The sequence below is a fragment of the Winogradskyella sp. ECml5-4 genome (assembly GCF_036903175.1).
GTDB classification, from domain to species: Bacteria; Bacteroidota; Bacteroidia; order Flavobacteriales; family Flavobacteriaceae; genus Winogradskyella; species Winogradskyella damuponensis.
The window spans coordinates 1-57,671 of the sequence record NZ_JAYJLF010000002.1 but is presented as its reverse complement, the minus strand read 5'-3'; the positions used below and the strand labels follow the sequence as shown (position 1 = coordinate 57,671).

Annotated in this window: 33 protein-coding genes (1 of these 33 running past the window's edge); 10 read left to right on the top strand and 23 right to left on the bottom strand. The window is 34.5% G+C overall.

Translation table 11 applies throughout. The annotated features are described in order from the left end of the window. Positions 1–1,023 carry the 5' portion of a T9SS type A sorting domain-containing protein gene (locus tag VDP25_RS01905; protein ID WP_334466170.1) on the bottom strand. The gene continues 903 nt to the left of window position 1, outside the view, so only the first 1,023 of its 1,926 coding nucleotides appear in the window; it begins with the start codon at positions 1,021–1,023; its stop codon lies beyond the left edge, outside the window. Between the two features lie 429 nt (positions 1,024–1,452). On the opposite strand from VDP25_RS01905, the gene VDP25_RS01900 reads away from it, so the two are divergent. The 4 genes from VDP25_RS01900 (at position 1,453) to VDP25_RS01885 (ending at position 8,401) form a co-directional block, all read left to right on the top strand. Continuing rightward, positions 1,453–3,366 (top strand): sulfatase, encoded by a 1,914-nt coding sequence (locus VDP25_RS01900; protein ID WP_334466167.1) that lies wholly within the window; start codon positions 1,453–1,455, stop codon positions 3,364–3,366. Between the two features lie 180 nt (positions 3,367–3,546). Further along, complete coding sequence (locus tag VDP25_RS01895) at positions 3,547–4,356, top strand: T9SS type A sorting domain-containing protein (RefSeq protein WP_334466164.1); 810 nt, start codon at positions 3,547–3,549, stop codon at positions 4,354–4,356. Positions 4,357–4,683: 327 nt separating this feature from the next. Continuing rightward, the gene (locus tag VDP25_RS01890) at positions 4,684–5,460 is read left to right on the top strand and encodes a T9SS type A sorting domain-containing protein (RefSeq protein ID WP_334466161.1); all 777 of its coding nucleotides are present in this window, start codon (positions 4,684–4,686) and stop codon (positions 5,458–5,460) included. Between the two features lie 226 nt (positions 5,461–5,686). Further along, positions 5,687–8,401: an outer membrane beta-barrel protein gene (locus VDP25_RS01885; RefSeq protein ID WP_334466159.1), complete on the top strand. Its 2,715-nt coding sequence runs from the start codon at positions 5,687–5,689 to the stop codon at positions 8,399–8,401. Between the two features lie 19 nt (positions 8,402–8,420). On the opposite strand, the gene VDP25_RS01880 is transcribed toward VDP25_RS01885, so the two are convergent. The 20 genes from VDP25_RS01880 to VDP25_RS01785 all read right to left on the bottom strand — a co-directional run bounded on the left by VDP25_RS01880 (position 8,421) and on the right by VDP25_RS01785 (position 41,690). Continuing rightward, the gene (locus VDP25_RS01880) at positions 8,421–10,994 is read right to left on the bottom strand and encodes a sulfatase-like hydrolase/transferase (RefSeq protein WP_334466157.1); all 2,574 of its coding nucleotides are present in this window, start codon (positions 10,992–10,994) and stop codon (positions 8,421–8,423) included. Between the two features lie 256 nt (positions 10,995–11,250). Next, positions 11,251–13,116 (bottom strand): sulfatase, encoded by a 1,866-nt coding sequence (locus tag VDP25_RS01875; RefSeq protein WP_334466155.1) that lies wholly within the window; start codon positions 13,114–13,116, stop codon positions 11,251–11,253. Positions 13,117–13,195: 79 nt separating this feature from the next. Next, the gene (locus VDP25_RS01870; RefSeq protein WP_334466152.1) at positions 13,196–14,761 is read right to left on the bottom strand and encodes a sulfatase family protein; all 1,566 of its coding nucleotides are present in this window, start codon (positions 14,759–14,761) and stop codon (positions 13,196–13,198) included. A gap of 43 nt (positions 14,762–14,804) precedes the next feature. After that, positions 14,805–16,787 carry a T9SS type A sorting domain-containing protein gene (locus VDP25_RS01865; protein WP_334466150.1) on the bottom strand — a complete coding sequence of 661 codons (1,983 nt, stop codon included), beginning with the start codon at positions 16,785–16,787 and terminating at the stop codon, positions 14,805–14,807. Between the two features lie 373 nt (positions 16,788–17,160). After that, positions 17,161–18,816 carry a hypothetical protein gene (locus VDP25_RS01860; RefSeq protein ID WP_334466147.1) on the bottom strand — a complete coding sequence of 552 codons (1,656 nt, stop codon included), beginning with the start codon at positions 18,814–18,816 and terminating at the stop codon, positions 17,161–17,163. A 316-nt stretch (positions 18,817–19,132) separates the two neighbouring features. Further along, positions 19,133–19,981 carry a histidine phosphatase family protein gene (locus VDP25_RS01855; protein ID WP_334466144.1) on the bottom strand — a complete coding sequence of 283 codons (849 nt, stop codon included), beginning with the start codon at positions 19,979–19,981 and terminating at the stop codon, positions 19,133–19,135. A gap of 26 nt (positions 19,982–20,007) precedes the next feature. After that, positions 20,008–21,528, bottom strand: coding sequence for a sulfatase-like hydrolase/transferase (locus tag VDP25_RS01850; RefSeq protein ID WP_334466141.1), 1,521 nt, complete (start codon positions 21,526–21,528; stop codon positions 20,008–20,010). Between the two features lie 7 nt (positions 21,529–21,535). Beyond that, entirely contained in the window at positions 21,536–23,854 is a 2,319-nt protein-coding gene (locus tag VDP25_RS01845) for a glycosyl hydrolase family 95 catalytic domain-containing protein (protein ID WP_334466139.1), read from the bottom strand. Positions 23,855–24,017: 163 nt separating this feature from the next. Beyond that, positions 24,018–24,851: an alpha/beta hydrolase gene (locus VDP25_RS01840; protein WP_334466138.1), complete on the bottom strand. Its 834-nt coding sequence runs from the start codon at positions 24,849–24,851 to the stop codon at positions 24,018–24,020. A 43-nt stretch (positions 24,852–24,894) separates the two neighbouring features. Continuing rightward, on the bottom strand, positions 24,895–26,091 hold the full coding sequence (locus VDP25_RS01835) for a putative glycoside hydrolase (protein ID WP_334466136.1): 1,197 nt from the start codon (positions 26,089–26,091) through the stop codon (positions 24,895–24,897). A gap of 13 nt (positions 26,092–26,104) precedes the next feature. Continuing rightward, on the bottom strand, positions 26,105–27,607 hold the full coding sequence (locus tag VDP25_RS01830; RefSeq protein ID WP_334466134.1) for a sulfatase family protein: 1,503 nt from the start codon (positions 27,605–27,607) through the stop codon (positions 26,105–26,107). A 56-nt stretch (positions 27,608–27,663) separates the two neighbouring features. Further along, complete coding sequence (locus VDP25_RS01825) at positions 27,664–28,794, bottom strand: alpha/beta hydrolase (RefSeq protein ID WP_334466131.1); 1,131 nt, start codon at positions 28,792–28,794, stop codon at positions 27,664–27,666. 9 nt (positions 28,795–28,803) lie between these two features. Beyond that, positions 28,804–30,237: a sulfatase-like hydrolase/transferase gene (locus VDP25_RS01820; protein ID WP_334466128.1), complete on the bottom strand. Its 1,434-nt coding sequence runs from the start codon at positions 30,235–30,237 to the stop codon at positions 28,804–28,806. 7 nt (positions 30,238–30,244) lie between these two features. Continuing rightward, a complete protein-coding gene (locus VDP25_RS01815; protein ID WP_334466126.1) occupies positions 30,245–31,852 on the bottom strand; it encodes a sulfatase family protein in 1,608 nt (535 codons plus the stop codon). Beyond that, on the bottom strand, positions 31,842–33,722 hold the full coding sequence (locus tag VDP25_RS01810; RefSeq protein ID WP_334466125.1) for an alpha-L-fucosidase: 1,881 nt from the start codon (positions 33,720–33,722) through the stop codon (positions 31,842–31,844). The genes VDP25_RS01815 and VDP25_RS01810 overlap by 11 nt, the downstream gene beginning before the upstream one ends. 2 nt (positions 33,723–33,724) lie before the next feature. Then, the gene (locus tag VDP25_RS01805) at positions 33,725–34,897 is read right to left on the bottom strand and encodes a DUF6786 family protein (RefSeq protein WP_334466124.1); all 1,173 of its coding nucleotides are present in this window, start codon (positions 34,895–34,897) and stop codon (positions 33,725–33,727) included. 191 nt (positions 34,898–35,088) lie between these two features. Beyond that, positions 35,089–36,972 carry a sulfatase gene (locus VDP25_RS01800; protein ID WP_334466122.1) on the bottom strand — a complete coding sequence of 628 codons (1,884 nt, stop codon included), beginning with the start codon at positions 36,970–36,972 and terminating at the stop codon, positions 35,089–35,091. Positions 36,973–37,042: 70 nt separating this feature from the next. After that, positions 37,043–38,923, bottom strand: coding sequence for a sulfatase (locus VDP25_RS01795; RefSeq protein ID WP_334466120.1), 1,881 nt, complete (start codon positions 38,921–38,923; stop codon positions 37,043–37,045). Positions 38,924–38,952: 29 nt separating this feature from the next. Beyond that, the gene (locus tag VDP25_RS01790) at positions 38,953–40,137 is read right to left on the bottom strand and encodes a putative glycoside hydrolase (RefSeq protein WP_334466118.1); all 1,185 of its coding nucleotides are present in this window, start codon (positions 40,135–40,137) and stop codon (positions 38,953–38,955) included. Positions 40,138–40,166: 29 nt separating this feature from the next. After that, positions 40,167–41,690, bottom strand: a complete 1,524-nt coding sequence (locus VDP25_RS01785) for an alpha-L-fucosidase (protein WP_334466116.1) — start codon at positions 41,688–41,690, stop codon at positions 40,167–40,169. Between the two features lie 217 nt (positions 41,691–41,907). Between VDP25_RS01785 and VDP25_RS01780 the strand changes: the two genes are divergently transcribed. From VDP25_RS01780 to VDP25_RS01755, 6 genes are all read left to right on the top strand, one after another. Continuing rightward, positions 41,908–45,030: a TonB-dependent receptor gene (locus VDP25_RS01780; RefSeq protein ID WP_334466113.1), complete on the top strand. Its 3,123-nt coding sequence runs from the start codon at positions 41,908–41,910 to the stop codon at positions 45,028–45,030. Positions 45,031–45,225: 195 nt separating this feature from the next. After that, positions 45,226–46,962, top strand: coding sequence for an alpha-L-fucosidase (locus VDP25_RS01775; protein ID WP_334466110.1), 1,737 nt, complete (start codon positions 45,226–45,228; stop codon positions 46,960–46,962). Positions 46,963–46,971: 9 nt separating this feature from the next. Beyond that, on the top strand, positions 46,972–48,126 hold the full coding sequence (locus VDP25_RS01770) for a putative glycoside hydrolase (RefSeq protein ID WP_334466108.1): 1,155 nt from the start codon (positions 46,972–46,974) through the stop codon (positions 48,124–48,126). Positions 48,127–48,130: 4 nt separating this feature from the next. After that, positions 48,131–49,672, top strand: a complete 1,542-nt coding sequence (locus VDP25_RS01765) for a sulfatase family protein (protein ID WP_334466106.1) — start codon at positions 48,131–48,133, stop codon at positions 49,670–49,672. After that, positions 49,662–51,086, top strand: a complete 1,425-nt coding sequence (locus VDP25_RS01760) for a sulfatase family protein (RefSeq protein ID WP_334466103.1) — start codon at positions 49,662–49,664, stop codon at positions 51,084–51,086. Before VDP25_RS01765 ends, VDP25_RS01760 begins: the two co-directional genes overlap by 11 nt. Positions 51,087–51,144: 58 nt before the next feature. After that, complete coding sequence (locus tag VDP25_RS01755; protein WP_334466101.1) at positions 51,145–52,983, top strand: arylsulfatase; 1,839 nt, start codon at positions 51,145–51,147, stop codon at positions 52,981–52,983. Positions 52,984–53,092: 109 nt separating this feature from the next. Here the strand turns inward: VDP25_RS01755 and VDP25_RS01750 are convergent, their stop codons facing one another. Beyond that, complete coding sequence (locus VDP25_RS01750; protein ID WP_334466099.1) at positions 53,093–54,208, bottom strand: formylglycine-generating enzyme family protein; 1,116 nt, start codon at positions 54,206–54,208, stop codon at positions 53,093–53,095. A 316-nt stretch (positions 54,209–54,524) separates the two neighbouring features. Beyond that, positions 54,525–57,179 (bottom strand): T9SS type A sorting domain-containing protein, encoded by a 2,655-nt coding sequence (locus VDP25_RS01745; RefSeq protein WP_334466098.1) that lies wholly within the window; start codon positions 57,177–57,179, stop codon positions 54,525–54,527. Positions 57,180–57,671 lie beyond the last annotated feature (492 nt).

Below are 57,671 nucleotides of genomic sequence, written 5' to 3'. Positions count from 1 at the left end.
CAAGGTTTGCCATGCTAATCCTTCATCTCCTGCAAAATTGGTATTGTAATAATTTTCCCATCCTGTAATAATTCCTGCTTCTGTAGCATCAACATTTCCTTGAATAACAGATGGCCCAGCACCATTTACGTATAAAATTACTTTTTTTCCTGCAGTCTTAAAAACATTAATAACATCGAGTATAATTTGTTCATTTTCTAATGAAGGCACCATGCCTGGGTGAATTTCATTAGCAATATCGACATAGGGATTATCTCTCAAGGTATAAAAATAGCCATGTGCTGGATGTGTGAAATTTGTGATTACATGTCCAACAGCTGGTAAATTATCTACAATTTGTTGTGCTCCACCTACCCAATCATAGTCCTCTGTATTATCTAATCTAATACCACCATTAAGATTAAATCTTACTCCCCAAGAACCAGATAAAAACGTAGCTCGTGGTATGGTTTGCTCGGAATATCCGGAAATAGTATCAATATAATAAGTTGATGTTAATGCTGTTTCATCATCAGAAGCAAATTCTATTAGTATTTGATCATAACCTCCTGCTAAAGCAATATTAGAAGGAATGGCTGCACCATTAAAATCAAAAGAGAAATTTTCCCAAGTCTGACCTTCTGTAAATATTAATTGTTCAAAAATAGCATCAGTATCTCCAACACTAGAGTTTCTTAAATACAATCGAATTATATTGTTTGTACTATTAAAATCTAAGGTTTGTATTGATGTATGTGCTTTTAAAGAAATAGTATAGGAAGATAAATCTGTTATAGGATTGGTTAAATCAAATAGGATTGTTGGATTGGCCATGCCATTTCTTACAAATTTAGACACTGTAGCATTTGAATTGATGCCACTTGTTTCAGGATTCACTTCATCTGTTGTAAATGTGCCCGCAGTTGAATTATTAAAATTAATGCTGTTAGTACTACTAGAATTCTCATACCAAACCTCTTGTGCAGCAATAGGATTTATGCAGATAAATAAAAATAGAACTACTAAATTAATTTTGTTAATCATGCGTTTTAATTTTTTTATAAAGATATTAGGTATACAAGTATTGTAATTTCTCTAATCCACTCATTTGTTACTGTAATCCATCTAAATCGTTGTTAGGTAAGTTTAGGTAATGTTCTAAATTATAGGTTGTTGTAAATACTTGATTTATTGAGAAAACATTTTAAAAGAGTGATTGTCTAAATTGTTTTTTACTCTTTTATTACGGAAGTATAGTTAACGTTAGAACTGCATATATTCTACTATAAAGCGAGAATTGATTGATTAAAGCAACATTTAAGGTAATATCAGATATAGTAAAACGATATAGTTTTGTTATTTAGCCGAAGCGTATAAAACGTTTTAAAAGCGAACTTTGTAATGCGTGATAATTAAAAAAAGGAATACATACTAAGCTTTTCAAGAGTAGAAGAATAATTTAATAAAACTGAAATGAAGTATAAGAATTATATGAGGTGTATTATTGCAGGTCTTTTATGTTTTAGCTGTAATGCGCAAAACTCAAAAGTAATTCATCATAAAACGCAGAGTACAGATCGTCCAGAGCCTAATGTTGTGCTATTGCTTACCGATGATTTAGGCTGGCAAGATGTAAAGGTTTACGATATTGATGAACCTTCTCCTTACGAAACACCAAATATAGATGCCTTAGCTAAAAAAGGAGTTCAGTTTTGGCAAGCGTACTCTCCAGCACCAACTTGTGCACCTAGTCGGTGTGCTATTATGAGTGGAAATCATCCAGCACGAGCACAAAAGACACATGTTGTAGGCGGAGCACCTCCAACGGTTAATGGTAATAAAAATACGCAACGTATTATAGACCCTTGGTATAGCGGCCGTATGCCAGAAAACGAAATGACTCTAGCAAGAGTATTACAACAAAAAGGGTATACTACAGGACATGCCGGAAAATGGCATATGGCTATTAATCACTTTGCTTTTCCACAGCCTACAGATCAAGGTTTTGATGTGTCTACTGCAGATCGTGGAGCAACGAGTCCACAAAAACCACATCGTTTAACCGATTTTGCTACGACTAAAGCGGATGATCCTTATCGTTTAGACGAAAACGGTTTTCCTTTTCATCAAAACAGTCAAGATGCTTTAAACTTCTTAAAAGAGAATAAACAAGATCCATTTTTCTTGTACTATGCAACGTTTTTAGTCCACGCACCAATACACACAAGGAGTAAAGCGCTTTTAGAAAAATATTGTGAAAAGTTAGGAGTGCCTTTTCCAACAGATCCTAATCATTGGGATGTAAAGGGACAGAACAATCCATATTATGCGGCTATGGTAGAAATGTTAGATTATTATGTCGGACAAGTTTTTGATTATTTAGAAACCACGGATGATCCACGTTGGCCTGGTCATAAATTAAGTGAAAACACCTATATTATTTTTACTTCAGATAATGGAGGTATGGAAAACGCGCATGGTGATGTGGTAACTGATAATTATCCTTTAGATAAAGGAAAGATAAATGCTAAAGAAGGTGGAACTAGAGTCCCTTTATTAATATCAGGACCTGGAATTAAAAAAGGAATAGAATCTGATGTTGTTGTAAACGGACTCGATTTTTACCCAACAATCCTATCTTTATTAGGTATTGATAAACCTAAAGATAAACATTTAGATGGTGCAGATTTATCGACGTTGTTATTAAAAGACCCTACCGATTCTAAATTAGTTCTAGACGAAAATGGCAAAGAAAGAACGGCTATGATGTGGCATTTTCCACATGCGTCTTACCAAAGTACGTTACGTGTAGGTGATTATAAATTTATTAGAAATTATGATTATAAAAATAATCCTAGAACACCAGAGTTTGAGTTATATAAATTATATAACACCAACAATGGAGTCGTAGAACGTGTAGATATAGAAGAGGCTAATAATTTAGCAAGCGCTTATCCTGAAAAAATAAAGGAAATGAATGCGCAATTAACTTCCATTTTAACAGAAATGAATGCGAGTTACCCATCGTATAATCCGTATTACAAAAGTGATATGGAGCATAAAGAAACGGTTCCGACTGTGATTTCTACATCAAAAGATAAGAACCAAGTGATTTTTAAATTCAAAGAAAATGGAGCTAAGGTGGTAAAGGCAAATTTAATTTATACAACCAATGGCGGACATCGTTATGAAGAATGGTTTAAAACTGATGCTAAAATAAACGCAGACGGAACCATTATCGCTAATTTACCAAAGGGGACAACGCATTATCTTATCAACGTTATAGACGCAAATAATTTCTTAGTAAGTTATCCTGAAATGCCTACAAACAAACAACTTAAAAAAGAGAAAAAGAAGTACTCTAATTATGCTTTAAACAATAATTAATAATTCCATAAAGTTGAAGTAGATCTACAGGTGTTGTTTGAAAAAAAATATTGTAAACCTTTGTTTTTCAGTTTATATAGTCGTTTTTTACATGAAATGAGTATGCTTCTGACTGAATTCAGCAAAGAAGAGTCCATTTATATAAGTATTTTTGATTTAACTAATTTAAAACTACATATTATGAAAAAACAATTACTTTTTACTTTAGCTTTTTTAGGTGGTATAACGTTTGCCTCAGCGCAGACAGAAATCTCATTTGATGCAGCAGGAGATGATCTTCAGTCTTTTACTGTTGGACAACAAAATTCAGATGACCTTGACGAAGGCATTCTTACTGTAAGCGGAACAGGCGTAGCGGTAACCAATAATAATTTTATGGGTATTAGGTCTGATACGCCTACTGACGATGGAGCAACTGGCACATGGATTTTTACTGTTAGTACAACTTCGGCTACTCCAATAAATGCAACTCTTAATTTAGATATGGCAAAAAGACCAGGATGTAGTGTAAGCGGAACAGTTGCTGTATCTGGATACACAAGTACGTCTTATTCTTTTGGGTCTGATGGAACTGATGTGTCTGCAGTAGTAGACGCTCCAATTGAATTTGGATCAATTATTTCACTAGTTAGTGGAACTCCTTTAACTGTTACTATAACATTAGACGAAATGTTAAATGTAGATAATACGGCTACATCTATTTTTAGATTAGAAAATGTTATATTAGAAAGAGATGGTGCTTTAAGTGTTGAAGAAATTTCAGCTAACAACATTGTTGCTAGCGTTTCTCCAAACCCTGTAACAAACAGTTTTCAGATTAATTCTAATAAAAGTGTTGAGCGTGTAGAATTATATAATATTACAGGTCGTTTAGTAAAAACATTTGGTGAAGAAGCTCATTATGATATCAGTGATTTAGCAACCGGTATTTATATTGCAAATATTAAGACGCAATTAGGATCTAAAACCATTAAAGTTGTAAAAGAATAAGCTTATTTTTTTTTGACATCAAATTAATATTAATAAGAGTTCCTTAGTATAATTTACTAAGGAACTCTTTTGGTTTTATAGGATGACTTATTACAACAATCAATTAAAGATTATGACTTCATTAATGAGCAGATTTAGGTAAAGACTAATTAGTTTTGCTATAATAGCTTCTCTATGCTATATGTGGTTTAAATGATTGTAACTGCTTGTTTTTCAATTGTGTTTGTCTGTTTCTACAAGAAATAAGAATGTTTTTGGGCGAATTCAGCAAAGAAGGATGGCTTTATATAACTAATTTTGACTAACTAATTTATAAAACCACATATTATGAAAAAACAATTACTTTTTACATTTGCTTTATTAACAACATTCTTTGCAGCCACAGCTCAATCAAACACATTTACGTTTACTGGAACTGCTTCAGATAGTCAAACATTTCCTTTTGGTTCTACCGCTGGTGTTTATGCGCTTTCTGGTTCTGATTTCAGTCAAGGTGCTAGTTTTATTAGTTATAACTCTGAAGTGACGAGTGGTAGCCCTGTTAGTGAATCTTTTGGAATAAATACAAATGGTATTACCGTTAATAAAACTTTAACCTTTAAATATAGAAAAAGAGCAGCTATGACTGGTGTAGTAAGAATTTCTGTGCCAGGACAAAGTGATGTAACCTATACTTTGGTTGATACTTCAATTGAAGATGGAAGCAATAGTATACTAGTTGAGAGAACTTTAGAATATCCTACAGAAATTCCTTTATCTACAGCAACAAGTAACATTACAATTACTGTTGATGAATTAGCTCAGAATGGTGCTAATAATGTGCGATTAAGAATTTACGATGTTACAGTAAATGGGGATTTATCTACAAATGATTTTGAAAGATTAGAAAGTGTTAAACTTTATCCTAATCCTGCAAAAAATAGCTTTCAGATAGACTCTAATAATAATATTGAGCGTGTTGAATTATATAACATTACTGGTCAATTATTAAAAACATTTAAGGAAGAAGCTAATTATGATATTAGTGATTTAGCAACAGGAATTTACATTGCAAATATTAAAACGCAATTAGGTTCTAAAACGTTAAGAGTTGTGAAAGAATAAAGATCTATGTCTTTATTTTAAATCCAAAATTTTAACCTGCTTAATGATATTAAGAATGAAAGGTAGTAATTCACATTGCTACCTTTTTTATGTGAATAAATGAAAAATAAGCTACGAGATGCTATTGCTTAAGCGTATTTTGAAGTTAAAAGTACCAATTTAAGGACACTGGTATTTACAATTAAAACCATACTCTAATTTTAAATCTAAGTTGTTTAATTAGCCCATGAATCCATCAAAATTTTTAATATTAGTCTTTTTTGTCTTGTCTAATGTGCTATTCAGTCAAAATGAGCCTCCAATTAAAGGAATTGTTTTAAGCGAAAACAAAACACCTATAGAGTTTGTTTCCGTAGCACTCTTAACACAAAAGGATTCCACTTTTATTAACTACACCATTACAGATGTTAAGGGAGAATTTGTAATTTTAGATACTCCCAAGGACTCACTCTTATTACAGTTTTCGTATCTAGGTTATGTCACCCATTTTGAGCCTATTCACTATACAAACAAACCTAAAGATTTGGGTGAAGTCATTCTTAAAGAAGAAACTTATGAATTAGATGCTGTGACATTATCTGCTGTAATACCTATTCAAATAAAAGAAGATACCATTGCTTTTAATGCTAATTCTTTCAAAGTTAATCCAAGTGATAATTTAGAAACGCTTTTAAAAAAATTACCCGGTTTAGAATTAGAGCCTAATGGAAAAGTAGTGGCTCAAGGTAATGAAGTCACCAAGATATTTGTAGATGGTAAAGAATTTTTTGGTGGAGATCCAGCCATTGTATTAAAAAACTTATCAGCAGATGCTATTGCAAAAGTTGAAATTATAGATAAGAAAAGTGATGAGGCAGAACTAACTGGAGTAGATGATGGTAACAAACAGATTGTAATTAATTTCACCTTAAAAAAATCGAAAAAAAATCAAGGTTTCGGAAAAGTATCTGGAGGTATTGGTTTAGACAGTCGTTATTTTGGGAATCTCAACTACAATAAATTTTCACCTAAAACACAATTGGCTGTTATTGGTAAATACAATAACATCAATATTACGGGGTCTAATATTCAAGGGTTTTTAGAAAATGCAGATGGTATTGCAGATGAATCCGATGATGATAATTCCAATTCAAAAAAGACAAAAAGTCTCAGTGGCTATTTAAAAACAGGAGTTAGTGGTATAAATATTAGTCACGAGTTTAAAGACAAAGAAGCTTTTAATGCCGACTATTTTTACAATCTTTCAGATAATCGCGGAACATCTTTTTCTAGAAGAATTTCTTTTGCTAATACTAATAATTTCGATTTTAAAGCGGATAATAGCTTTAACAAGGTGTCCAATAATCACAATTTTAATTTTAACTATAAGAACAAATCTAATAGAACAAATAGTCTCACTATTAAAGGACGTTTAAATTCTGATGAAGTGATGCAAAATTCAACTAGAGATGGGTTTTATTATTCTGAAGAAGGTGATTTAGTAACTTCAAATAGTCAAGACTATAGTAATAATAATACTAAAAAGGCTTTCAATTTTAATATTAACTTCTATCAGAAATTAGCTAAAACGGGTCGTAGTTTTAGTGCCGGATTTAATACTAATATAAACGGACAAGAAAAGGACAATAAGCAAACCACTTTTGTGACTAGTAGGATTAATACTGATAATCCTTCTAATAGAGAGATTTTTGCTTTAAGAGATGAAACGTTTACCAATGGTTTGTACAATTTCAATTTTAAATATACAGAGCCCTTAGGAAATAATCATTATTTTAAATTTCAGTCTTCTTTAAAGATTTTAAATCAAAATGAAGATATATACCAGCTAAAAACCACTGTAACAGATGATAATGCCGAAGAGCTCCTTACGTATAAATACAATAATAGAGAAGGCAGCTACCAAAACCGATTAGCTTATAACTATAGCACTAAAAAGTTGAATGTTTTTGCAGGTATTGAGCTTCAAGAACTCGATAGATCGTTTGGTGTGGTTACCGAAGACCGTTTTAATAGTAATCAATTTTATCTGAATCCATTTTCAACACTGCAATACAAGCCTAAAAATGGTGTAAAATACCGACTGGTTTATAACAGAAAAATACGCAGCCCTAGAACTGCGGAAAGCTCAACGGTTGTCAATGATTTAAATCCGTTTTTTATAAGAAAAGGAAACCCTAATTTAAAAACAGAAAAGACTGACGATTTTTCTTTAATCGCTAATATCTACAATTACAAATCATCACTAAGCTTTACAAGCAGAATTAAATATCAGTTTTCTAGAGATGCGATTATACAAAACATAGCGATTGACGAGGACTTTGTTAGAACCAGGAGTTATATTAATAGTGGAGAGCGAAAACGACTTACAGCATTTTTTAATTTTAGTAAAAAAATAAAAGGATTAGGAATTCGCTATGCCATAAAGAACAGTAGTTTCTACAATGCTTCAACGTCATTAATTAACTTACAACTTAACGATGTGGTTTCAAAAGATATCTTAATGGGCTTGTCTTTAGAGAACGCTAATAAGAATGTTGTAGATTTAAAATTAGGGACTAATTACAGCGTTAATAACACATCGTTTTCTATAGAACAAGACCTTAATAGAACCTATAGAAAGCAACACTACTATTCGGCTGTAGATTATGATTTTACTGAAAGACTAAATTTTAATACCCAATTTGATTATTTTATCTTTTCAGATAATCAATTTGCGACGAATCTAGAACTTCCTATATGGAATATGGCTATTTCATATCATATTGGAAATAGCCATAATAGCCTTAAATTGGTTTTAATAGACCTTCTAGATAAAAATGTAGATTTCGAAAGACGAAGCACCACTAACTATTTTGAAGAGACCACCTCAGAAAGTTTAGGACGCTATATCATATTGAGTTACACACACCGCTTAGGCAATAGAAAACAACAAAAGGGGTAGAGCTAAGAATTCTAAAACCTTATTCTTTTAATAGTTTTAAAGTCGCTGTACTACCATTTGCGTGAGTTACTTGTAAAAAGTACAACCCTGACTTAATCGTTGATATGTCTATATCTTGATACTGATTCTTAAACGCTAGCGTCTTAGCGCCATGTATATTATACAATACACCAGACTCTATAGGTTTATTTAGACTAAACACACCTTTCGCTGGATTAGGGAACACTAACAGGTCTTGAAGATTATCTTCCACATCATCTACACCTAAACTCTCTAAATCTAAATGAAAAGTAATATCATAAACTCTAAACCTTGGTGGCAATGTTGGATTGGCATTTTCTAAATCAGTTACCAAAAGCTCCATGGCTTGTGCAGATTCCGTAAAAGTTGTGGGAACATCAAATTCGTAATATAAATCATCGGTGTCGCTAACACTTGTATATTCAAAACTTTGAGTGTCTGTACCAATGGTAACATCAAAATTAACAGTATCTCCTTCACGAGCTCTAATATGAAATACAACTTTTTCGCATAACACAGATTGATCAGCCTTCACATTGATATTAAAACCATCTCCACCGCCTTCGGTTCTCATTTGAATAAATGCATTATTAGCTGTTGCATTTCCTATTAATTCTCCATAAACATCTGATTCTTCAGGCTCAAATAACTGTACTTCATCAACCGTATTAAGAGTTATTTTAGTGATATTAGCAATCTCAAGTTCTTCAGATAATACTAAGAAATTATTTTCATCTCTTAAATTAAACACAATTCCAGAAGCATCATCAGGTACGTTTGCCGTTATTACATTATCGTTTATAGTAACAGCTTCAGCTTCAAACCATTCTTCATTTGGTTCGTTTTTTCTATACAACAAATGCCCATAACTAATTGCTGCTTCACCTGAATCATTTGCAATAATAGCCGTTGCTACTCCTGAGTTTTCATCATAAGTTACTAAATTAATATCAGGTACTAGAAGTTGATTAGGTAAAGGTCCATCAGGTTCTGAATAATCAGGGTTCCATGCTGGAAATCTTGCATCATTATCTACTAAATAGGCTTCCAGTGTATTGATCATATCTTGTTTTAAGGTCTGATCCATCGTAGTTATAACATTTATAGTTTCCTCTACATCTACAAGATTATCTCCTCCATTATACAGTTGATAGGCTTCGTAAGTATTGTCAATATAATTTTTATATAATTTGTAATTACCTCTCCTAATAGATGATTTTGATCGTTCATCAGAAGCATTAGGATAGTGCCAAAAAAGATCTGTTCTTTCGGTGGTTACACCATCTATTGTTTGTTCTACTATGGTATTAGTTCCTTTTAGTAAATCACTTAAATCTGCACCATCAAAATCGTCAGAAATATTGCTATCTATAGTTGTTCCTGTTAAAGATAAAATGGTTGGAAAAAAATCTAAACCATTAACAACATTGCTATATTCAGCTACTGGAATCTCTGGCCCAGTTACTATCATAGGCACACGAATACCACCTTCTCTAGAACTTGTTTTTCCTAAATCTAAAGGAAAATTATCTGCTACAACTTCAAAACCATTAGCCGCATTATTTTGTTCTGAAGCTCCATTATCTGAAGAAAATATAATATATGTTGTTTCGAATAAGGTTTTACCTGGATGCCTAGGGTCGTTAGTTGTTTGTAAATAATCAACTAGCTTACCTAAACTCCAATCTACTGTTTGTACCATAGCTCCATAAAATGGATTATATTCTCCAGCTGCAGTTAAAGGTGTCGTTTCCGTTGGTATACCATTTGGACCAACATCAGCTGGATCTATTTGACCAGAATTAACTAATGTTTGCGTTATAGCCTGTAACATTGGTAGATCTCTAGTTTGAATAGGAGTATGCACCAACCATGTAGCCATATATAAGAAAAATGGTTCACCAGAACCACCATTAGCAGTTACTCTATTCTCCATATACGCTACAGCTTCATCTGTAACAGAATCATAAGGTACTCCATCAGCATCTAAAGGGTAATTTGGATCATTCCCACCAAAATTTGAAATATCATATCTATCACCCATATTTTGTTGCACACCTCTACTTGTAAATTCGGTATTAAAACCTTGGTCTACAGCTACAGGAAAACCATTAGCTCCATCAACATGCCATTTACCAACATGGCCTGTATGGTATCCATTTGCACTTAAAGCTTCTGCTATAGTATACTCATTAACATCTAATCTTTTTGGAAAATAAGGACCTATCATTTTACGATCAGCTTGTGAATTCCTTAATATAGGTAAACCGCCACCAGATACTTGAGTTACTTTAGTTTTAATAGGGTGTCTGCCACTTAACATTGCTGCTCTAGATGGAGCACAAGTAGGTGCAGGAGAATAGGCTTGCGAAAACTTAGCTCCAGCAGCTGCTAAAGCTTCCATATTAGGAGTTTCCCAAGGAACAGGGTCTCCTAGGTTATTTAGATTAGTATCTTGCCAACCTAAATCATCTACGTAAAAAATAACAATATTAGGCTTGTCTATAACTTGACCATATACGTTTGGAAATAAAAGTAAGCTGAACAAAAAAAGCAATGTAGTGTTTTTCATAGTAAATTTATTTTAGGTAAAAATAAGTCTTCTATTAAGTTAAGAGTTTCTAATTTCAATCAAGACTTTACTCATTTCAACCTTTTTAGTTTAAGCTAAATTAATGTGATTACCCTATAACTATTTTTTATAGGTAACTGTTTTAAACGTTTTCTATGTATTACTGAAAGAAAATTTATAGCTTAGACGTGCTGAAAAATAAAAAAGCACCAAAACATAATATGCTTTAGTGCTTTTTTATTCAAAAAAATATTAATTATTTAACAGCAATGGCTTTAGTTGCAAATACTTTAGTTGTTTTTTGGTAACCGCCATCTGGATAACCGATTAAATAATTGTTTTCGTCAATTAAATTAAAAACATAGTGCGTTGTGCCTTTTGGTAAAGTTACAGAAACATTATCATCTCTAAGATTCATAGGAATAGGAAACCAAATTTCACCTGGTATGCCACCATTTTTAGTGTATATCAGCTCTGCTTTTACCACCTTAGCACCATTATTCTTAAATTTTAACCATACATTTTTTCCATCAATGCCATGCTCAACAATAGTAGGCACTTTAGATTTATTAGGTAACGATGCTTTACTGGTTGGATTTAAATAAGGGTATCTCGCATTTAATTGTTCTAAGCGTTCTGTTAACAAACGATTCATCTCTTTTGTTTTCTCTGGCATTATTTCTGCTAGATTTTGAGATTCTTCAATATCTACACGTTTTGAACCATTTTCGTACAATTGATATAAGGCCAAATCGGTCTTTTCTTCTGTAGCCGTATATTCACGTACTAGTTTAAAATCTCCAATTCGTAATGTCGATTGCATAGCGCTGTTTGGAAAGTGCCACATCATCGTATTTCTTGGTTCTCCGGTTTCAGGATCTAAAACTAATTTAGCATCTGTTGGGTCTTTATCTAATAATGTAGATAAATCTGCTCCATCAAATATTTGATTTGCATCTTTTGGAGTATTTGTCCAACTTAGTATAGTAGGGTAGAAGTCTACACCATTTACCATCACATTAGATTCTGCGTTTGGTTTAATAGTTGGGCCTGTTATAATTAATGGTACTCTTACGCCACCTTCTTTAGCATTTATCTTTCCTTTATCTAAAGGATAGTTGTCTGTGATAATTTCTCCTGTATGTCTTTCCATACCACCATTATCAGAGGTAAAAATCACATAGGTATTTTCAATTAACATATGTCCAGGCCATCTTGGATCTTCTGTTTCTTCAAGATATGTAATCAGTTGACCTGTATAATGATCTATCATTTCTACCATAGCGGCGTAATAGGCATTTTTCTGACCATTTTCATCCCACATATCATTCTTTTTAGGATACTCTAATCCTAATTTTTCATAGTATTTACGTAACAACGCTTCACTACGAGTTTGAATAGGAGTGTGTACTAAACGCGAGGCATAAAACAGAAAAAACGGGTCTTTTTTGTTCGCATCCATAAAATCAATACCATCTTGGGTAATGTCATCAAAAGGGAAACCATCTTCATCTAAGGTAAATGGATCTGAAGCATCCGTTGTAGCAAATCCTTTTGTTCTATCGGCCATTCTTTTGTGAGCACCAAACCCATGTTTGGTAAAGTCAAAACCTTGCTCTTCTGGTAAGGGTTCGTCTGTTCTTGCGATACCAACATGCCATTTTCCTGAGTGTCCTGTTTTGTAGCCATTAGATTTAAGGGATTCTGCAATGGTTACTTTTGAAGCATCTAAAGCACCGCGCATCCAAGGGCTAATTAAGGTAGAGCCATGGTTAAAAGGTAATGGTGGATGCCCTCCTCTTACACTAGTTCTTTCTAAACGCACTGGATGCTGCCCTGATAGTATAGCACCTCTAGATGGCGAACACGTTGTTGCAGGCGAATAGGCTTGCCAAAATAAAACACCTTCTTTAGCTAATCGGTCTATGTTTGGTGTTTCAAAAGGCGAAGGCTCGTCAATATCGTAACATTTTACGTCTTGCCATCCCAAATCGTCTGTTAAGATTAATACGATGTTTGGTTTTTTGGGACGTTCTTTATCTAACTCAATTGGTTCATTGTTGCTACATGTAGCGGGTAAATTGAGTGAAAACAGAAGTGAAAATAGAATTAGTTTAGACATTGTATTTATGTAAATAATTATTAGATATAGTTTTGTATTGTAGGTATAAGTATTTTAATACTTATATTAATAAACGAAGTTAGTTTTTCTTTTTCTTGTTCTTTTTATTTTTTTTGTTCGATTTTTCTTTTTTTGCTGATTTAGCAGGTTTTCCAATTAAAAAAGGCTTTTTTTCTTCAGCTGTTGCATTTCTATCGAATAACACGGCATATTTCTGATATAAGTTATCCTCAGCTGCTTCTTTCTTTAATTTGGCAAGGTGCTCATCGTAAATCTTACGCATTTTTTTAAGCTGTTTTTGGGAAGAAGGATCGGTAGCTTTGTTGGTCATTTCGAGGCGATCTTTTCCGATATGGTAAAGCTCTTCGGTTGTATCCATGTTATCATCTTCATAATTCCAGAAAATGTATTTCCAATCTTTAGACACCACTCCCATGGCTTGTATTTCGTCATTGCCCCACATGTTAGTAAGTGCAACAGTTTCACGTTTAAATTTCTTTGGCTTTTCGATTAATAAACGTAAATCTTCACCATCCATATTTGCTGGAGGTTCAATGCCTGCATATCTTAAAATCGTTGGAGCCATATCGATGTTTGCTGTAATTTCTTCACGTCTCACGCCTCTTTCTTTTATAGGCGTTCTAGGATCGTAAATAATTAAAGGCGATTTTGAAGCTTCTTCATAAGGTAATACTTTTCCGCCCATATTGTGTGCTCCACAGCTATACCCATTATCACTTGTAAATATGATAATGGTGTTATCTGCAACACCTTGTTCTTCTAATGTTTTTCTAATCATTCCTAATGCATAATCAACACCATGGATTAACTGATTGTAATTTTTAATCGTTTTTTGGTAGCTTTCTTCAGAGTCGCGCCAAAACGTATAGCCGTTATATTGCCTTCCTGTTTTGGCTTGTGGCGCTAAATGAGTTGCATTTTCGGCACCATAGTTTTCGGGTTTTTTATAGGTTTTTCCTTCGTAGACATAATCAAAATATTGGTCTGGTGAGAATGGCATGTGAGGTGCTTTAAAACTGATAGACATAGAAAAAGGTTTGCCTGATTCTTTTGCTTCAATAATAAAATCTTCTGCCCAAGCGGCATAGGCTCTTGTGCTATGTGGATATTCTTTGGCGTATTTAGCCATATACTTGTTGTTGGCCGTTTTGTAACTTGTTTGGCCTAAGCCACCTGCCCAATTATCAAAATCATCTACCGGAAGTGCATCCCAACTATTGTGTCTTGTACTGTTGCCTTCATCAGAAACAGCCAATCCAAATTTACCAGCAAAACCTGTATAATAGCCTTGTTCTCTTAAAAGAACTGGGTAAGATTTAGCAAACTTATCCTTTCTTAAAGGGCCGTGATCAAAATTGCAACCCGCTTTATATTCGTACATGCCTGTTAAAATAATGGCTCTACTTGCCATGCAAATAGCAGTGGTGTTGTAATGATTTTCAAATAAAACGCCTTCTTTTGCTAAGGCATCCATATTTGGTGTGACTACTTGGTCGTTACCATAACAACCTGTTGCAATACTGGTTTGGTCATCTGACAAAAGGAAGATAATATTTGGTTTGTCTTGTGCAAAACTACTTGCTGTAATTGTGCAGATGATTAATGATAGAATGATTTTTTTCATAAACTTTTACGATTGTTTTATATGAGTAGTTTGAGTTCTTTTGTTATTTAGATACTATTATTTTTCGAGTGATGCTATAATGATTACTATTGGATAGTTTTACAAAATAAATACCTGAATCGAGCGATCTCATATCTAATTGGGTTGTTGTAGAGCCATTATGCCATACTTTTTCTAAGACCTTTGTTCCTATGGTATTAAAAACAGTGATGTAATTGACTTCTGAAGTCATACGGTTAAGGATTAAAGTCTCTGATACAGGATTGGGGTATAATTTGACTTCCGATGGATTATAATTTAGCACAGACAAAGGTGCTTCACCAACCAAATGAGCACCTTCAGGTCTCACGTAAGGTTCACATTCTGCAATAGGAATAGATAAAAGTCTGTCGTTAATGGCTTTCATGATTAACATTTCATCATCCATCATATACCCTTTATCACTTCCTGTATCATCGATAGTCGTTGCAAAGGTTAAGGCAGCATTGGCTTGTACCAAGCGCTTAGTAAATCTATATGCATCTTCAATACCAAATACTATGGGATGAGAAGATACATGCCATTTTTCTCTAATAGGAAACCAAGCGTGTTTTAGTACGGTATTACCTTCGTACATAGACCATGGGTTTTCTACCATATTAGGTATGGTATATTCTTCATAAGCCCAAGAGTTTGGTGGTGCGCCTTGACCAAGTGGCGTCACATGTCCTTTGGTGTAATCTTGATAGGTGCTATTGGCTTCAAACTTTATAATTCTGTAGTCGCTATCATCCTCGTCATCAATACCATCAGAATCTACCAAAAGATTGTTGCCATTTTCATCTGTAAAATAAAGTCCTGTGGGTTGCGCTCCTATAATTGCAGTAGGATCGGCATTTTTGATCATTTGCACAAAATCTTCTAAATGCCCATCATTGTAAAGTTCTGAAGTGGTATCTAACCAATAACCATCGGCATAATCTTTAACTCTTAATATAAATCCCTGAATTAAATCTCTGTAAGCAAGGTATTCATTTCCTGCAAAGTTATTTGTATAATAAGTTACCCATGCAGCATGTGCAGTGTTAAAGTCTGTATTATTTGATTCGTCAGGTCCTAGTCTATCAAAATAATTAGTAGAGATGTATAAAATATTTTTCTTTCCTGCGTCTTGAAATTTTTGAAGCACATCAAAAATTACAGCTTCATTTTCTAGAGATGGAACTAAAAGCTCATCTATTTCTGTAGCGATATCAACATTTGGATTATCTCTTAATGTAAAATAATAGGATTTTGCAAAATTAGTGAGGTTAGTAATTACATGCCCTGTTGCAGGTAATTCATCAACAATTTCTTGTGCTCCAGCACTATAATTATAACCTCCAGTAACTTCAGAATCTAAGCGTTCGCCTCCATAAACTGGAAACGTAATTCCCCATGAGCCTGATAGCCATGAGGCTGGGAGAGAAGGGACGTCTACTACTTGATCTGTTGTGCCACTGATAGAATCGATATAATACGTAGTTGCAGGAACGGATGCTGTGCCATTGGCAAAACGTAATGCAATATGTTGATAACCATTAGCATTGATAATGGCGTTAGGTATTGAAGTCCCATTAAAATTAAAGGTAAATGTTTCCCATTGTTGCCCAACGGTAAAGTTGAGTTCTATTGCACTTTCTGAACTTACCGTAGCATGAGATAAATGCACACTTATTTTTGAGTTATTTGCTGTTAATGCTGCTGTTGGTATATCGATATAAGCTTTGAATGTTACAGCATATCCTGAGAAATCGGTGACAGCGTTGTATAAATCGAATTGTAAAAAAGCATTTGTGCCTTCCTCTCTATTAAATTTAGAAACGGTTGTATTTGTATTTATTCCGGTAGTATTTGGGTTAGGAACATCTCTAAGAAATGTGCCTGAGCTTGTACTTTCTTGTTCAATTTTATAGGTGTTTGATTCATTTTCGTACCATAAAAATTGTGCATTAGATAATTGAACGAAAAACAGTAAAAAAAAGAAAACTGGTAGAGATTTATTCATTATTAATAAGTTAACGTTTAATTATTAAACCAAAGATATATTGTGAATAGGGATATCTCGTTTCTTAAAATAGTCAAATACTTGCTCTAAAACATCATTTGTAATTAACTAAAAGAACTCGCCTTTCTTTTACGGAAACTTTATAGTGTTATCTGAAATCATTTAATTCTTAAGTGTATCTTTTTCAACACTACTATAAAGTTTGTAATTGTAACGTATGAGGATATTTGTTTTAAACCAATAAAAAAGTCCTTAGTTAAAAATTTAACCAAGGACTTTTTTTTATAACGTATTTTTTCCGATTATTATGATTTCAAAACCAATTAAAGTTTCAATAGTAGCATAGTAAACATCGGTTTTTAAATACCTAATATCAATCTCTCTCTATAATCACTTTTGACAACCTAAAAATAGGGTTGGTTGTATTACCTTCAGTTAACATCTCATCCAGAGTAATAGTCACAGTAAGCGGTGTGCCTGAAACAAGTGAAATCGTTGATGCGAATTCAAAATCGATAGCTGGAGCACTACCACCATTCTCTGTTGAAGTAGCCGCATAAGAAAAAGGTGTATCTGCATAACCTGTTACCGAAACTGTTCCTGTAACGCTACCTTTTGCTCTTTTTGCTAACTCTAAATTTAAAGTAACATCAAATGCAGTAGCTGACTCTGTAGTTATATCAAAAGTAAAAACTGCAGTAGCATCATCATCATCAAAATTTGAACTAGTAACACCTATAAAGTTATTGTTTTCTACTAGTACACCTGTACCTCCTAAAGTAATAATACTCTGATTAAGATCGTCTTCATCTTCCTTTCCTACATTAAATGTTTGACTATTATCTCCCGCAATATCAAATGATATATTATTGGGGTTGATTGGATTACTAAAATCGCGCTCTAAAGTTACTTTTGCTAACCTAAAGATTGGGTTTGTTGTATTACCTTCAGTTAACATCTCATCTAGTGTAATAGTCACAGTAAGCGGTGTACCTGAAACCAATGAAATCGTTGATGGGAATTCAAAATCGATAGCTGGAGCACTACCACCATTCTCGGTAGAAGTAGCCGCATAAGAAAAAGGTGTCTCTGGATAACCTGTCACAGAAACTGTTCCGCTAACGCTACCTTTTGCTCTTTTTGCTAGCTCTAAGTTTAATGTAGCATCAAATGCAGTAGTTGCATTTGTAGTTAAGTCAAAAGTAAAAACTGCAGTGGCACCATCATCACTAGCATCTTCAGTACCAACCCCTATAAAGCTATTGTTTTCAACAAGTATACCTGTACCGCCCACGGTAAGGATATCTTGATTAAGATCATCTTCATCTTCTTTTCCTACATTAAATGTTTGACTATTATCTCCTGCGTCATCAAATAATATTGCTGGGTTACCATCATCATTACCACCTCCACCAGTATAAGTTTCAGATTCTAATATGATTTGTACTACAAATCCTTCCATATTATCTATACTGTCAGAAATAAAGATGAACTTTCCAATGTTATCGAAATTAAAAGCATACACACCGTTTACTTCACCATTAGTTGCTTCTATAAGCGTCTCTGCTGTGTAAGGCCAGCTATTTCCATCAGCGTCTTTAATTTTAAGGGTAGGGTGTTTCGCTTTTAATGTTCCAAATGCATATTGTAAATTTTCCTCAAGAACACGTGGATAATTCGTTGTATAATCTTCGTATAAGTCAGAATATAAATATATTTTATCTATAATGTCTGTTGTTGTGTTTACGCCAAACCCTATGCCTTCAGATAAATATTGCCATCTTACTATACCATCTGCTTCTGCAGTTATCTCTTCTGGTGCTCCGTGTAAAGCTTCTAATTCTACTGAAGTATCTACACCTATTTCTATACCTTCTACGGTTTTGAAATCTACTGTACCAAATTCATTCATACCAAATGAACCTTCAGTTGAGCCTCCTGGTATTACTACAGGGTCATAGTCTGGATCATTTGAACAGGATATGCTAAACAATAAGAGAATAGCTGAAATATACTTGATAGTTTTCATAACGTTTAAATTAGTATTAATATGTTTTCAAATATCTTATACTTATGCGAAAAAACGATTCTTTATTCTATCAAATGCTTGCTCTTTTTATGCATAAGTACGTTTAGTTGTTAAATAGCGCCTTAAGATAGCGTTTTGATCTTTAGTTGATTCAATATTTAGAAGGTTTGATTTGGACTTCTTAAGTTTTTAATAAAAAAATCATACAACCTAAATACTTAAACTTAGTCTACTAACGTAACAACTATTTTATCAATAATAGGTTTTGATTCATTTTCTGAAGAATCCTTAATTTTAAATTCAACTTCAAACCCTATTATTCAGAAAAAGGAACATCATTGAACATCTTTAATTTAAAGGTGCCATCATCTTGTTGTTCTACCATCCAAACTCCTGTATTTGTTAATTGAGGAAAACCATTTAATGGATCATTGGTAAGCATTCTTAGAACGGCTTTTCCACTGCTTCCATGACCTGAAAGAAGTATGGTATTATGTGATGCACTGCGATCTTCAATTAATTCTAAAACGCGATCTATAATCACCTTAGCCATCGCATTTTCTTTTGCACTTTCAGAATGATTTCTAGGAAAACGTAGTTTCTTAAATTCGTGTGTGCCATCATTGCGTAACGTGAAGTAAGGTTCTTCTTCAGGAAGTAGTGTTATTTCATCTCCTGCTCCAAGTATTTTTTCAGTTGAGGTATGTTCTGGTAAATCTGGCGAAACAATGAGGTTGGTGGCATAGATTTCTGCAAGTTCTGGCCAAATCTCTGCCTTTATCTTTGAATCTTTTAAATAGGGTAATACTGTATTTTTACAACGCCACGCAGGACTTACGGCTACAAAATCGAAATTAAACCGATTTAATTTTTTAGAGACTCTAGATTGTTGCATAATTCCTTTAGGAGTAAAGGCACTATGGTTACCAACATAAGCAGGCCATTCACTTTCAGGATATATTCCCCATTCTTTTTTAACATTGTGTCCACCTTCAGCATGTCTTATATAGTAGATTCTAAGCTTTGATTTGGTAGAATCTTTCTTTTGAAAAACTTCAGTATTGCTAGAACTATGGTCCATGGAACTCACATTGCTATCTGAACGTAGAATTCCAAAAAACAAGATTCCCATGACGATAGGAAATGATAGTAATAGCTTTTTCATGGAGTGTATTTTTATTGAATATTAAATTAGTTGAGTTCCGATACCAAAGTTTTACAGCGTTCTCTGTATGCATTTAAAATGTCGAGGTAATCTTTATTCCCAACTAAGTTGTTCTGTTCTTTTGGGTCGTTTATAATATCGAATAACTCTTCGTAAATGGGTTGTTCATTTGTTTCAATGGTGTGTTCCGGAATGTATTTATTTCGGTCGTTTTCCTTACTAAACGAACGAATGTATTTAAACTGTTTACTACGTACGCCTTCTTGTCTTGGGTAGCCTTGGTCTGTAAATAAGTTTTCTAAAAAGATGTCTTCTCTCCAGTTTTCATTTTTACCATCAATTAATGGTAGCATACTTTTTCCTTGATAAGATTCAGGTACTTTTACTCCGCACATTTCTAAAATAGTTGCTGGAATATCTTGTCCAACCACCAATTCCTCAACAACTTTACCTTTGGTTTTATCCTTGAAAAATGGCGAATACACAATCATTGGTACATGGACAGATTCATCATATAAAATAGTTTTACCTCCTAAACCGTGTTCGCCTAAAAACAAACCGTTGTCTGAACAAAAGACGATAATGGTATTGTCTGCTTCGCCAATTTCTTTTAAATAGGCACGTAGATCGCCTAGCATGAGATCGATAGCATACACCGCACGATCCATTTTTAGCTTTTCATTTAATAATTTTCCTTTATTAGAGGTCACATAATATTTCATCAAATCTGATGTTGCATACACATCTTCAGGCAGACTAATAGGTTGTGGATAGCCATCAGGTAACTCGATGTTATGTTTTACATCGTCATATTTTGTTTTGTAATAGTCTGGATCTTCTGGCTTTGAACCCATACCACCAATACTAGACGCATGTGGAAGGTTTAAATTAATCCATGCTGAAAAAGGCTTGTTAGGATCTCTTTTTTTAAGTTGATTTTTAATGGAAGGATCCGCATTCTCATAGAAGTAATCGTAATCATCACCTTGCGATAAATAGGCTTTTGTTGCTTCTAATAAACCTTCAACCTGAGTTTTGTTTTTTAGATTGTCAAACTGTGGGTGTTTTTTTGCAGGATAAAAGCCTAAATGCCCATTGCCATAATAGCTGAAATCGGTGTTTTCGATTAAAGGTGTATCCTTTTTATCTCCAATCTTGGTGTGATGTTTTCCAATAAAAGCCGTAGAATATCCCGCTTTTCTTAATTGAGCTTGCCAACTGTTTTGGAAGGTTTTTTCGGAAATTACATGTTTAGAAACATTAGTGAAGCCAATTTTATTTCTGCGTTCCCATTGGGCTGTAAAGATGTTCGCTCTACTTGGTCCGCAAATAGGACTGGTAATATACGCGTTGTTAAAAAAGACTCCTTCTTTCGCTAACTGGTCGATGTTTGGTGTTTCTGCAATAGGATCACCTGTCATACTCAACGAATTGAATCTTTGGTCATCAGAAAACACGAAAATGATATTCGGTTTCTTTTCTTGCTCTTGTGCGGTGCATGATGCAAATGAAGCAAGTATAAATAGGCAGTAGAATAGTGTTTTCATGTGTTTTTTAATAAGAACTGTAATAGTCGTGACCTGGTAGTCGTTTTGTTTTCTCACCATAACCGAATAAATTTTGCTCTGCTTCCGATTTTGGTAATTCTTTTATACTTAAATCTGTTTTCTTTAAAGACTTAGATGTAATGATAACCGATTCGTTTTGCTTTAAATCAACTTTGTAAGAACCATCTGCTGATTTATTTACAGAAATAGACTTTCCATCGATATAAAATTGTGGATTTTCAAAATCAACTTGAATGATACATGTATTGCCTTTCAGACTTTTTACAGATACAAATTCTGTGTTTCCGTCAATCTTTTTAGCACTCACTAAAAAAGCACCTTGTGTTCTAAAATCGTGAAACGCCACGTCTTTCCATTTTTTCGGACTTGCAGGAAATACGCGGATTTTTCCGCCCCAACTTTGCAACATCATATCGTGTACGCTAGTGGCAAAGGATAGGGGACTTTCAATCACTGGATTGATTTTTCCTTCGGAATACATGGTAGTTGATGAAATATTTTTATGCTTAATTAAGAAATCGAGATAATAATAGGCTTTTTCGGCATCGCCTAAATGAGCATACATGGAAGACGCTCCAGTTGCCGTATAACCTGTTACTGGCATGGCTTTAATTTTTTTGCCACTATTAAACGTAACATCTAACCAATGGTCTAAAGACGTGCGTAGTAGTTTTTTGTCTTCTTCTTTTTCAGGTGTAATCACCATTAAAGGATAAAAAGCAAGTAGATGTGAATAATGTCTATGTGGATTGGCAAAAGGTCTATCTTTTCCGACCATAAGACCATTGTCATCAATTTGAAAATCCACTAAATTATCTAATACATGTTGCCATTCTTTTTTAAGCGGATCGTTTATGTGGTGCTTTTCATCAATATCGATAAGGGTTTGGCAACTCCAGCGTATTAAAGCTAATGTGAAATTAATATCTTGACCACGACCAGGTTTGTATTCTGGTGACCAACTGTATTTAATATGAATTTTGCCGTCTTCGGCATCTACAGGATTTTCTTTGATATAATTTAGGTAACTATTCACCGTCTTTTTTAAAATCGGAAATAGTTTATCTCGCATACGACTATCATCACCTGAAAATTGAAGATGCAACCAATAATCATTTAAAATCCATGCTAACATATCTGGCACTTTTGAACCGTTGTAAGCAATAAGGTCTTGTGGCATTAAAGCGGCAACAGCAGCACTATTTTTCCAATGCTTAGGCACATTGTCTTCAAGGTTTTTTGCATATTTATCAATGTTGTTGGGTAAGGATTCTCCAATAGACATTCTATTTGCGGTTAAATGTGTCCAATAGATGAGTTGCACATTTAAATCACCCCAAACCATTGGCCAAAATGTTCTGTTGTACCAAGGTCCCATTAAATCTAAAATCGGACCGTTGCCTCTAGACGCAGAACCTAGTTTATACATTTGTATCCAATAGAACGACTCTTTTTCAGCATCATTGATGGTTACGAAACTTAATGGGTAATATTCGTGCCACCATTTTTGATGGGTAGATATAAAGTTGTTGTCTTTAAAAAGTACTTCAGCTGCTTCTAAATTGTTAGTCACAATTTCTAATGAATTGTGCTCAGGGAAACTATGATGTACACTAGTTATTAATTGTTGTTTTCCGGAAGCATCTCCTGTTATTTTCCAACCTGTAGTGGTTTCACCTCTATTATCGTATAAAGGTTGGTAGCAGAAATTGTAGCCATTTTTCTCACTAAATGTTGGTTTGGGTGCCATTTCTAAAGTTACCGCTCTCATTTTATCCCAAGTGCCACCTTTTGGACCGCCTCCGCTTTTTAATACTTCATAAACTGGCGGAATAGGTTCTTCGGCATGCCAAGTAATTTCTACCGTTTCATCTTTTGTATTGGTTTCAAAATAGATGATATCATTGGCGCTATGCGTAAGGCCTTTTATTTTATAACTTCCTTTAGACGTTTTTATAGTACCTGTTAATTCGGCATTCCATAAATCTAAACGCATGTCAATACCTGTAATCTTTCCTTTAGATTTCAACTTAAAATGCCCCAATGGTAATCTGCTTCGTTTAATCCAAAGCATTTCATCAGCTTTAGTTTCTGCTTCTCTATGGTCGTAATAATCATGTCTACCAATATGCAACGAAATCACGTTGTCTTTTTCTTCTGGACTTTGATACAATAAAAAACCAACATTTCCATTTCCTGAATAAGGTGCGGTTTGCCATTTGTCTGGAACAATATCCCAAAGCATATCATGTTTGGATAAAAAGGATTCGTAATCGACTTTAAAATCGACATTTTGTCCATGCATTAGCTGCGTGAAGCAAAACATAAATAACAAATACGATAACGGCGATTTAATTAGTCTATATAAGTTCATTATTAAGGTATATAATATTAAATATAAAGATAGAATACTACCTTATAAGGTGTTTTCTCTATTCGTTCAAATGATTGCTGAATATAAGCATTGTTTATTCTACAGCTTTGAAATTGTGTTTTTTAAGAAATTCTATAGATAAATTCATGGTGTTATTAAAAATGTCATCGGTTTTTCTTTTGCGAAAATAAGAGCTGTTAAAAAAGCCATGACCTTTACCTTCAAAAGGAATTAATTCGCATGTATTTCCCATTTCAGTCATTAATTTGGTAAAGCGTTCTACGTTTTCAAAAGGAACGCTTTGGTCTGCGGTTCCATGGAATATTAATGTTGGTGAAATTTCTGTTTTCCTATCTTTTCCTACTTTTTCTATACCATAACCTTTTTCTGTTGTATCAATGACTGGGTTGAAAAGAATCATGGCATTTGGAATAGAACTAATTTTTAAATCTTCATCTGCTTCGTCAAAACCTTTAATAACACCAATACATGCTGCTACATGTCCACCTGCAGAGGCGCCAGAAGCTATAATTTTATTGGGATCAATTCCCAATTTATCAGCATGAGCTCTTAAAAAGCGTATAGCGGATTTACCATCTTTAATACATTCAAAAGGCGAAGCTTTGTGTTTGCCATGAACCCTGTATGCCGCAGAGATAGCTAGAAAGCCATGATCTGAAAAATATCTTGCTTGTTGGTAAAATTGCTTTGGGTGACCGCCAACCCAACCGCCTCCAAAAAAGAAAACTATTACAGGCCGTTGGTCTGAAGCTTTGTAATTTGAAGGTTTAAAAACATGCATGTTTAAGTTGCCTTGCGCTGTGGTTTTGTAGATTAAAGTACTGTCTGGGACAAAATTAACTTGACCTTTTACTATAAATGAAAAAGCGATTAAGAATGTCGTAAGAAGTATTTTAATACACGTCATAAAAAGTAAAGTAAAGGCTTGAAAGTTTCATTCAAGGGCATTTTTAATGCCATGTGATCTTAGCTTCTTTAGTTTCGGTATTCACCCAAACGGAAGCATGTTCGTATTCGCGCGTAAACTCCCAACCTGTCGTTGAGGTTCTATGATATGCACCTTTAGGAGCACCTAATGGTTTTTGCAATTCTGGATATTCCATTAAAGAGCCATGCGCCAATTGCCAACCCCAACCATATTGAAAATAAGAATAGGGTTGCGCACCTATTAAATAACAAGCGTGATAATATTCTAATTTCTCTTTAGAGAGTTTTGCAAAACGTTCATTTCTCTTTTTACCTTTATAATATGAAGGATTGGCGATCGCTATACTATCGTATTCGACACCAATTCTAAATATTGACATTTTTCCAGCTTTAGAAATTTTAAGCATGTCCTCCCAATCTGCAAGCAGTTTTTCTTTGGTTAACATCTTATCACCATAATGTTCAAACATATTGACATCTATAGACGGGAAAACGTATTGTGCCAATTTAGCATTTGCATTGTTACCGAGTACTATTTTATCAGGGCCTAGTTTTTCTTTTAGAGCTTTCATCATAGTTCCCATAGCTTTTTGAACGTCTTGAGCTTTATCGTGACGTAACCATGAAAAACCATGCATTTGATCTATAAACGCACCATCGGCGCCAGAAAATTGAACACCTTCAGCTACAGTATTTACCCACCATTCCCGAAAATCTGGATTTAAAACATCAAAATAAAAAACATTTTTTCGCTCTTCTAAGACTTTGGTTTCAGGGTTTTCTATTAAGAAGGCCTTTAGTTCTGGGTAGTTGTTAATGTTTTCTTTCGTGAAATTCTTGTTGTAAGAAGTGAAAGGCCAGGCATAAGCCGAATTAAAATAAAAAAGCACTTTCATATCTGGCTTTACCTTTTTAAAGGCTGCAACTTCATGTTTTGCGCCTAACTCTGCAGCTCCTAAATCCCCATGACCATGTGATTTTTCAATACAAATAAAGTCTGTTCGTTCTGCAATAAATTCGACTTCTTCTGGATGTAAAACGCGTTTTGGATCCCCAAACATATAATACATTGGTGTAGTTTCCCAACTAAATTTCGGATAAAATGATTTTGTTTCAAAAGTATTACCGTCACTTATTTTATAAGGGATTTGAGGGGTTTTACAAGAACAAAACAATAGAATAGTAGAGAATACACTAATAATAGAAAGACTAAATTTCATGAAAATAGGATGGTTAATTCTTAGATTTTTTACGTTTCGGTTTTGTTTTCCAAAGCACAATTTTATCCACATCATTTTCAGCAAATTCGCCCTTGGTACTTCTTCCTGTTTTAATATCTAATTCTAATTGCTTTAAAAGTTGTTCTGCAATTTCAGGACGTTTTTCATATAAATTTTCAGTTTCGGCAGGATCATTTTCCATGTCATAGAGTTGTGCAATAGGCATGTCTGAAGCTTCTCTTTCTCTTGGCGACGACCAACCTCCAGATCCTTTAGCGAGTAACAATTTCCATTTTCCTAAGCGATAAGCAAAATGACCACTAATGGAATGGTGTATGACTCCAGCTCGCGTGCTATTGATGTCTTCGCCATGTAAAGCAGGTAAGATACTGACACTGTCTTCTCCACTTTTACTAGGAACAGCCATATTAGTAATTTCAGAAAATGTAGCATAAATATCCGTCAAACAAATTAACTCATCACTTGTAGAGTTAGGTTTAACCTCATTCGGCCATTTTACAATAAAAGGCACACGATGACCTCCGTCCCATAAATCGGACTTTGAACCACGATAGCCTGCGCTTACGATATGACCTTTTTCAGCAAGTCCTTCTATATTTGCCGCTTTAGACGTACCGTTATCGCTGGTGAATATAACCAATGTGTTTTCAGATAATCCATTTGCTTTTAGCGCTTCAGTTATAGCACCCACAGTGGCATCTGTTTGCATTACAAAATCGGCATAATCTCCAAGTCCACTTTTACCTTGCCATTCTTTTGAAGGTACTATAGGTGTATGTGGAGACCCTAAAGGCACATATAAGAAAAATGGTTTTCCGTCTTTATTCTTTGCCTGATCAGTTATGTATTTTACAGATTGATTTGTTAATCGTGGTAGCATGTTAATTTCATCATCATAAAGCACAACTTTATCATTTACAATCACCGCTTTCATGTCTTTAGCATGGTGGAATCCATGATAATAATCAAAACCACGATGTATAGGACCATCAGGTATGGTAGATCCAATAGGAGGTAAGTGTTTTTTAGATTTTTTAGCGATAGGTGTATTTGAAATCGAATCTACATACTGAAAGTTAAGATGCCATTTTCCTATAATTGCCGTATGATAGCCTTGGTCTTTAAGGAAATTCGCAATTGTTGGACGGTCTTCTGCAATTAGGTTAGGGGCAAAGCCTTGAACAACTCCACTTTGTAGTTTTGAACGCCAACTATAACGTCCTGTCATAATACCATAACGTGTTGGTGTACATACTGCAGAGCCAGAATGGGCATCTGTAAATGTCATGCCTTCTTTAGTCAGTTGATCGATGTGAGGTGTTTTTATTTTACTCGTTTCTGGTGCTAAACTTTGTACATCACCATAGCCTAAATCATCACATACAATAAAAACTATATTAGGTTTTTTAGATTTTTTTTGAGCGCTAGACGACCATGTAAACAGGCCAAGACATATTAAGACTAGGCAGGTCGTGTTTATTTTTAATTTGTTCATTTTATTAATGTATTAGTGTCGTTTTTAATTGAATTATGATCTAAATAGTATTCCGTTTATTTTAAATGAGAGATGAAATAATCTACAGTTGTATTAATTATGTCTTCTCGTGTTGGGTTAATATCTGCACCTACTTTTCGCCAATTATGACCTGCATTTTTAACGATGACTGTTGTTACAGGTGCTCCAATTTGAGTTGCTTTTTCTTTCATGTAATAGGCATGCTTTACAGGTATTGTGGTGTCTTTGTCGCCTTGAATCATTAATAGCGGAGCGCTGTTTTTATGTAAATAATTAATAGGACTCATTTCTCTATAAAGCGCTAGTTTTTCCTTTGGTTTGGTGTTTGGTTTTGTTATTCTAAGACCAAATCTATCTTTTGAAACCGAACTATCATCATGATTAAACAAACTTATATCTTCGAAATCGCAAGGACCGTACCAAGATACTCCAGCGACCATTTTATAGGTGTATGACGCTAAACTAGGATCGCCAATTAGCGTTTCTGGCGCACTTAATAGTAGCATTTGAGCTATTTGACCTCCAGCAGAATCCCCAAAAGAGAAAAGTCGATTGGGATCTATTCCTAATGTCTCATTATGTTTAGATAGATAACGCATGGCATCTTTACTATCTATTACGCAATCTCTCATAGATGTTTCTCCTCCGTTTTCCCATAGTCTATAACTTACAGATACCACGCAAAAGCCTTTTTCTAAAAGCGCTGTATGCACCGTATTAAAAGACGCATTGGCCGCACCATGTCTGCTTCCTGCAGTCCAACCGCCACCATGTGTGTAAATGACTACAGGTAACTTTTGATCTACTTTTCTGTCTTTTGGATAGTAAATATCAAGATATAAATTTTCTTCTTTGGTTTGTTTGTATAAAACGTTCAATTTTCTTTCACCTCCTGTGTTTAAATAGGGGATTTGAAGTGCTGAGAATTCTTCATAACTCACCTGATTGTCGGCATTCTTATCCAATCGTTTTAATGGTTTCCATCTACGTTTGTTTTCATGTTCTGAAAATTGACCATCCTTGTTTGTATCTAATTTAGCCCAATTTTTTTTGATGTACATCTCACGATATGCTCCGTTTGATTGATCATCGGTTTGGGAACTTCCAATTATATAAAATAAAATCACAAATGATACTGCTAATACAATCTTCAATCTTACTTTCATCGTTCTTTGTTAGTGTTTTGTTTTTTTAGATACCGAATAATCTGCAGCATCTAAAGAGGTCATGGGATCATTGTTTTTATCCATTTCAACCTCTAATAAATGCGTCATTTCAATTACTTTGTTGCTGTATTCTGGGTTGTTTGCCAAATCATTCATTTCAAATTCATCCTCTAAAAGGTTGAACAGTTTTTTCTTTTTAATTTTTGGGTAAACAATTAATTTCAAATGCTCTTTAATAAGCATGCGTTGTGTTCCCAAATAAGCACTATAAATACTTTCATAAGGGTTGTTCTTATCATTTTTAAGTAATGGAAGTACACTTTGAAAGGTGACATATTCTGGTTTTGTAATTGACGCTAGCTCTAAAGACGTTGCCATCGCATCTTGAAGATAAATAGGCGTCTCTATTTTATGATCTGCTTTTATACCTGGTCCGGAAATAATAAACGGCGCACGAACAGAATGCTCATACATATTTTGTTTACCAACTAAGCCATGATGTCCAACAGCCAAACCATGATCTGATGTGAAAATAATAATGGTGCTTTCTGCTTTTCCTGATGCTTCAAGCGCCTCTAAAATGCGACCGATTTGTGCATCCATGTGTGTAATACTGGCATAATATTCTTGTCGGTGTACTTTTATAGCATAAGGAGTTCTAGGGAATGGCGCTAATCGTTCATCTCTAATTTTAGGTACGGCATTTTCTCCCATATCTGGATAAAAATCTTGATAATTTTCAGGAAGTTTGATGCTATCTAAAGCATACTTATCTATATATTCTTTCGGTGCTTGTCTTGGATCGTGTGGTGCATTAAAAGCCAAGTACATAAAAAAAGGCTTGTCGTCTTGTTTGGCATTTTCGAGAAATGCAACACCATCATCGGCTAAAACTTCACTCCAATGTGTTCCACCTTGCCAAAAACCACCGTTTTTTGTATCCCATGGTAACCAAGCTGTGTCTAAATCTTCGCCTTCAATGGGTCTGTTATACGCTGTTTTAACACTTTTAGGCATTCCAGCTCTAACATTTTTAACGACATTAAACACCGAGTTTACGGGAATTGGCACATGCCATTTTCCGCTCATATAGGTGGTATAACCGGCTTCTTGCATCAATTCTGGCCAAGAACGTTTCTTTCTAGCTTTAATATCTTTAATGGTGTTTTGCGCATTCCAAACACTAGCACCACTAATGATCATAGATCTACTCGCAATACATACAGCTCCTGCCCAAGAACCTTGATTGTAAGCATGTGTAAACGTTGTACCGCTTTTGGTTAACTTATCTAAATTGGGTGTTTCTACAATGGTTTGTCCGTTTGCGCCTATGGTTTCAAAAGTTTGATCGTCTGAAAAAATGAATAAAATATTCGGCTTTTCATTCTGAGCATATATATTGAGACCAAAGAGTAATACAAAAAATGTTAGGCTATTTTTCATTTTTAAATTAGTCTTTAAACGCAAAATTTGCTTGAGGCCATTCACCAGGAATAGCATCGTTTTCTTGAATTTTTCCAGGTGTACTTCTGCCGTCCTTTATTTGTTGAATTAATATATCTTTTAATTCTTTAACCTTTTCCGGGAATTGCTCTGCAACATTATTCTTCTCTTTAACGTCCTTTTTTAAATTGTATAGAATTTCTTCAGCTGAAACACCTTTGTGTTTTTTTGTTTCTCCAGACGCCATAATACCTGAGTTTGGCGATACAATTAATTTCCAGTCTCCTTTTCTAATAGCGAAAACACCGTATTTGTCATGATGAATAGTAGCATCTCTTAAATAGGTGCCTTCATTGGTTAATAAAGGCATCATGCTAAAACTATCTTCAGCTTCATTATCCTTAAAATCATAACCTATAATATCTGCACATGTTGCGATAAAGTCTGTTGTACATATTGTGACATCAGAAACTGAATTTGGTTTAATTTTATCTGGCCATTTTACTAAAAATGGAACGCGATGACCACCTTCTAAATAACTTCCTTTGTAGCCACTATACACGTAACTTGGACTGTGTTTTTCTTTTCTTAAGGTTTTTAAATCGTTGGTAGTTGCAAAACCATTATCACTTGCAAAAACAACTATTGTGTTTTCGTCGATGCCTTGTGCTTTTAGCGTTTCAAAAATAGTGCCCATTAAATCATCAATCATGATTACAAAATCGGCATAAGGACTTTTGATTTCACTTTGCCCTTTCCATGGTGCAATTGGTAATACTGGATTGTGAGGAGAAGGTAAGGGAATGTACATAAAAAACGGTTGGTCTTTATTGGCGTTTTCCTTAATGAATGAAATCGATTTATTTACGACGTTTGGTAGGACGTCTTCATGTTTAAAATCGTCTGCAATGTCTCCTCTTATCCAAGTGGCATATGGTGATTGTTTTTTTGTTTGAGCGGAAATGCCTGTTGGTACCATGGTTGCCTTATTATTTTCGATATAGACAAAAGGCGGCATGTTTAAGGATGCTGAAATCATAAAGGAATAATCAAATCCCATATCATTTGGTCCAAATTTTAAGGGCTGACTATAATCAATTTCCTTGAAATTTAAACGATCTGATTTGTCTGAAAAATGATCAAACTCTGGGCTGTTGTTTTTCATGGTCCAGTTTAAGCCTAAATGCCATTTACCAATGTTTGCTGTTTTATAACCCTTATCTTTTAGCATTTGTGCAACTGTTAATCTGCCTTTCTGAATTAAACTCGGCGAGTTTCCCCAAGTCACAAATTCTTTTAATGGTGTGCGCCAATTGTAACGTCCGGTTAAAATGCCGTAGCGTGTTGGAGTACATACCGCAGAAGAGGTATGCGCATCGGTAAATCGCATGCCTTCTTTAGCCATTTGATCTAAATGAGGAGTCTGAATTTTACTGTTTTCATTATAAATGCTTAAATCACCAATACCTAAATCATCCGCCAAAATATAAATAATGTTTGGTTGTTTAGGTTTAGGTTGTTCTGTTGGCTTGTTATGGTCAAAACTTGTGAGTACAAATAATGATGCCAATAACAGGCCACTGATAACAAGAATTTGAATGGTTTTAGTTTTCATAATTGTGTTTTAAAGTCACTTCAATAACATAACCTAAGGCATCTTTAGGGATATCTGTTACTGTAGTTTGTAAGCCGTTTTCATTTTGATCCCAACTAAGGGATTTTTCGCTTCCTAATAGTTTTACCTCTTCAATTTCTCCTTCATCTTTTTTTAGCGATTTTATTAGAATATCTCCTTCTGTATTAGTGAGTGAAATAGCGTAAACTTTATTTTCTTTAGTTGTGAACCAAAAATCTTTAGACGTGAAATCTCTTTTAAAACCTTTAGCCGCTCTATGACCTGTACCATCTAATAAGGTTTCCTCTTGACCTTCGTTTGGTGTTTTCCAACGCGATGTTCCATAGACTGCATCTGCATTTTTATGAATCCATTTTCCCATCTCACGTAGGTTTTCTGCACTAGTTTCGGGTACGTGTCCTTTTCCATCAGGACCAATATTCAATAAATAATTTCCACCTTTAGATAGGATGTCTACAAAGTAGTAGAGTAGTTCTTTAGGGCTTTTCCAATCGTCATCATAAGATTTATAACCCCAAGAATTGTTAGTTGTCCCACAGGTTTCCCAATATTTTTCTAATTTTTCTGAAGCCGAAGGGATCTTATTATCTCCTGCATCTAAATAATCTCCAAAGGCATAACCAACCCTTCGGTTGACTAACACGTTTGGATTGCTATCATAAACGAGTTTATAAAACTGAAAGGCTTGTGCTTCCGTAGTAAAACCTGTGCCATCAAACCAGATTAAACGTAGTTCAGGTAACATGGTTAATAGTTCTCTTATTTGTGGATAGGCTTTGTTTTGAAGATATGATACATGAGTGTTTTCACTTGGATCCCATAAATTCTTACCTGTTGGGTGTGTATAAATCCCTAAAGAATCGTTTACTTTTTTGATGTTCTTGTAATTCCCATCAGTGCCATCCATCCAATCATTACCATGAGAATAGTACACACCAAAATCTATACCTTCTTCTAAACAGGCATTGTAAAGCTCTTTTATGATGTCTGCTTTGTAAGGCGTGGCGTCAACCATATCAAATTCAGAACTTTTTGAATCAAACAAGGCAAAACCATCATGATGTTTTGAAGTGATAACGATGTATTTCATACCAACATCCTTGGCCAATTTTACCACATTTTGCGCAAAGGATTTATCTGGATTAAAGGTTTTGGCTAATGCTATATATTCCGCTCTAGGAATTTGAAAGGCATGCATTAACCATTCCGCTACTTTTGGTCCTGGATGCGGTGCATTGTTAATTTTAGTCCCTTTCCAAATACCTCCTGCTTGTGAATATAATCCCCAATGAATAAACATGCCGAGTTTGGCTTCTTTAAACCGTTGTAGCGCATCTTGTTTTTCCTTGGATTGGTGCATGGTTAACCATTCTTGATGGTACTTACCAGAACCAATAGGTTTTTTATAATACGGAATGACTCTTAGGCTATTAAAATCGGCATCAGTCGTTATAGAAAGTTTTTGTGCATCTGTATTTTTTAATGGAATTTTATGTTTGAATTCTGAAACTATGTCATTCGAATTGATACTATAGTTTTTCAACAAGGATGCCTCAAATGCTTGTTCGCCTATTTTTATTTTTACAGCTTCTTTATTTTTAAAGGATGCTTCAGTTGAAACCATTTGAAGGACATAATCAGACGGTTGTTTCACATTAAAATTCCAAGAAAACGTAGTTCCGTCTTGGTCTGCATCTGTTTGGTCTAAAACCACCCAATTATCAGTTTGGTTGAAACTCTCATTTTGAGATGCATTAGCTTTTTCTTTTGTTGTACAGCTATATTGCACCACTATTAAGGCTATAAATAGTGAACAAATAATTGCGGTATGGATTTTTAATCGCTTCATGATTATAACGATTCTATAATATCGTTTAAGCTTACACCTAAAGAGGCTTTTGCAATGGTATTTAATTCGTGTTCATCGCCTTTTAAATGCATAGTAGTTTGAATATGCACCATGGTTTCATTCGGTTTTAAGGCTGCTGCTGGTGATGAGGTTTCTAACTCATAAAATGGTCCCATTGGCGGAACGCCTGGTTCTGGTGATCCGTCATTATAGGCATTTATAAGATCGCCTGCATAAGGTTCTTCTTGGTATTCCCATGCCGAATTAACATAACCATGTGGTGCTTCTTGTGCATTATAAGTCACCAAAGTCAAAACTTTTCCTATGGCATCATAACTTCCTGCAATACCTTTTGCGCGTTTTGAGTTAACTCCAATTTTACTGCGTTTTGTGCCATCACCTTTAAAGAATAAAACATCGTTTTTAACTTCTAAATAGTCGTTAGGCACCTTACCAAAATAGGTGTCATTTACTTTTTGTCCTAAAGCGGTTTCTTCACCAGCTTTAAAAGGGATAACCATAATGGTTTCTGGTGATGGCTTATACATTCCTAAAATCCATATAGAAGGCAAACCCGTCTCAGGTATCCATGGTTGATTACCAATATTTGTAATTTGATTATGGGTTTGATAGCCTACAAACTCAATGTTTTCGGAAAACTGTATTCTAAGACTGTTTTCAATGGATGCTTTATTTAAAATAGAAATGGAACGTCCAATACCCATTTTAAAAATGGTTCCACTTTTATTTATAAGTTCGCAATGGTGTTCAAACGTCGCTGAATGATCTGTATGAGAAACCAACGTAAAAGCCTCTGTATCTATAACAGCAGGTGTTTTCCAATTTGAGAATTCAAAATCGTCTTCTGGCTTAAAAAAGAGTGAAAACTGTCCACCTTCAGGACCTAACCAAAAGCGTTCTTCGCCTCCAAATACATAAATCTGATTTTCTAAGCGCCCTTTACGTTCTTCTTCCGTAAGAAAACCAGCTTCAATGACCTTTTTGTTAATCCACCCAAAGCTAGCGCCTTCTGATACGTTGGTTGTACTAGTCATTATACGACCTTGAAATTGTGGTGCAATAGCTAATGCACTTTCGCCTTCTTGTAACACAATGATGTTGGTATGCGCTTTTAGAAAGTTAAGATCTTTAGAAAATTCGTTTGCTTTTTTCATAGTGTTAGTCGTCGCTAGAATAGGTATGTAGGATTGGAAAACGTTTTAATTATTAGGTGCTTTTCTTTGATACTTTATAAATAAGATGTTTGCCTACTGTTATAGGCATTGATTATAAAAGAAAACAGGAAGCACAAGCCACAGCTTAACACTATTTTTCATGATTCCCATTATTATCTTCAACACTTACTTTATTTAACTTTATGAAACTCACCTTTTACCATAAAACGATTTTCATCAATTAGGATGATACCATATTCTATGGCTTCTTTAGGAACCGTAAACGTGTATTCTAAATTATTTTTTCCAGCGTCTACAGGTATTCTTATATACGTAGATTTCACTTTACTTTTCTTGCCTTTTTTTCTTGCTTTAGCCTTATCTGATATTTTTACAAGTGCATAACTTTCAACTACATTAGAGTTTCCTTTTTCTAAAGTAATGGCAACTTTACGAGATGCAGCATCAAAAACATCTTTAGTGATAACTGGAATAGCAGCTACATCTTCTTCATTTTTAAATTTTGAAGGCTCTTTATAAGGCAATTTAGCATCGTAATCTTTAAGATATTTTTCTAATTTTTCAGCAAGCGCTTTAGTGATTTCTGGTTCTTGTTTAGCGATATCGAACTTTTCTTCTAAATCATGTCGTTTTCCATCTTTATATAAACGATGCAACACATAATTACCTGTTATAAAGTTTTTGTACAATTTATAGTCTCCAGATCTTATAGCGGACTGGTTTTTAGTCTCGTCACCATAAGGATAGTGCCACCATAAATCTTCTCTAGGTTTTCCATCTTTATTTAAGACTTCCTTTTCATTCTTTAATAAGACATTTGAAATATCTAACCCATCTAAATCAGAACTATATTTAGAAGGTATTTTACTATTGGTAAGGCTTAAAATTGTAGGATAATAATCTAACTGATTGATTAAAACATCTTTTGTTTCTCCTTTTGGAATATTTGGTCCTGATATAAGCATTGGCACTCTAATGCCGCCTTCTTCCGTATATTTTTTACCCTTATCTAAAGGCGCATTATCAGACATTATTTCTGTTCTGCGTTGTTCTGCACCTCCATTATCCGATGAAAAAATAATGTAAGTAGTCTCGTATAATTTTTTACCCGGATTTCTAGGGTCGTCTGTTTTCTTTAATAAATCGACTACACGTCCTAAGCTCCAATCTAAAGTTGTTACCATGGCTCCGAAATAAGGGTTGTTTTGCCCTTTTGCAGTCATTGGTACATCTTCTGTAGGGAAGTCCATGCCTAATTTATCGCAATAGTACTGTAATAATTCACGGTTCTTAGTGTGAATGGGGTAATGTACCATCCAATGAGCTAGGTATAAAAAGAAAGGTTCTTCCTTATTGTTTTCAATGAATTGAAGTGCGTTTTCGGTCACGGCGTCCGTTGGATATGAAATACCATTAGGAGATGCTTCTGTAAAAGGAAAGTATTTTTCTTCGCTCAAACGGTATTTATCACCTTTGTCGTGCGTTGCAAAATAATTCACTCTGTTATTCGCACCCTTTGGTCCTTGATGTGCACCACGAGATTCGTGTGCAAAATCAAAACCTTGATTGGTTGATTTTTGAATCTGAAGGTGTCCTGCATGCCATTTTCCAACGTGTCCTGTTTTATAGCCATTCATTTTCAAAGCTTCAGCGATGGTGAAGTGTTCTGGCATTAATCCTTCAGGAAAATAAGGGCTAATATATTTTGAAGATTTATCTGCTTTAGGAACTTTTCCTCCAGTTACATTCGTTATTCCTGTTTTGGCAGGATGTAATCCACTTAATAGCGCAGCTCTTGAAGGTGCACAAGTAGGTGCAGGAGAATAGCCATTTGTGAAGTTAATGGCATCTTTTGCTAATGCTTTAATATTTGGGGTATCCCAAGCACAAGGTTCGTCTAAATCGTTTAATTCTACGTCTTGCCAGCCTAAATCATCAGCGTAAAATATAATGACATTAGGTTTTATTACATCAGATTTTTTCTGACTATTACCATAGTTAGAGAAAGAAAATGCCAATAATACAATGGCTAATAATGTTCTTTTATGTTTCATGATATAGGTTTAAAGCACATGTGATACTGTAATTTCAATCCAAACAGTACCACATTCAATGCTTCTTTTTTTAGTTGATTTTATGAAAGTCACTTTTTACCATAAAACGATTTTCATCGATTAAGATAACACCGTATTCTATGATGTCTTCAGGAATAGTAAACGTGTACTCTAAATTATTTTTGCTAGACTTTACTGGTATTTTTATTAAGGTTGAATCGTGTTTCCCTAACTTTCCTTTTTTGCCTTTTTTCTTTTTTAAATTTGCGTTTACAATTCTTACAAGCGCATAAGCTTCTATGACCTTAGATTTTCCTTTTTCTAAAGAAATGGTTACGCTTTGAGATTTTGCATCAAATGCGTCATTAGTAATAACAGGAATAGATGCTATGGCATCACCTTTAAATTTTGAAGGATCTTTATAAGGCATTTGTGCATTATAATCTTCTAAATATTTTTCTAATCTTGCTGATAAGTCTTTAACGATTTCTGGATTTTGTGCAGCAATATTATGCTTTTCTTCTAAGTCTTCGCGTTTTCCATTTTTATACAAACGGTATAACTCATAAGTACCAGGAATTAAATTTTTGTATAATTTGTAATCGCCATGTCTAAGTGCAGATTGCATCTGAGAATCTGTATTGTGAGGAAAATGCCACCATAAATCTTCTCTTTCATGTCCTGACGCATCTTTAACAGTATTATCATTATTTAATAACACCCCAGAAATATCTAAACCATCTAAATCTGAACTATACTTTTTAGGCACAGTACTGTTTGTAAGATTTAATATCGTTGGAAAAAAGTCTAATTGATTGATCAATACATCTTGTGTCTTTCCCTTAGGAATATGAGGACCAGTAATCACCATAGGGACTCTAATACCACCTTCTTGTGCATATTTTTTACCTTGATCTAAAGGGTAGTTATCTGTAACGATATCACCATTGGCTTTTTCTACACCTCCGTTATCCGAAGAAAAAATAATATAAGTGGTTTCAATTAGTTTTTTACCTGGATTTCTTGGATCGTCTGTTGTCTTTAATAAATCTACCACACGTCCTAAACTCCAATCTAAAGTCGTTACCATAGCTCCATAAAACGGGTTGGTTTGTCCACCTGTTTTAATCGGAATATCTTTGGTTGGCATTTCTACCCCTAATTTATCACTGTAGTATTGTAATAACTCCTTGTTCTTAGTATGAATAGGTGCATGTACCAACCAATGTGCTAAGTATAAAAAGAACGGCTCGTCTTTACTAGATTTAATAAACTCAAGTGCCTTTTCAGTTACCATATCCTTTGGATATGAAATACCGTTTGGAGATGATTTTGTAAACGGAGGATATTTTTCATCACTTAAACGGTAAGCATCTCCTTTATCATGGGTTGCAAAATTGTTGATACGGTTTTTTTCTCTTTTAGGCCCTTGGTGTGCGCCTCTAGATTCGTAAGCAAAATCGAAACCTTGATTGGTTGATTTTTGAATATCAAGAGCTCCTACATGCCATTTTCCTACATGTCCGGTTGTATAGCCATTCATTTTTAATGCTTCTGCAATGGTGAAGTTTTCAGGCATTAATCCTATAGGATAATACGGCGTCACATAATTAGAACGTTTAGTGGTTTTAGGTAAGGTGCCTCCACTCACATGTGTTACACCTGTTTTAGTTGGATGCAAACCAGAAAGCAGTGCAGCTCTAGATGGAGCACAAGTTGGAGCAGGAGAATAGCCATTGGTGAAATTGATACCTTCTTTTGCAAGTGCAACTATATTTGGTGTTTCCCAAGGTGTTGGCTCATCTAAATCATTGAGTTCTGTGTCTTGCCAACCTAAATCATCAACATAAAAGATAATAATATTAGGTTTTACTAGATCTTTCTTTTCTTGACTAATGGCATAGTTAGAAAAGCACAATAAAATTGTAAGTGATGTTAAAAGTGATTTCATTTTTTTATGTATAAATATTAAGGGTTCGTTTATTTCCAATCTAATTGGGCTGTTTTATTTTGTATATCTAAAGTAACGTCTAAATGTTCAAAAGATCTTGTGTAAATGTAGCCTTCACGTTTCGCATAGCCTTTTGGTGCGCCGAGTTTTTTCTCATACTGTGGAAATGTTTTAAGCCAAACCGCAGAACTCCCAACACCATAGCCATCATGTGGATAGACGTAGCTGTATTTTTCGGCACAAACCAGAAAAATAGACAATAGATAATCTAAGCGTTTTGTGAAATCTTCATTTATGTTTACTTTTTCTCTAGCATCATCAATACCAGCTACTGCATTTTTTAAGCCTTTACCAATTCCGAGAGACATAGCAATCACATTGCCTTCTCTAGCCGATTTTTGGACAGCATCAATGCCTTTTGCAAGGTAATCTTCATAAGTCATGCCAGAATTTCCACGTTCAAAACCTTCTAAGTATGAACCATCAAAGAATTTTAAATACTCTCTACCTGAATCTTCAAATTCAGAACGCACGCGAATGATATTGGCAATAAGTAAATTATCTTTTCCTATTTGAGTATCTAAATCTGCCATCATAGACATATAGCCTGTTTTTATGGCTTCTCGTTTTTCTTCACCAACACGACTGTTAAAAAAGAAAGGTACTAAAACTTTAATATTAGCATCTAAAAACACACCATCAATAAAAGGACTTTCGGTCACCTTACTTACATGGTTTAACCAATACTCACGAACATAGTCTTTTGAAATATCGAAGAATCCAGTTTTTCCATTAGGCATTAAGGCTTTTTCGCCTTTGGCGTTGACTAATAGGGCTTCAGGGTGTTGGTATAAAAAATCTTCATCTTCAGAATAACCTTTCCAATTGATGACCACATTTTTATAGTAAAGTATTTTGGCATCAGGATTTATTTTTTTTACAGCTTTAGCCGCTTTAATAGTGCCTTTTTCTGTGGATCCTGATGATTTACTTCCTGTTGTTTTTTCAAACGTTATTAAAGGAAATTTTGAAAGATAGGTAATCTCTTTTTTTGTAAAAGCCGTGGATTTACGCATGTGCATATATAAAGGCATTTTATCCCAAGAAAACTCAGGTAGTTTTTGTTTTACCACAGGCACCTCTTGTTTTTGCGCCGAACACGCACTTAAAGAAATGGCGAATAAAACCAATAAAAATGTCGTTTTAAAATGCATTATGACCTTTAGTTAATTTATTTAAGTTGTTATTCTGTGATTATTTTAAAACAAATAGCCGATTGATTTGGGATGTTTTTAAAATCATATGTGATAGCTAATCCATCTTTATTTCGGTTCCAGTGAATGGTTTCATCGCTGCCTAACAACTGTATATCTTTTATGTTTTTTTGTAAAAGTCCTTTTGTCTTTAGAACTTCAATTAAAATATCTTCTGTTGATGACGCTAAAACAAAAGCGTAAATATTTCCATCCTTTGTTGTAAAACGAATGTCTTTCTCAGAGAAATTCTTCAAGTTTTCACCTGCGCGTTTGGTAACGATTTCTAAAGGTCCTTCTCCAAAGGTTTTCCATGGTCTGGTGTTGTAAATACCTTCTTGGTTAATCTTTACAAAGTCTCCAAAATTAGTCAGCATTTGCTTTTGATTTTCAGGAATTGTACCATCTCCTTTTAAAGCAATATTAATCATCACTACACCATTTTTACTAATGGCATCTATCGCATTTCCTATTAAAACATCTAAAGACATTTTAGTAAATGAATCTTTTCTGTAAAACCAACTACCCGATAAATCGGTTGCCCAAATCCATGGGTGTTTCTGTTGTTCCCCAAACATCCCACGTTCTAAATTATAGGTAAATGCCGCTTTATTTTCTTTAGCATTTTTAAAAGATAACACAGTCGTTTGTTTGCCGTTGTTCTCTTTTAAGTCTCTATTTAAATAATCAGAAAATAGTTTCACGCCTAAACCTTTTCCTGTTTTTATAGACGGATAAGGCGAATCGTTATTAAACATGTCTGGATCGTATTTTTCTATTAAATCCCAAGAGCGTTTGTACCAATGCTCATTCCAGCTATCTTGACTGGCAAATTTAAAGGAGTCATAATCCATATTAAAAAAGTCCCATTCTGGTGTGCCCTCTTTTTGAAATTTCCTAGCCGTTCTAAAAAAGCGAGGCGACCAATATAAGTGTGTTGATACTCCAAATTTTAGATCGTGTTTGTAGGCTGCATCCTTCCATTCTCTAAGGATATCTTTTTTAGGACCCATTTTAACGGCATTCCAAGGGAAGAACGAATCATACATATCAAAATTATCATGATGTGTCGCCACTGGCATAATAAAACGCGCTCCATTGTCTTTAACGAATTTCACAATAGCATTGGCATCAAAGTTTTCTGCTTTAAAATCGGATATAAATTTCTCATAACCAAATTCTGAAGGGTGACCATAGCGTTCAGTATGCCATTTCGTTAATCTTACCGTTCTAAGTCTGTCAGGTTCATTTCGTGCATCATAATCTTCATCACCGTACATACGTCTTCCGTAGTGAGAACCATCTTCTATTCTGTTTTCATCAATTGAAGACGGAATTCCCCAATGCATCCAAACCCCTATTTTACCATCCTGAAACCATTCTGGTACCTGATAGTGCTCAGCCATAGATTCCCAATTAGCATCAATTGTTTTTTGAGTCGGTTTTGTTTGACCGAAAACACAATAAACGCTTAATGTTAAAAAAAGGGAGGTTGTAATTGTTTTTGTATACATCTGTTTCTATATTATCATAGATATACAAAGTAACCATTAACTAATTTAGTAACGCTTCTCTATTCTGTCATTTTGTTGCTGTAAAAATTCAAATACATATAGAACGCTTAGTCCTTAAAGGGTTTGGTTGATTTGAGAAAATTTAAAAACGAACTGAGCAAGTTGATTTATCTTATTTGATACATATTTGTAGTCATACGAACTAACTCATCAAGTCATGAAAAAAATTAATTCTAAAAATTTACTGTTCTTAATGCTGCTGCAATGCTTTTTTAGTTTTGCACAAGAGCAAGTCATAACAGGTAAAATTACAGATGTCGATAATATGCCATTGCCAGGTGCTAGTATTATAGAGAAAGGTACCAAAAATGGTACAATGTCTACTATTGATGGAGACTACACGATAGAATTAAAAAATCCTGATGCTATATTGGTGTTTCATTATATAGGGTTTAAAACTGTAGAGTATTCTACGGCTGGCAAGACGGTAATCAATGTTAAGATGGAAACGGATTCTCAAGCTTTAGATGAGGTTGTTCTTACAGTAGGAATTAGAAGTTCTCAATTAAATGCTGTTAGAGAGAAGCGAGAAGCCACTACAGTTATTGAAGCCATTACTCCAGAAGATATCGGAAGTTTTTCAGATGGTAACGTAACTGATGCTTTACAAAGAGTTGCAGGTGTGCAGATTGAACGAAATGATGATGGGGTTTCTGGAGATAGAGTATCTATTAGAGGTATAGGGCCTCAGTTTGTGAAAATTACGATGAATGGTCGAGCGCCAATTTCTGCTGGAAATGAAGGGAAATCGGATTTTAGAAAATTTAACTTAAATGTTATTCCTACAGAAATTATTAATGGAGCTAGAATCCATAAAACAACGCAGGCTAAAGAAATTGCTACAGATATTGGTGGTACAGTAGATTTTCAAACTTTAAGACCTTTAGATACCAGGTATAAAAGAGGGAAGAATTATTTTGCTAGTGTTAATGTAAGAGGAGATAGTGATTCAGAGTTCGAAGATATAGCTTTTGATACCAGATTGTCAGGTGTGTTTGGAGGTAAAATAAATGATAAATTAGGAGCCGCTGTTTCAGTAGTTCACACGGATGATAATAGATACCGAGATGAGTCGGGAATGCGAGGTTATAGAAATGTAGATTTTTATGAAGATACTAATAGCAATGGTGCTTTTGAAGATGGAGAGAATGTTTATGAAGGTATCTTAGTACCAGCAACTATTAATAATGCCGTAAGAAAAGATAACAGACAACAATTGGCATTATCAGCGGCAATTCAATACAAGCCAACAGATAAATTAGAGTTTTTGCTAGATTATACCTTAACTAAATTAGAAGCTTTTTCAGACAGACAACAATTTCAAATATCAATGTCTACAGGTGGTGATAATGGTTTACTGGGCGTTAATAACTTTTTTACACCAGAAAGCCTTGTTTTTAATGGAAATAATTTAGCGTACATCAATGCAGCTGGTGCAGACTTATCACGAGTAAATATTCAAAACAAAAATCAATTTTATACAAATAATACCACCAATAATATCATAGGGTTGAATACCTTATATAAGGAATCAGATAAGTTGACTTTTAGTTTTGATTTATCGTATTCAGATTTAGATTTTTTCCAAGATTTAACGCAAATAACTGCAAGATTGGATGGAAGAGATTATGACAATAGTGCTATTAGTTTAGATTTGAGAGGTGAACTTCCTCAGTTTGGACTTCCAACTGAAATTTTAGATCCTACAGCATTTGGTCTTAGATCTGCAGCAAAAAGACATATTAGAACTAAGGGCTACAACTATGCTTCAAGATTTGATGTAGAATATGAGCTGAATAAAAAGGTGAAATTCTCATTGGGTGCAAGATCTGCAATGACAGATTTTGAAGCTAGAGAAGCGCAAGCAAATGCTGACGATATATATGGTGACTATACAGATGAGCAATTACAGCAGTTCGTAGATCTTATTTCTTATGACAATTATTATATTCCAGGTGATTTTTTAGGAGGTGGAACAGGTTTAGATCAATGGATTAATATTCCCGGAAATGCCGTGTTAGATTTAACACCAGGATTTAATAGTTTAAATGGGGGAAGTATTTTCGATTTTAATACCCCTTTAAATGAATTGGTTTCTGAGGAAGGTGATTTACAATTTAATCCTGCAAAATCTTATGGAGCGATAGAAAAAACCTTTTCTACCTATGCACAAGTTGATGCAAGAACAAGAATATTTGATATACCAGTGGTTTTAAATTTTGGAGTAAGAGCCATTAATACCATAAATGAATTAAGAGCATTTACCGGAGTAGAAATAGTTGATCCTATAGCAGAGACTAGTGGTGTAGTAAGTGAAGCTATATATCATGAGGTAGACAATTCTAGATGGGATGTTTTACCTAGCTTTAATGCCAATTTCAAAATAAAAAGAAATTTTAACTGGAGATTTAGTGTTGCTAAAGGAGCATCTAGGCCAAAATATAGAGATATGATGCCGAGTAATGAGGTGGTATATTTAGATCCTACTTCTGAAATATTCAACCCGAGTTCACCAGACTATGAGCCAAACTTAGGAACAAGTTTATATAGAGGAACTATTAAATCTGGTAATCCAAAGTTAGAGCCTTACAGCGCATGGATGTATGATACAACATTTGAGTTGTATAGCAAAAATGGAGGTGCAATTATCGGTAGTATCTTTTATAAAGACATTAGAAATTATATAGGAAGGCAAACATTAAATGATCAAGCATATCCAGGTGTAGAAGCGTTGGGTGTAGCATTACCTGTAGGTCAAGAAGATTTATTGTTCGATATTTCTACTCCTATAAACATTACAAATGCACAACTTTATGGTTTTGAAATAGGATTTAATCATCATTTTACATTTTTACCTGGTTTTGCTAGTGGATTTGGTTTACGCGCTAACTATTCTTTTGTTGAAAGTAATTTTGATGGCGCTGTTGGAGATGCCACTAATGGTTTTCCAGGAACATCTAAACACAACTTCAATACAGTGATGTACTATGAAAAGTACGGGTTCTCTTTTAGATTCACTGCAGCCTACAGAAGTAATTACTTAAGTAATTTGGGTGGTATAGGCTCTACACGTGCAGATGAGGCACATTATACAGAAGGAACGACGCTTTTAGGAATCAATTTAAAATATAAGATTACAAAAAAGTTACAAGCAAGTGCAGGTGTAAGTAATCTTACAGGAGAAGATACACGTCGTTATATTGGAGATGATACTCAAAATTTAACTTCTTATTACGGTAGAACTCCAACTTGGAAAGTAGGATTGAGATACAGATTATAATCTAAAATAAATATGTTTTTGGGAGCATCGTTAATTGATGAAAATTAGTGATGACTCAAGAATATTATATACAGTAAAGAAAAAAGTAGGTGATTTCTATCTACAAATCAAAAAATAAATAAAATTAATAATAGTACGCATATGTTTAAGAATAGATGTTTAATGTTTTCCGTTTTAATAATGCTTATTAGCGTTATGAATAGCCATTCTCAAGATAAAAACAAAAAAGGAATGGAAGAAATGTGGGGTGAAACTACCGTTACAGGTGATGCTTTAAAAAGTGGAAAAGCGAAGTTATTTGATGAAGGCAACTACGGTATGTTTATTCATTGGGGATTGTTTTCAAATCTAGGTGGTGTATGGGAAGATAAAACGTATTACGGTATAGGCGAATGGTTAATGAGCAAGCGTGTGGCCAATATTGCTCCAGAAAAATATATGGAAACGGCAAAAACGTTTAATCCAACGGAATTCGATGCTAAGCAAATTGCACAATTAGCAAAAGATGCAGGCATGAAGTACATCATCATTACCAGTAAACATCATGAAGGTTTTGCGATGTTCGATTCTGAAGCTAGTGATTTCAATATTGTTGATGCCACTCCATTTGGTAGAGATCCCATGCACGAATTATCTGCTGCCTGTAAAGAATTAGGACTTGGATTCGGGTTTTATTATTCTCATAATCAAGATTGGACGGCGCCAGGTGGTACAAGAGGTCCTGAAGTTGATGAGAATGGAAATAAAGCAGACTTTAAAGATTATTTCTACAATAAGTGTAAACCTCAGGTTAAAGAAATATGTACTAATTATGGAGACATCGATTTTGTTTGGTTTGATACTCCAGGTGATATGCCAGAAGAATATGTGGTAGAATTAGCGGATATGGTTAGAGAATTACAACCAAATGCTATGATGTGTAGTAGAGTTGGTTATGGTATGGGTGACTATGCTAGTATTGGAGATATGGAAGTGCCAACCCGAAATGTAGAAGGGCTTTGGGAAACTTGTGATACCAACAACGATTCTTGGTCTTATGCATGGTATGATAATAACTTTAAAAGTCCTAAAAAGATTTTAGGTCGTGTTATTGAAACTGTAGCTAGAGGTGGTACATATTTATTTAATGTAGGTCCAGATAGTAACGGCGCTATTCCTAGTATTGGTATAGAGTTTTTACAAGAGTCTGGTCGTTGGATTCAAAAATACCCACAGGTAATTTACGCTGCAGGTAGTTCACCTTGGGGTTATGCATTGCCTTGGGGAGATGTTACTACTAATGGTAAATCGCTTTATTTATCTGTAAGTGAATGGCCAACTAATGGCAAATTATACTTACCTGGATTAAAGTCTAAAGTGAAAAAAATATCCGTTTTAGATGGTGACAAAAAGAGTTCTCTTGAATTTTCTAAAGAGAACGATTGGTTAGTTATCGACGTGCCATATAAAGCACCTGAAGAATTGATTTCTGTAATTGAAGTAGAACTTGAAGATGCCGAAGCTGTAGTAGAATCACACTTAGGTATCTATCCAAATGTACCTACAAGATTATTAACGGAATTTGGTGAAGTTGAAGGTGCAGAACAAAAAAACGTACGTTGGATGGAGAAATTTGGTGAATGGAAACATGCCAACCAAGTGAGCAATTGGGAAGAAAACGGTATGGTTTGTTGGGAAGTAAACGTTCAAGAACCGGGTTATTACTATTTAGATTTAGAATATAAAGGTGAAGGACGATTAGTATGGAAAACCACAACAGATGAAGGTATTAAAGTTCAAAATCAACAAGCAGCAACCGATAAATACGCGTACCGAAGAATGGGAATTTTAGAATTTAAAACTGCTGGTAATCATATCATAAAGACGTCATTAGTTGAAGGTGATGCACAAACATCGAGTTTAAAGTCTATCAAAATATTACCTATAAAATAGTTAATCATCATGAAGTTAGCTTCTATACATAAAAGTCTGTTTTTAATAGGTTTGTTTTTAGTTCAAACAGCCTTTTCTCAAGACGATAAGCATTATCCAAAATTTAGTTGGGATAAGGTTCCTGTTGCATTTCACTTTGGGAAAAAAGGGGATCTCTTAACTAAAAAGGAAGCAAAATTTATTGCTTCGCATTCCAATTTTACGGTATTAGAAAAAGCCCATGGTTTTCCAAAATACAAACATTCGGAAGATGCTATTGCGGCTGATGCAAAAGTGTTAAAAGATTTAAATCCAGACATGAAAGTGGTATTCTATTGGAATGCGTTTTTAGATTATAATATGTATAAAGCGCATGAAGAGTATCAAACAAAATCAGAGTGGTGGCTTAAAACAAAAACAGGAGATTTAGATTTAAAGAGCGATAGAATTAAGCGTTATGATTTATCTAATCCAGAAGTTAGAGAATGGTGGTCTAATGTCGCTAAAGACAATTTGAATAATGAAAACATTGATGGTGTTTTCTTTGACGGTTTAGTCCAAGTGACTAATCCTGGAAATAAACAATTATGGGGAACTGAAAAGTTTGATGCCATTCAACAAGGCTTAAAAGATCTCATTAAAGAAACGAGAGCTAAAATTGGTGATGACAAATTAATCGTTTATAACGGTATTCGTTCTACACCAGTTAGAAATAGCGAAAATGACTTTCCAGATTTTACAGATGCCATAATGATTGAACATTTCGGCTATTTTAATAGCAAAACGAAAGAAAGTATGCTTAAGGATATTCAAGAAATGGAAAAAGCAGGTAAAAGCGGTAAAATAGTAGTGTTTAAGACATGGCCAGAGAATGCATGGTTAAACAAAAAGTTTATGGCTAAATCTGAAAAAGAAAAAGAAGAAATTGCTAAAAAGCATCTAACTTTTGCTTTAGCTTCTTTTTTAGCTGGAGCACAAAAACATTCGTATATTAGTTACAATTGGGGGTATCGCTTAAGTATGGGATCACTTCTATGGTATCCTGAATTTGATAAACCCTTGGGCAAACCTGTAGATGACATGCAGGTTAACGGTTGGATTTTAACCCGAAATTATGAACATGCTAGTATTTGGGTCGATTTAGAAAACAAGAAAGCCACCATTGACTGGAAAAAAGAAAGTTAAAACCATGAAAATAAGCGCCTACTTTTATATAATACTGTTGGTGTGCTTAACAGCTTGTCAAGAACAAACAAAACCAACACCTCAAGTTAATAAACCCAACATCATCATATTTTATGCTGATGATATGGGTTTTGGTGATTTAGCAATTCAGAATCCCCAATCTAAAATCCCAACACCCAATTTAGATCAATTAGCAAAAGAAGGGCTTTTAATGACAGAGGCGCATAGTTCTTCAGGAGTGTGTACACCAAGTAGGTATGCCTTGTTATCGGGCCGCTACCATTGGAGAGACTTCAACGATATTGTACATGCTATGGGAGAATCGGTGTTTAAAGAAAATCAGGTAACCTTACCTCGTATTCTTAACACCAACGGTTACCATACAGCAGCTATTGGTAAATGGCATTTAGGATGGAACTGGGAAGCGATTAGAAAAAAAGATTTTACTCAAAAAGTAAAAGCGAAGCACGGAAAAAAGGAAATAGAAATTTGGCCAGCACAGGCTTATGATTGGGATAAATCCATTCCTAATGGGCCGTTGTCTATAGGTTTCGATTCTTATTTTGGTGATGGTACTATTAATTTCCCTCCATATACTTGGATTGAAAATGATAAGGTTACAGAAGCACCAACACTAACGTTACAACATCCTAAAGAAGATTTTGCATTAGAAGGCAATTGGGAATTACGACCAGGACCAGCAGTAAAAGATTGGGATTTTTATAAGATTTTACCAACGGTGACACGTAAAGCTGTGACTTTTATAAAAAATCAAGAACAAGCTAAAGAACCTTTTTTCTTATATATGGCATTTCCTTCGCCGCACGCACCAATAATCCCAAATGAAGAATTTAGAGGAAAAAGCAATGCAGGTCCTTATGGCGATTTTGTGTTTCAGACTGATGATGCAGTTGGACAAATTTTAGAAGCGTTAAAAGCCATTAATGCAGATGAAAATACGATTGTAATTTTTACTTCAGATAATGGATCAGAGCACTATGCTTATAGCCGTATTAAAAATTATGATCACGATAGTTCTCATCCGTTTAGAGGAGTAAAAAGAGATGTTTATGAAGGCGGACATCATGTGCCTTTTATCGTAAAATGGCCCAACCATATTAAACCAGGAACAAAGAGCAATCAATTGTTCAGTCAAATAGACCTTTTAAATACGTTAGCGTCTATTACAAATAGCGATTTACCGAAAGGGTTTCAGCATGACAGCTTTAATTTTTCTAACGTATGGTTAACTAATACAGATGAACCTGTGAGAGAAACTATTGTTCACAATACTTGGGCTTCAAAATATGCGATTAGAAAAGGCGATTGGTTATACATTAATAATAAAGATGGTTACCACACCAGAATACCAAAATGGTTTGAAGAAGGACAACGTTTTAAAACCGCTAAGGATACCGTACAACTCTTCAATCTTAAAGACGATATAGGGCAAAACACGAATTTAGCAAGTCAATTTCCTGAAAAAGTTAAGGAGTTGGCTGCAGCATTAGGTAACGAACAGGAAAAAGAAACGTTTGAAAATTAATACGGAAATGAGAATGCGTTATTTAAAACAGATCACACTTTTATGGGTTGCTATTGCAATGTATTCTTGTAATGAGACTAAGACGAAAACCGTAGTTAATAATGGAGCTGTAGCTAAAACAGGAGATTTAAGGCCAAACATTATTTTCATTTTTGCAGATGATTGGGGTTATGGTGACTTAGGCGTGTATGGAAATACAGAAGTTGTGACGCCCAATCTAGATAAAATGGCTTCTGAAGGCACACGATTTACACAATTTCATGTAACAAGTGGTGTCTGTTCACCAAGCCGGTCTTCAGTTTTAACCGGTCATTTTCCGGCAAGACATCGTGTTCATGCGCACTTTGCAGGAAACGAAGTGAATGCTAAACGCAATATGCCTAATTATTTAAATGATTCCTTACCGGTATACCTGCCTCAAACCCTACAAAAAGCAGGCTATAAAACGGCACATTTTGGGAAATGGCATTTAGGAGGTGGAGGTAAACCTCATGGCGATCCTTCAGCACCAGAGCCTAAAGTTTACGGATACGATGACGCTAGAGTTTGGAACGGCAATGGACCAACTTGGAAAGGAGATCAGAAATGGCCAACCACACGATTTATGGATACGGATACCTTATGGGTACAAAGTTCGAGTAGAATTGCAGTAGATGAAACGATTGATTTTATCAAACGAAACAAAGGTAAACAACCCATGTTTGTCAACCTTTGGTTAAAAGATCCGCACACACCCTTATGGCCTTCAGAAGCGCAACGCGAATCTTTTAAAGGGCTATCACCAAGTAAAGAAACCTATTATGCAGTTTTAAAGGATGCCGATTTTCATGTTGGACGTTTATTAGAATCCATATCAGAAATGGGATTAGACGAAAACACCTTAATTATGTTTTCTAGTGATAATGGTCCTGCAGGATGGGGACCTTCTAAAGAAGCGGGTTCAACCGCAGGTTTGAAAGGACGAAAAGTGGATATTTACGAAGGTGGAGTCGTAGTGCCTTTTATTGTAAAATGGAAAAATCATGTTGACGAAAATAAGGTAGATTCAACAAGTGTATTATCTACAGTCGATTTATTACCAACCTTTGCCAATTTAGCAGAAATAGAATTGCCAAACGATTATGCTATTGATGGAGAAAATATCAGTTCAATTTTAGAAAATAATAGCTTTAAAAGAACAAAACCCTTATTTTGGGAATGGCGTTTTCCTAGAGAAAATACCAATCATTGGGCACAAGGCGCGGTTAGAAAAGGAGATTGGAAACTTTTATTTAACGAAAAAATTAACAGAGTCGAACTCTATAATATTTCTAAAGATCCTTTTGAGAAAAATAACTTAGCAGAGCGTAATGAGCAACACGTAAGTGAGCTAAAAAGTCTGTGGGCCGACTGGAAAAAAGAGTTGCCTGAATAATTTACACCGGTTTAAAATAATTTAATAACACCCTATACTTTCAAAAAACAGTATTGAAATGAATAAAAAAGTAATAGCATTAATAGCCCTTGTGGGACTTACGTTTTCATGTACGTCTCAATCCACAAAAACAGTAACCACTAAAAAATCAAAACAGCCTAATGTCATTGTAATTATAACCGATGATCAAGGTTATGGAGATCTTGGTGCTCATGGGAACACCTTAGTTAAAACGCCAGCTTTAGATAAATTCCATGATGAATCGGTGCGTTTAACAGATTTTCATGTGGGGCCAACCTGTGCTCCTTCAAGATCGGGTTTAATGACCGGAAGATACGCTAATAGAGTAGGAGTTTGGCATACAATTGGTGGAGTTTCTATTTTAAGAGCAGATGAAGTGACTATGGCTGATGTGTTTCAAGAAAATGGGTATGAAACCGCAATGTTTGGTAAATGGCATTTAGGTGATACTTATCCTTCTAGACCACAAGATAAAGGTTTTAAATATACCATTACCCATGGTGGAGGTGGAGTTGGTCAGACACCAGATTATTGGGATAACGATTATTTTGATGATACCTATTTTAAAAATGGAGTACCAACGAAGTTTGAAGGCTATTGTACCGATGTATGGTTTGATGAAGCTATAAAATATATTGAAGAGAAGAAAGATGAACCATTCTTCGCTTATATTTCTGCCAATGCGCCACACCTTCCTTTCAATGTGCCAGAAACCTATTATAATCAATACAAAGATTTAGACATTCCGGAGTTTCAAAAAATCTTCTACGGAATGATTACCAACGTGGATGACAACTTTGCGAAGCTTCAGAAGAAATTGAAAGATTTAAATATTGCAGATCATACCATCGTTATTTTTATGACCGATAACGGAACCGCTTCAGGATATAAAACAGTAGGTGGCCGATTATACGGTTTTAATGCTGGAATGAAGGGCACAAAAAATAGTGAATATGAAGGTGGACACCGCGTACCATTCTTTATTAAGTATCCGGAGAAAAATATTGAAGGCGGAAGAGATGTAAAGGAACTTACAGCCCATTTAGATATTTTACCAACCTTAGCCACTTTATGTGATTTAGAATTGCCAGAGAGACAAAAGAAAATGGATGGTTCGGATATTTCTTCACTGCTTTTAGGAGAAGAAGAAACCATTGGTAGAGACTATCTTATCACCGATTCGCAACGTGTACAAAGCCCAATAAAATGGAGAAAAAGTGCCGTGATGTCAGACAAAATGCGATTGGTTAATGGTAAAGAATTATATGATATTTCTAAAGATCCAGGTCAAGATAATGACTTAGCTGCTCAGTTTCCTGAAAAAGTAGAACAAATGCGAGGTTACTATAATGAATGGTGGAGTTCTGTATCTACAGAGTTTAATCAATTTCCAATCATTGTTTTAGGTTCTGATAATCAAAATCCTATAGAACTAACCTGTCATGATACACATGTGCACGATTCTAAAATTCCATGGAATCAAAATTACATTAGAGAAGCGAAAAAGAATCCAATGGGAGGTGAATTTACCGTAGCATTTGAACAGTCTGGAACGTATACTATTGAATTAAGCAGGTGGCCTTTTGAAGCTGATTTAGCAATAAATGCAGCTGTTGCCGGAAAAGAAGGCACCATTTCTACGGAAGCTATTGCAGAAGGTAGAACAATGAATTTTAAATCTGGTGGTGTAAAAATCGGGGCTTGGGAACAAACTAAAGCCGTAGAAAAGGACGCAAAAGTAATAAGCTTTACAGGTAATTTTACTAAAGGCGAAACGGATATGAGTGCATGGTTTACAACCGATAAAGGTGAAGACTGGGGTGCATTTTATATTAAAGTGACTAGAGTATCAAAAGAATTCTCTATTATAGATTAACTGTTTTAGAGATTACGCTTTACAAATCTGTATTGTAAATCATTTTATGACATAAAAAAAGGGAAAGTTAGCTTTCCCTTTTTTTATTGATATATGTGAACCGTATATATTATTCTTTAGAAGTTAACATATCTGGTGTAGCAACTGTTCTAAAGCCCATATGATCGGACCCAGAATCTACAGAAACACCCATTTTAGCCGATATTCTAAAACTAGCACAGTATGAGGCATGGCACAAAAAAGAGCCACCTTTCATCACGTGTTCTACTTGGTACGGATTATTAGGATTAAAATGTGTAGCAGCTCCTTTAGGATTTACAATCGGCTTAGACGTGTCTAATTCACTGTAATATTTTACACTAAAGAAATCACTAGTTATTTCCCATACATTTCCAGCCATATCGTATAAACCAATACTATTTGGAGGATACGATTTTACTGGAGAGATAAATTCAAAACCATCTTGAGACTCATTTTTTGTAGGAAACACACCTTGCCAAGTATTAGCATTAGCATCTAATTTAGCGGCATCATTACCCCAAGTAAAAATAGTGTTCGTATTTTTACCTTGAGCAGCAGATTCCCATTCGGCTTCGGTTGGTAAACGTCTATTGGCCCACTCACAATACGCTAAAGCATCTTGGTAGGCCACGTGTACTACAGGATAATCATCTTTACCTTCAATAGTCGATTCTGGACCATCAGGATGTCTCCAATTCGCTCCTGTTTTCCATGTCCACCATTGGCCATAGTTTTCCATGTTTACAACAGCATTAACGTCTTTATTGAAAATTAAACTTCCAGGTTGTAGAATAGAATCATGAGGTTTTGGTGTGTTTGGAGGCAATTCTTTTTTCATTTCTTCCCAATCAATCTCACGTTCTGCTATAGTTATATAGTTTGTAGCTTCTACAAAGGCTTTAAACTGCTTGTTGGTAACCTCAGTGATATCTATAAAAAAACCATCAACAGTAACCCAATGTGCAGGCTTTTCTCTTGGCATGGCATATTGGTCAGAATCTTTTGCCCCTTGTAAAAAGGTTTTTTCCTCTACCCAAACCATACCTTCAGGTGTTTCCATTTTTGAAGTTGGTTCCGCTTTAGCTTCAGTTTTAGGTTCAGAAGATTTTTTCTGGTCTTCATTTTTACAGCTAGAAACTGATGAGAACAGTACTAAAGCAAAAGCCAAATAAGCGAATTGTTTTGTTAAGCGTTGTTGATACATGTTGTTTTATTTTTAGTATTTATTTCTTAATTTAAATAGTGTGCAAATTAGTAGTCGTTCTTTAAAAGATTTAGTATTCCACTTGTAAATAAACTAATTTGGAGTCATAACATTACAAATAATTCTTAATAATTTAACTAGTTATGGTCCTTGATATTTCATGTTTACATTAGAAATTTAATCATAAGACAGTGCTAAGAGATATTCTATATGAAAAAAAACCGTAACATTTTTTCAAATATTGCGGTTTTTTGGGCTATTAATCAATTCAAAAGGATATCTATATTCAACACGTTAAGGTGTTGATTTTATATTTTTAATTAATAATAATTTTTTGGGTTCTATTTTGTGTTTCACTTTTTAATTCAACAATATAGACACCAGTTCTTAGCGCATTCACTTCAACAATGTTTGTTGTATTAGAAGTATCCAAGGCTTGTTGTAATACTATTCTGCCGTGCATATCGTATACTACAGCTGTTGTATTTGTGTTTAATTGACCTTTAATCACTACAGTTTTCGTTGCTTGCTCTGAATAGATGTTTAAACCATTTAACAAGTTATCTTTTATAGATAATGCAGATGAAGAGTAATGTATATAGAATCGTCCTGTTCCGTTTAAATTGTCAGATGGTGTAAATACATAATCTCCAGTATTTAATAAGGTCCATGTATTAGTAATGTTATCTTCAAGATACACATTAATATGTGATGGTATAGAAGCCGTTTCTACATTTAAACCAATGGTTAATTGTGTGCCAGCATCTCCTTTAACACCAAGTGGTACAACCACATCATTAAAATCGTTATAAGGTAAAGCCTGAATCGCAAATTCTAATCCTTCATTATGCTCTACAAGATGAGTATAAATACCATTAGTAGAACCTGTGAAAGCAGCAGCATCATAACCTGGATCTAAACCTCTTGTTTGATGCTCTGCAAAGTATATTTTTGTAGTTTGCGTAGAAGATGCATTAGATAAAAATAATTCTGATAACAAAAAGTTAGGTGTTGATGATCTTCCAACTATAAAGTCATCAGAAGTACCAAGAGTTCGCATAGCAGGTGTAAATGTTACTGTGCCTCCAGAAATTGTTCTAACAAAGAATCCTTGACTTGGTGTAATTTTATCTGAAGAGTTTATATTATTCCAAATCGTATAATTACTACCGTTAGCATCATTAGCATCATATCCATAAATCGCTTGATAAGCTCCGCCGCCGCCATTTAATGCACCTGAGTTTTCAGTCCAAAATTCACCAAAATCTAAATAAGAAGGGAAGGGATTTCCAATTAAGTTCCATAAACCATATGTAGTGTCTCCTCCGTTTGAAATAGTTACTGACACATTTGCTACAGGAGAGTTTGGTACTGTTCCTTTAAAATACATCGTGCTTCCACTAACAGTTCCTGCTCTATAACCTTCACCTGGCACTATTACATCGCTACCAGTCTTATTCCAATTTAGAAATTCACCATTTGTATTATCAAAAGGGCCAAATAATTTTTGATCGGGATTACTAGGGTTTGATACAAGTTCAGCATCATTATTATTTGCTAGAGTTGAAAAATTTTGATCAACAGGAGATGCTATTAAGTCATTACCATTAGGATTTCCATTTACATATCTATAATATCTAATGTCTCCATTTACGGTTCCATTAAAAATTAAACTTCCAAAAGTCGATGACGTTGAATATGCAAAAAGGTTATTTTTTGTAATGGCATTACCATTTATAGTAAGTGAGTGCCCTGCCTCAACTTTTACTCTTTCTATAGCACCAACTTCAATAATTGTAAAATCGTTTACGGTAACGTCTGTATTTATTTGTAAATTACCTTGTATTATTACATTATCTGTAGCTGTAGGAACAATTCCTCCTATCCAAGAAGAACCATCTTCCCAATCAATAGGATCCGCCGTTGTTGAAGCAATTTTTGGAACTCTAATATAACCAGATGCATCTTGTACTATAGTACCATCTGTAGGTTCAACACCATCAAGAAGCCACGAGTCTAATATTGTTTGAGAAACCTCAGTAGCTGTGGTTCCTATTCTAAGAACACCAGAATAATAATTTTGTAAATCTACGACTCCTTCTGTAGCCGAAGTTGTATATGAAGAAAATTGCACAAGCGTAACTTCTGGAGCAAAGACCAAACTTAAGGGTCTAGTAAGTACTCTTAAGTAACCTAAATTACTTTGGTTTTTATTAAATGTGACTACAGATGTATTATTTACTTGAGAATCTTTATAAATGTTTCCTTCAAACGTATCTGCAACGTTAAAAGTAAGAGTACTACTTCCTTCTAATTCTATAGTATTAGAGTCAGTAATTACATTAGTACTATTAAAAATAATTGGATTGTTTCTCGTTTTAAATCCTCCTGTAAAAGTGGATAAATCTGAAGCAGCTTCAAAAGTTACTCCTCCATCAGCACCAGCTGCATTTATAATATTAAAAAGACCTGATCCTGTAATTTCTCCATGAAATTCAAAAGGATTAGATGATTCATTTTCAATAGTAAGACCAAAAGTACTTGAACTAATCGTGTTGCCATTTGTAAAAATAGTACTAGCTCCTGATACATTTTTAAATCTTCCGCTAGTGGCTAAAGTTATGTTGCAATCAATAGTAACATTACCTGAAGCAGCATTATTTTCTATAATATAATTTCCATTACCTGTAGTGAAGGTTAAAGTTGAATTCGAAGCGCTACTGATTGTTATAGCATCTGTTATTATTATAGCTCCAACGCTTTGATCACTATTAACGTTTACATCTGCTTCTAAAGTTGCAATACCAGTTGCATCCGCTATTATTCCGCCTGTCCAGTTAGTTGGAGTAGACCATAAGCCATCTCCAGTGCCATTATTATTTGTATAAGTGCCATTGGTCTGGGCATTTAATTGAAAGTTACTTAAGCCGATAAGAGCTAAAAGTATAAAGAATTGTAATTGTTTATTCATGATGTTAGTAGATTTATTAAGTAGATTAAAAAACATTTTTACAAAATTAAGTGTATACACTATATATACTTTGCTTAATTCGCTCAAAAACATACTCATTTCATGTAAAACACTCTATACAAGGCTTTAAAACAGCATGTTGCATCTTTAATTATAATATGGGCTTATATAATTAGAAATGGAAAAAGTAATTACAAACGATAGTCTCGTTAACATGTAAATTTTACGTTGAATTTAAGATTATGAAAAACAGTATTCTTTAATTCTTTTAATGTTTCATTACCTTTTCTAATGAAACCTGTAAATTCTAGGTTTAACGGGTCATTGCTAAAAGTTGTGTGTGATGATTAAAAAAAGATTCTGATTTTTGTAAAAAAAAAAAAGACTTTTGGACAATTATCTAGAACTACTGAAACTTATTCTTCCTGAATTTTTAATAGATCATTTTGATTTAATTAGGCATACCAAGAATGGAGAAGTCATGCATCTCTA

Excerpts from the sequence above, each read along its gene's own strand:
- VDP25_RS01845 (WP_334466139.1), bottom strand. The coding sequence starts at position 23,854 with ATGCATGGACAAAATGTCGATTTTAAAGTCGATTACGAATCCTTTTTA.
- VDP25_RS01815 (WP_334466126.1), bottom strand. The coding sequence starts at position 31,852 with ATGAAAACTAAAACCATTCAAATTCTTGTTATCAGTGGCCTGTTATTG.
- VDP25_RS01855 (WP_334466144.1), bottom strand. The coding sequence starts at position 19,981 with ATGAAAAAGCTATTACTATCATTTCCTATCGTCATGGGAATCTTGTTT.
- VDP25_RS01830 (WP_334466134.1), bottom strand. The coding sequence starts at position 27,607 with ATGAACAAATTAAAAATAAACACGACCTGCCTAGTCTTAATATGTCTT.
- VDP25_RS01755 (WP_334466101.1), top strand. The coding sequence starts at position 51,145 with ATGAATAAAAAAGTAATAGCATTAATAGCCCTTGTGGGACTTACGTTT.
- VDP25_RS01895 (WP_334466164.1), top strand. The coding sequence starts at position 3,547 with ATGAAAAAACAATTACTTTTTACTTTAGCTTTTTTAGGTGGTATAACG.
- VDP25_RS01880 (WP_334466157.1), bottom strand. The coding sequence starts at position 10,994 with ATGAAAAACACTACATTGCTTTTTTTGTTCAGCTTACTTTTATTTCCA.
- VDP25_RS01790 (WP_334466118.1), bottom strand. The coding sequence starts at position 40,137 with ATGCATTTTAAAACGACATTTTTATTGGTTTTATTCGCCATTTCTTTA.
- VDP25_RS01850 (WP_334466141.1), bottom strand. The coding sequence starts at position 21,528 with ATGAAAACACTATTCTACTGCCTATTTATACTTGCTTCATTTGCATCA.
- VDP25_RS01765 (WP_334466106.1), top strand. The coding sequence starts at position 48,131 with ATGAAAATAAGCGCCTACTTTTATATAATACTGTTGGTGTGCTTAACA.
- VDP25_RS01900 (WP_334466167.1), top strand. The coding sequence starts at position 1,453 with ATGAAGTATAAGAATTATATGAGGTGTATTATTGCAGGTCTTTTATGT.
- VDP25_RS01800 (WP_334466122.1), bottom strand. The coding sequence starts at position 36,972 with ATGAAACATAAAAGAACATTATTAGCCATTGTATTATTGGCATTTTCT.
- VDP25_RS01770 (WP_334466108.1), top strand. The coding sequence starts at position 46,972 with ATGAAGTTAGCTTCTATACATAAAAGTCTGTTTTTAATAGGTTTGTTT.
- VDP25_RS01745 (WP_334466098.1), bottom strand. The coding sequence starts at position 57,179 with ATGAATAAACAATTACAATTCTTTATACTTTTAGCTCTTATCGGCTTA.
- VDP25_RS01860 (WP_334466147.1), bottom strand. The coding sequence starts at position 18,816 with ATGAAAACTATCAAGTATATTTCAGCTATTCTCTTATTGTTTAGCATA.
- VDP25_RS01825 (WP_334466131.1), bottom strand. The coding sequence starts at position 28,794 with ATGAAAGTAAGATTGAAGATTGTATTAGCAGTATCATTTGTGATTTTA.
- VDP25_RS01805 (WP_334466124.1), bottom strand. The coding sequence starts at position 34,897 with ATGAAAAAAGCAAACGAATTTTCTAAAGATCTTAACTTTCTAAAAGCG.
- VDP25_RS01870 (WP_334466152.1), bottom strand. The coding sequence starts at position 14,761 with ATGAAAAAAATCATTCTATCATTAATCATCTGCACAATTACAGCAAGT.
- VDP25_RS01890 (WP_334466161.1), top strand. The coding sequence starts at position 4,684 with ATGAAAAAACAATTACTTTTTACATTTGCTTTATTAACAACATTCTTT.
- VDP25_RS01810 (WP_334466125.1), bottom strand. The coding sequence starts at position 33,722 with ATGAAGCGATTAAAAATCCATACCGCAATTATTTGTTCACTATTTATA.
- VDP25_RS01820 (WP_334466128.1), bottom strand. The coding sequence starts at position 30,237 with ATGAAAAATAGCCTAACATTTTTTGTATTACTCTTTGGTCTCAATATA.
- VDP25_RS01775 (WP_334466110.1), top strand. The coding sequence starts at position 45,226 with ATGAATAGCCATTCTCAAGATAAAAACAAAAAAGGAATGGAAGAAATG.
- VDP25_RS01795 (WP_334466120.1), bottom strand. The coding sequence starts at position 38,923 with ATGAAATCACTTTTAACATCACTTACAATTTTATTGTGCTTTTCTAAC.
- VDP25_RS01885 (WP_334466159.1), top strand. The coding sequence starts at position 5,687 with ATGAATCCATCAAAATTTTTAATATTAGTCTTTTTTGTCTTGTCTAAT.
- VDP25_RS01840 (WP_334466138.1), bottom strand. The coding sequence starts at position 24,851 with ATGACGTGTATTAAAATACTTCTTACGACATTCTTAATCGCTTTTTCA.
- VDP25_RS01875 (WP_334466155.1), bottom strand. The coding sequence starts at position 13,116 with ATGTCTAAACTAATTCTATTTTCACTTCTGTTTTCACTCAATTTACCC.
- VDP25_RS01865 (WP_334466150.1), bottom strand. The coding sequence starts at position 16,787 with ATGAATAAATCTCTACCAGTTTTCTTTTTTTTACTGTTTTTCGTTCAA.
- VDP25_RS01780 (WP_334466113.1), top strand. The coding sequence starts at position 41,908 with ATGAAAAAAATTAATTCTAAAAATTTACTGTTCTTAATGCTGCTGCAA.
- VDP25_RS01785 (WP_334466116.1), bottom strand. The coding sequence starts at position 41,690 with ATGTATACAAAAACAATTACAACCTCCCTTTTTTTAACATTAAGCGTT.
- VDP25_RS01835 (WP_334466136.1), bottom strand. The coding sequence starts at position 26,091 with ATGAAATTTAGTCTTTCTATTATTAGTGTATTCTCTACTATTCTATTG.
- VDP25_RS01750 (WP_334466099.1), bottom strand. The coding sequence starts at position 54,208 with ATGTATCAACAACGCTTAACAAAACAATTCGCTTATTTGGCTTTTGCT.